The following is a 57,671-nucleotide window of genomic DNA, read 5'->3' as shown; positions in this document are numbered from 1 at the left end:
TGGTACACGTCCGAGACGTGCGGAGCCTCTGCCTGGCGCACCTCCCGCTCGCGCGGCACCTCGCTCGTCAGCGTCGTCCGCAGGATGTCGAGCTGTCGCTCGAACTTCTCGATGTCGCCGGCCAGCTGGCGCTTCGACCGGCCCCTCGTGGTCGCGAAGTTGCCGAGCATCATGAGCGGCGCCATGGCGATGAACATCAGTGACAGCGGGTTGCGGGTGACGGCGTACATGCCGACACCCATGAGCACGGGCGCGACGAGCAGGAGCCACGGGAAGGGCTGCTGCTCGACCTCGGTGGGGACCGACGGACGGGGGTGCTCCTGGTCGAGGTAGCGCGCCTCGACCCGCGGGGACCGACTGTGGTTCACCGCACTACCCGAGGCTTCGGGACCCTGGCGCGGTGCCGGCGCCGCCGTCAGGGCGAACGTCAGCGTCGAGTCGCCGAGCACGACCTCCTGTCCGGGCAGCACGGTGAGTCGGGTGACGAGGCCGCCGTCGAGGCTGAGGCCGTTGGCGCTGTTGAGGTCGACCAGCTCGATGGTCGCGCCGACCTCGACGCGCGCATGCTGCTTGGAGACGAAGGGGTCGTCGAGCACGACGTCGGCCGACGGGTCCCGGCCGATGAACGACGGCCCCAGCGGGAGCCGGACCTCGCGTGGCGCGTCCGGGCCGGCGACGATCCGCAGGACCGCAGCGGCCTCATGGCCCTGGGCGGAGGGCGCGGGGGTCGCGTCGACCACGGCCACCGCGCAGCCCGAGGTCAGGGACGTCTCGCCCACGGTCCGGCCGGCGGGGATCGTGACCCGCGGCGCGTCGGCGTCTGCTCCGACGCTGAGGGTGACGGCGTCGCGCACGGTCGGAACCGGCGAGCGCATCGGGTCGCTGTCGAGGAGCTCGCGGGCGAGGTCCCCGACCGTGGCCGTAGCGTCGGTGGTGACGACGACGTCGGTCGCTCGACCGACCGCGCGGACGTAGGTCAGCTTCAGTTTCATGCCAGGGCCTCCACGACGAAGGAGCAGTCACCGAACGCGACGACGTCGCCGGGGTGCACGCCGGTGGGCGTCCGGGTCGCCAGCCGACGCTCGCCGTCGGCGGCTCGCACCCACACGCCGTTGGTCGAGTCGAGGTCCTCGACGTGGAGCTGGTCACCCCTGACCTCGACGCGCGCGTGGGTCTTCGACATGCTCCGCGTCGGGTCGTCGACCACCTGGGCCACGCTGCCGGGAACAGCAGAGGCGTCGGGCGCGCGGCCGAGGACCAGCGGCGCCGACCTCACCTCGAGGCTGGTGCTGCCGTCGCTGCTGCGCAGGACGTACGCGGTCACGGTGACCGGCGCGGTCGGGGACGGTGCGGGGGCAGCGACAGTGTGGTCCGCCAAGGGGGCGAGAGGCGGCTCCCACCCGGGAGGAGGCGACACCAGCATCCCCGCCGGAGCGGCAGGAGCGCCGGACGACACCTGGACCTGCTGCCGCGGCTCGGGCGTGGGCGGTGCCGGCGCGACGGTCCCGACCGGCGCCTCGGAGGTCGGTCCGGTCGGAGGCGCGGCCGTGGCATATCCCGTGGCGAGGGACGGCGGCGCGACCGCGGGTGCGGGAGCGGGCTGCTCCGTGGTCCGCGCCGCGGCACCTGCCCCGTCGTTCGAGTAGGACGCCGGAGCGGGGGGCCGCGCGACCACCACGGTCGCAGCCGCCTTGTCGTGCCAGCCCTGGCGGCGCGGGTCGCCCTGCATGGCGAGGGCCATGACCACCACCGGGAGCAGGAACATGCTTGCGATCCCGAGCACGAGGTTGCGCACGAAGATGCGCGCCCAGCCGACTGGGGCGCCGGTGGATGCGTCGAGCACCCAGACACCGAGCCGTCGCTTGCCGAAGGACTGGCCGGTGGTCGCCAGCCAGCGCCACTGCACGAGCGACCAGACCACGGAGGCGACCAGCATCCAGAGGCTCGCCGCCAGCACGATCCACGCGGGGGCGGACGCAGCGAGCGTGAGCAGCAGCAGCACGAGCGGCACGCCGTACACGACGGCGGTCGTCGCGACCGCGTCGACCAGGTTCGCCGCGAGGCGACGGCCCAGGGACGCGTGGAGCAGTCCGTCGGTCGGCAGGGTGGGAGCGCTCATCGGTTCACCTTCTTGCTCGTCGTGGCGGTCGCCTTGCCCAGGAGACCGCGGATGGCCGCGAGGGCTCGGCGCGGCAGGAATCCGATCGCCGCGCCCACGGTGGGCCCCGCGCGTCGCAGCGTCTGACGCCACGGCACGGAGGCCGGGGACAGGACGGCGAGGGGACGACGCCACCACGGCGCCGACTTCCGCAGCCGCTTCAACGCCGTGTCGACGTCGTCCCAGTAGGCGCGCGCCTCCTCGTCGGTCGGTGCGGTCGGGCCGAAGACGTGGTGGTCGGCCCTGCCCGCCAGCAGCAGGACCCCGCTCCCGGGGACGCGGGCGTCCAGCAGGCTGCCGCTCTCTTGCCGGGTGTTGCTGTGGGGCAGGCGGATCCCGAGGTCGCGTGCGCGGTCGGCGATCTCGCGCCAGCCGCCGCTCATCCGTGCCACCGGGTCGGCGGCCCGACGCCGTCGGCGTCGACGCGACCGCTTGACCACGAGCAGCGCCCAGAGGGGTGAGGTGAGCAGCACGGCGCCCCCGGCCACCGCGAGATAGGTGAGGACGTCGCCAATAGGGATCGGCGGCGGAGCCGGTGTCCCGTCGCCCGCACCTTGCGGCGCCTTGTCGTCGAGGTCGTCGGGCTCGGTGGGGATGACCGGGGGCTGGAGCACGTTGGGCTGGGGCTCCGGCTCGGGGTCCTCCTGCTGCTGCTGCGGCGTCCGGTCCTTGTCGGGCGTCGGCACGAACGACACCCAACCCGCGTCCTCGAGGTGCACCTCGACCCAGGCGTGCACGTCCGCACCCTTGACGACCCCCGTCGAGTCAGGCACGACGAAGCCGATGACCACCCGGGCCGGCAGGCCCTGCTGCTGGGCCGCGACGCCCATCGCCGAGGCGTACTGCTCGTCGTTGCCGATCATCTGGTCGTCGCCGACGAGGTCGGTGACGCGTTTGGCGCCGTGACCGGACGGGGATGTCGCCTCTCCCTCCTTGCCGTCGCTGTAGTAGCCCTTGCGGAAGGCGTCGGCGAGCGCCGACGCGGCCGCTCCCCCACCGGGACTGCCCGCCTCGGCCAGCCACTCCTGCACCTTCTTGGTCAGCACCGGGATGTCGGCCGGCGCCTGCGGCATCACACCGCTCGCCGCCGCCAGCGCCTCGAGCGAGGCGGGCACCTCCGGCCGGAGCGAGCGCAGCTCGTAGGTCGTGCCGCGCACGGTGCCGCCGAGCTGGGCCATCGTGCCGGTGGCATCGTTGTAGAGGACGCGGGACTGGGTGGAGCCGTCGGCTCGTCCGTCACGCAGCGCGACGACGCCGAGCGTCTCGCCGACCGTCGGCACCCAGGGGCCGGAGTAGTCCTCGATGGTGATCGTGACGTCCTGCTCGCCCGCCTCGTCGGGCTGGGCGCTGAGCCGACCGAAGGTGCCCGACTGGGTGGGTGCCCCTGGTCCCCCGGCAACATTCCAGACGATCCCGTCGAAGGTGTCCATCGTCGCGATGCGGATCCGGTCGCCGGTGGAGAGCCCGGTCGTGGTGAACATCGTCTTCTCACCCAGCGCGCGCTCGTCGTAGTAGGCGCGGTAGCGCGCGAGCGGACTCGGGTAGTCCATCGGGTCGAATGGCGGGTCGACGTGGTCGCGGAGCACCGTCCGGGTGTCGCCGGCGAGGGCGGCCGACATCCCGCCGGCCAGACCACCGGCCACGGCGATCACCGCGGCCGTCATCCCGATGCGCCGCGTCCACGACACACGTACGTCGCGCGTCTCGCGCCATCGCGTCCACACGAGCAGCCCGGTCGCGAGCACGAGGCCGCGGGTGATGGTCAGGCCGGTCACCCGATCGCCGAACGCCGCCGCGACGGCGAAGGCCGCGAGGACGACGATCGCAGCACCCCCGGGGCGCCTGCTCCGCCAGAGGAAGGCTCCCGCCGCGAGCCCGGCGATCAGCGACAGCACCCACGGCACCATCAGCACCGTGCCGGTGCTGCCCAGGGGCGTGAGGAGGGTCAGGGAGTCCCGCCACGCCGACACGAGCCCGGTCACGAGCGCACGCACCGAGTCGACGTCGGGCGCGATGCCCGCGAGCGCCAGGTCGGGGACGGCCAGCGCGGGCCCGAGGAGGAGGTGGCAACCGAGCAGCAGCAGGACCGCCGGCCAGGCGCCCCAGCCGAGGTGACGCGCAAGGAGGGCGACCCCGAGCCCGGTGAGGGTGCCGACCACGACGGCCGCCAGCCACCTCCAGCCGCCGTACGCGTCGGCGAACGGGCTCGTCGCGACCGCCATCAGCAGGACCACGAGGACGACGTCGGCGGCGAGCAGGCGCCCACCCAGGGCGGTGCGGGTCACGACGCCAACCTCCGGACCGTCCCGGCCAGGTCGGCCAGCTCGGTGACGCCGGCGATGTGGAGGTCGCCCATGGTGCGGACCGAGGAACGCTCGGCGGTCTCGGCGCGCACGGCGATCGTGCGTACGTCGACGGGCAGGAAGCGTCGCGCCCGGCGCAGCTCGGCCGGGTCGACCAGCGAGCCGCAGACCAGCAGGACGATGCTCGCTCCCGTGTTGTCGCGCGACGCTCGACGCGTGAGGTCGGCGAGCCCGCTCCCACCCGGCGCGTAGTCGATGCCAGAGAGCTGGTCGAGGAAGGTGGTCGTCGTGCCGTTGCGCAGGCGACGGGACGACGTCACGGCGGTCAACGTCTGACCGTCGACGAGGGTCTGGACGCCCATGGACCCGGCGATCGAGATCGCGGTCTCGAACTCCTCGTCGGAGGCGTAGTCGTCGAGCCGGGTGCTGAGCAGGACGAGGAGGTGCGAGCGACGGGTCTCCTCGAACTGGCGCACCATCAGCTGGCCCGAGCGCGCGCTGCTCTTCCAGTGGATGTAGCGCCGGTCGTCACCGGGAACGTAGTTGCGGAGGGCGTGGAAGGCGATGTCGTGGTCGGTGATCTTGCGGACCGTCTCACCCTCGAGGTCGCGCAGGATGCCGGACGCCGAGCCCTCGATCCGGACCGTTCGCGGGTGCACGTAGAGGACCTCGGCCCCACCCAGTCGCTGCTCGCGCCGCAGCAGACCGAGCGGGTCGGCGCGCACGGCAGTCACCGGCCCGACGTCGAAGACCGCCCGACGGGCCGTGGGGATCGCGAACAACTCCTCGTGGTCGTGGTGGCCACGCAGGCTGGGCAGCTCGAACGCGGCACGGCCCTGGCCGATCGGCAGCTCGATCGTGACCGGGAGGGTGCGACGCGACGTGTCGTTGAGCAGGTGCAGGCGACCGTTGGCCCGCTCGCCGACGACCACGCGGTCCCGGCTGAGGTCGAGGGTCGTGACGAGCTGGTGGGCGCCGAAGATGAAGACCACGCCGACGGCCAGGAGGAGCAGCCCGAACGACGCGGCGACCAGCAGCTCGGTCCAGCCGAGCCGGGTCCATGCGGCGACGGCGAGGAGTGACAACGCCAGGAGCACCCAGGCCGACGGGGTGACGACCTGGGTGACGGGACGAGCGATCTCCCGGGGTCGGGCCGTCGCGGTGGCCAGCCGGTGCCGGCCCTCCAGCCAGACGGTTGCCGTGCGTCGGCGCAGCGCGAGCATCCGTGACCCCGCGCCGCCCCTTGCCGGAAAGATCGCCTCGCTCATCAGGCCACGCGCTCCTGGGGAGCGGGGAGCTGGCCGAGGATCCGCTCGAGCACCGACTCGGTCGTCGCGCCGCGGAACTCCTCCTCCGGGTCGAGCACCATGCGGTGCGCGAGGACGGGCACGGCGAGGGTCTTGATGTCGTCGGGGATGACGTAGCTGCGACCCGCGGCGAGCGCCCACGTCCGGGCGGCGCGCACGAGCGCGAGGCCGGCGCGCACGCTGCAGCCCAGGACGACGTCCGGCGCCGACCGCGTCGCCTGCGCGAGCTCCGAGACGTAGACGAGGATCGCGTGGTCGACGTGGACGTTGGCGGCGTAATCGATCATGCTCGCCACGTGGTCGGTCGGGATGATCGGGTCGACCACGAGACCGCCGCGTGCGTGCGGCGGCTGGGCGAGGATCTTCACCGTGCTCTCGTGGTCGGGATAGCCGAGCGAGGTCTTCATCAGGAAGCGGTCGAGCTGCGCCTCGGGGAGCCGGTAGGTGCCGGCCTGCTCGATGGGGTTCTGGGTCGCGATGACCATGAACGGTCGGCCCACCAGGTGGGTCTCGCCGTCGATGGTGACCTGACTCTCCTCCATCACCTCGAGCAGCGCGGACTGCGTCTTGGGCGACGCCCGGTTGATCTCGTCGGCCAGCACGATGTTCGCGAAGATCGGGCCCTGGTGGAACGTAAACCGCTGGGTGCCCTGATCGTAGATCGTCACACCGGTGACGTCGCTGGGCAGCAGGTCCGGCGTGAACTGGATGCGGGTCTGCTTGCCGTGCAGCGTCTGCGCCATGGCACGCGCGAGCGACGTCTTGCCGGTGCCCGGGAAGTCCTCGAGCAGCAGGTGGCCCTCGGACACCAGGCAGGTCATCGCCAGCCGGATGACGTGGGTCTTGCCCACCACGGCGCGCTCGACGTTGGCGACGAGCTGGTTGAAGGTCTGGGCGAACCACTGGATCTGGTCGTGGTTGGGAGTGGTCATGGCATCGCTTTCGAACGAGTCGGGTCGGGGGAGGCCGAGGGAGATCAGGTGGTCGGCGGGTTGCCGACTCCGGAGATGCCGTCGACCGTGACGGTCACGGACTCGTTGCAGCCCGTGTACCAGTACTTGGTGGTGAAGTCGAGGCGACCGTCGCCCCCCGTGGTTCGCAACGGCGCGTTCGGGAACGCTCCGCCGCACGGGCCGCCGTTCTGCGTTGCGGCGGCGACGTAGCCAGCGTTGGACCGGAACCCCTCGAGGCGGTAGTGGATCCAGTCGCACCGTGCTGTGCACGCATCCGTGGGGTCAGGCGCGTTGGAGAAGTAGACGATCACCTGACGCGGCTGGGCGCTGCCGCACAGCTGGCGCTCAGTGCTGTAGAGCCGGTCCGACGGGGTGGCGCCCTCGGCCACCGTGCGGATGCTGATGCAGCGCTGGTCGCCCCCTTGCATCGTCGGCCACTGCACGGAACCGCCGTCGACCCAGCCGCCGTCCGTGCGGTACTGGGTGCCGAGGACCGGGCGGCCGTTCGCACCGGGCGCCGACCACCCGGAGAAGTCGACCTGCCGATAGTTCGGCGCAGCGGACCCACCGTTCGGGGCTGCAGGTGCGCCGAAGGGACGGAATCCGCCGAGCCCGGCGCTCTCGCCCTCGATCGCACCGGCTCGCGGGTCCGTCGTGATCGGCACGATCGTCACCTCGTAGGGCCCGTTGTTGGAGGTGAACGTGATGTCGTGCGTCCCGGCAGCCGTGACGGTCTTGGCCGGTCCCCCGCTGCTGGAGATCCGGTAGCCGGTGACACGGCGTCCACCGTCGTCGGTCGGCGGGGCGAACGAGACCTTCGCCGTGCGGTCGCCCTCGGAGACCTTGGTGACGTCACGCACAGCCGTCGCCCGGTCGTACGGATTCACCGGGGCCGAGACGGCGCTCGGTGAGGTGCTGTAGCCGGCGCGGTTGTGGGCGCGGACGGTGAAGGTGTAGTCGTGTCCGTTGTCGACGTCGAAGTGGCTCGACGTGCCGGTCTCCTGCTTGGTCGTGACGACGTGACCGTCCTTGGACATGGTGACCTCGTAGTGGTCGATCGTGTCGCCGTTGTCGAGCGGGGCGGGCCAGGTGACCTCGACCTTGCCGCCAGGCAACGCGTCGTTCTCGCTGGCGACGCCGCTGGGCTGGCCGACCGTCGCGGGCACGCCGAACGGCTTGTCCGCGGTGGACGGCTCCGACCACGACTGCTTGCTCGCCTCGTCGACGATGTCGTTGACCGCCCGGATCTCGAACTGGACGAGGGCGCCGTTGCCGAGACCGTCCCAGGTGAAGGGGCTAGCGGCCGCCGTCCGGGTCTCGCCAGTGCCGAGCCGGTGGATCTCGTAGGTGCGGATCGGCGATCCCACGTTGGCGGGAGCCTGCCACTGGAGCACCAGCTTGCCGTCGCGCTGCGTGTAGTCCTGACCGACGGTCGGTGCCGCCATCCGGTCGGGCACCTTGTCGGGCGTGACCTGCTCGGACGCCACGCTCGGCTCGGAGTCACCCACCCGGTTGGTGGCGACGACTTGGAACGAGTAGGTGTTGCCGGGCGTGAGCCCCTCGATGCGACAGGTCGTCGCACCGCCGCAGGAGACGGTCTTCCCCTCGCTGCGCCGCACGCTGTAGCCCGATATGGGCGCACCCTTGTCATCGGCCGGCGTCCACGTCAGGACGACCGAGTCGTGGGTCATGCTGCTGACCGTCGGCCGTCCCGGCGCGTCGGGGGCCGCGACGACGACCACCTCGGCGCGTGCCGTGACCTCGCGCTCGGCATCGTCCGAGCCGTCGTCCACGACGAACCGGACGCCGACGCTGCCCGCGAAGCGCTCCGCAGGCGTCACCGTCACGGTCGAGCCGGAGCCGGTCGCACGCGCCTCGCCGCTCTCGACGGTCACGCCGCTCACCGTGAGCGGGGTGCCCTCGTAGGGGTTGGTCGCGTAGTCGTTGATGTCGAAGGACACCGGCTGGCCGGCCTCCGCCTCGAGCGGTCCGATCCGCCCGATGCTGACCAGGGGCTTGTCGGACCGGACGATCCGCACCCGCACCACTGCCTCGGCCGTGGCGCCGGCCGGGTCCTCGACCCGCACCGGCAGCACGACGACCTCGCCGTCCTCGGCGGCATCGGTGGCGTCGAGCACCAGCGTGGTGCGACCAGTGATCGAGGCTTCGACCTTCTCGGTCCCCTCGACGGTGAAGGTCAGCCCGGCCACGTCCTCGGGGTTGGGGTCGGTCGCCGTGGAGGCGAGGTCGAAGGTCTTCTGCTCGGCCTCGTCGCCGCCGACGACCTCCAGGTCGACGTCCCGCATCTCGGGCGCGAAGTTCTTCGTCGCCTGGATGTCGACCGGGATCGTCAGCATCGAGGTCAGGCCCGTCGCGTCGTTGAGCGAGGTGCCGTCGGTGACCTCGAAGGTCACGGCGGCCCGGCCGCTGGAGTCCTCCGGTGCCGTGAACCGGATCGTCGTGGTGTCGCGCGCCCTGGCCGCATCGACGTACGGCGCCGCGCTGACGCGGTCGCCCAGTGTGAGAATCGGGGTGCGCCCGGTGCGGACGATGACGTGCTCGTCGAGGGAGATGTCGACGGACTTCCCGGCCTTCACCGTGACCGGCAGCTTCGCGTCGGGGTCGAGCACCGGCGGCACCGTGTCCGTGCCGCTGACGAACACGAACCCGTAGGAGGTGTTGTCCTCCGCGTCGCCGACCTCGTAGACGACGACCTGGTCCCGGGCGGCGAGGGTGACCTCGAGCTCGCCCTTCACGACGCGGCTGACGTCCTGGTCGTAGGCCGTCAGGACGAGGTCCTTCCGACGCCCGTCGAGGTCTCCGTCGTTGCGGAGCACGTCGATGCGCACCGTCTCGCCCGGCGTGCGGCCAGCCACCTTCGCGAGGTCGGCGGTGTCGTCGCGGGTGACCGGGGCGTAGAGAGGTGCGTCCGGGCTGGCATCGACCGTGAGGCGTGCGGTGTCGGCGCCACCGAGCCGGTCGGAGATTCCATACGTGACGGCCACTTGACTGGCGGCGTTGCCGACGAGCTCGGGCACCTTCACGGTGACGAACCCGTCCGCGACGCTCGCCCCGGGTTCGCCCTGGAGCTCGTCCGACATCACGAGCGGGTCCCCGTCTGGGTCGGCGTCGTTGGCCAGCACGTTGAACTGGATCGTGCGGTCCGGACGGACCAGCAAGTGGTCATCCAGCGCGACCGGCGCCTGGTTGGTGGAGGCGCGCGCGACCACGCCCACGCGGACCTCCGCGCGGCTGCTCGCACCGAACTTGTCCTGCACCTCGACCTCGAAGGTGTCGGTGCCGCCGCGGCGGGTGTCGAACGGCTCGTACTCGATCCAGTCGAGGCCGATCGCGGTCACCCGACCGAGCTGCGGTGCGGTGGTGATCCCCTTGAGCGTCACTGCGTCACCGTCGGGGTCGCTCGTCTGGAGGTCGAGATCGATCCGCACCGGCCGCTCCCCCACCGCACGGGCCAGGGTCGGATCGGGGCGCGGAGCCGCGTTGCGGTCCGCGTCGTCGGCGATGACGTCGATGACGACCTCCGCGTCGTCCCTCTGGCCCCGCGCATCGCGCACGCCGTAGGTCGCGTGGATCTCACCCGCCCTGTCGGGGGCACGGAAGCGGAGCGTGTCGCCCGAGACGAAGACAGGGAGTCCCTCGGGCGCGACCAGGTCCTGCTGGAACAGCTGGAGGTCGTCGCCGTCCGGGTCGAAGTCGTTGGCCAGGACCAGGATGCTGCCGACCGATCCGGCACGCACGGTGATCCGGTCGTTGGCCGCGACCGGGGCGCGGTTGCCGGCCTTGACGGGCGCCTGCCCCACCGTGACCGATCCCTCGGCGGAGTTCACGCCGTCCGAGACGGTGTAGTCGATCGACACCGGCGCCGTCAGGTCACGGGTCGACTCGACCCGGAGCAGGCGGTTCTCCAGCAGCGACGCCTTGACCGGGGTGTTGGCACCGACGCGCACGGAGGTCACGGCGAGCACGCCGCCCTCCGGGTCGGAGTCGTTCGCGAGCAGGTCGACCAGGGACGACCCGCTGGGAGGCAGGAGGGTGTCGTCGCTCATCGCGACGGGAGGCAGGTCGACCTTCGACTTCGGCAACACGTCGAGACGGACGAAGGACTGCGCCTCGCCGCGGTTCGTGTACGCCGAGTAGTCGAGGTAGTAGGTACCGGGTGCCGAGGTACGGGCGACGAACGTCCCGGACGTGGGGTCGGTGGTGATCTCCATACCGCCGAGGGCGACGACGTCCCGCAGGTGGAGTTCGGTGCCGTCCCGGCTGAAGTCGTTGGCGAGCGGCTCGATCAGGATGTCGCTGCCGGAGACACCCACGGCGCGGTCGGGCGTCAGCGTCGGCGGCACCGCGTTCTTGGGGCTCACGTTGACCGTGACCTTCCCCGTGCGCTGCCCCCGCGGGTGCCCGTCGGAGACCACGATCTCGATCGTCTTGTTGCCGGCACGACCTCCGTCGTCAACGAACTCAAGCACTCCGTCGCTGCGGAAGGTGACCGTGCCGCCCTCCTTGGCCCGGGCGTCCTGGAGGACCAGGGAGTCCCCCTCGGCGTCCGTCCAGTCGGGGAGCACGTACATGGACGTGCGCTGGCCGCGGGCGACCGTCATCCCCTGCTGCCGGGGAACGCCGTTGTCCTCGACGAGCTGGGGAGGCGTGTTCTGTTCGGTGCCAACGATCGAGACCTCGAGGGTCGCCTCGTCCGACCCGTTCTCCCTGCCGTCACTGATCACGTAGCTGAAGCGCGCCTGCTTGCCGCCGTCGTTGGGCCCGAAGTGGAGCTGGAGCTGGGTGCCGTCGCCGACGATCGCCATCCGCTGGGGCTCGGGGCCCGACAGCTGCTTGACGTCCTCGAGCGAGGTCAGGGTCAGGATGTCGCCGTCGAGGTCGACGTCGTTGCGGGTCACCGGGATGATCGAGTCCTGGCCGGGCCGGGCACCCAGCCGGTCGTCGCGGGCCACGGGGGGACGGTTGTCCTCGGTCCGCCGGGCCTTGGCGAGCTCGTCCGGGCTCGGGTCCGCCGTCTGCTCCTTCTTCTTCGACGGGTCGACGTCGTCCCAGTTGTCGACCCGCGGGAGGCCGTCCTCCTGCACGAGCCAGGAAACACCCGTCACGGTGTCGTTGAGCACGACGACGCTGCGGTTGACCCGGAACACCAGGTTCGCCAGAGGCTTCAGGCCGGGGATCTTCTCCGCGTGCGCGGGCTCCGACCCACCGAGTCGTACGTAGCCGTCTGCGGCCGGGTCGGCCCAGGCCGCGTGGACGTAGCCGTCCACGACCACCGGGGCCGCGGGCGGGCCGTCGACTCCGTCCCGCACCTGCTCGACCGAGCCGTCGCCGAGGTCGGCGAGGAGCAGGCCGGCGCGGGTGGCGACGTAGACGCCTGCCGCCTGCGGTCCGGGCTGCTGGACCTGGGCAGCGGTGCTGTCGCCCAGCTCCACCGGCACGGGCTCCAGTTCCGGCACGACGAGGACCTCGGCCTCACGGTCGAGGACGACCGGCGTCGTGCCGACAACCGTCACCTCGAGGTCGGTCGAGAGCCGCGCGTCCACCGCGACGGGCTCGGCGGCGGCGGCGAGTCCGGACGCGTCGATCGTGACGGTGGTGAGGGTCCGCTTCTCGCGGTTGACGACGTAGGCCGTCCCGTCCTGGCCGACGGCCAGTGCGGCGTCCCGGCCGGCCTCGAGGTCGGCCGGCGTCTGATCGGCAGTGAATCCCTGGATCGTCTGGGTGGTGCGGACCCAGACCTCGCCGGTCTCTCGGTCCAGCATGGCGATCGTGTCGCCACCGAGCGCGACGGTCGTGTCGGCGCTGAGCGGCACCGGGTCGAGGGCGGTCCCCGCTGCCACGTCGACCTGACGAACCCCTCGCCCGCCCGACTTCACGTCGAGCAGGACCGAGGTCTCGCGCTGGTGCACGTCGAAGTCACCGCTGAGGGCCTGGATGGCGAGGTCGAGCTCACGGACCTGCGGGTTGAGCCGACCGAGGAGCTGGTAGGCCGGGTCCTCGATGGTGACCCAGACGCTGCCGTCGTTGAGGTCGACGTCGCTGATGGGTGTGCCGTCGGCCCGGACGGCGAGCACCACGAGCGAGCTCGCGACCACCGCCAGCGACAGGGTCGAGGCGACCTTGCGTGAGCGCGGGCGACGGGCGGTCGTCAGGCGGCGGCGGGTGCCGCGCGGGAGTCCGATCCTCACGAGACTTCTCCTCGCGTGTCGAGCAGCGGGAGGTGCTGCGCGGTGACGATGCGTGCGGCGACGGCGTACTCGACCAGGCGAGCCCGCCTTTGGGTGGCGAGCCGCTCGGGACCACCTCGCATGCCCTTGACGCCCGCGCGGTCGAACTTGTCGCAGACGTTGTCGAGCTTGCGGTTGAACGTCGTGGTGGACCACCCGAGCCTCTGGGCGGCGGTCGCATTGGTGGGCAGGTCGGCCAGCCCCGTGCCGGCACGACGCAGGGTCTGCTCCGCCAGGGCCAGCACGAGCTGGAACTGGGTGGGAGTCAGGTCGACGGCGCCCAGGGTGGCGTCGGAGTCGCTGTCACCCCCGTGGCTGACGGACTCGAAGACCGGCACCTCCGCGCGGACGTCGATCTCGTAGGTCGTCCCACCGGCGCTGAAGAGGACCGAGACGGCCGGCAGCACCAGCGGGACCGACGAGCCTGGTCCCACCCATGACTGGAGCCGGCCGGCCTCGCCGGAGACCGTGACCGAGAGGCGGGAGCCGACGTTGCGCAGCCACCAGAAGCCGTCGTGGTGGGCGAACTCGATCAGCCGACGGTGCAGGTAGGCGTTGTCGTCGACCACCAGGTCGGCGTCGCGCCCGACCGAGAAGGTCTGGTCCGGGTGGACGGCGTGCTCCTCGCCGCAGAACTCGACCAGCAGCGGCAGCGTGTCGCGGCTCATCGGCGCACCGCCCGGCACACGTCGTCGGTGGGTTGCGAGGCGCTGCCGTCGCCGCGCACCAGCATCACGCTCACGCACACGATGTCGCCCGCGCGGCCCGGGGCCGTGAAGGAGGTGCCGTCGACAGTGGCGATCGGCTGCGCCTCGTCGGCACGCGTCCACTGGATGCCGAAGGCGTCGCCCGACTCGGGCTCCGGGTTGGTCCAGCGGAAGACGACCTCACCCGATCGGCTCGTGGCTCGGACCTCGGACGGGGAGGGCACGAACGCTGCCACCGCATCGGCGGGCTGCTCGGCACCCCCGAATGCCTGACGATCCACCTGCGCACCGGAGTCGCGGGTCAGCACCACGGCGGTCACGACAGCCACCAGCGCGAGAATCCCGGCGATCCCGGCGAGCACGGCCACGCGGGTGCGCGGGGTGGCGGCGCCCTCCTCGACACCGGCGACGGGCGGCTCGGGCCGCTCGAGCTCGTGCGGCACCTGGCCGAGCAACCCCGGTCCGGACGGGACAGAGGTCGCGTGCGGCTGGACGGGGGCCGGCTTGGAGAGCGTCCGGCCGTCGGACGGGTGCACCGCTGCGGGCCGGAGCAGCGTGCCCTGCCGCAGAGCATCAGGGACGATCACGGCCACCGGTCGGATGTAGGTGCGCTGGTCCTCTTCGGTCGTGTCCGGAGCGGTGGGCGAGGCGTCGAAGACGTCGACGCGTGTCTGCGGCAGCCCGAGCTCGGACTGGACGTCCTGGAGGTCGTGGGCAAGGTCGAAGGCCGTGGCGTGCCGGTCCTCGAGGCGCTTCGACATGGCCCTGGCCAGCACCCGGTTGAGGGACGCAGGGACGTCGGAGCGGTTGAGCGGCGCCAACGGCTGCCGCTCGATCCGGTTCATCAGCGTCGCGTTGTCGTTGGGTGCGCCCGGCACCTCGAAGGGCGACCGTCCGGCGATGAGGCTGTAGACAGTGGCCGCGAGCGCCCAGACGTCGACCCTCACGTCGACGGGCGGCGTCTCGGTGAACGACTCCGGGGGCGACCACGGCACCGACATGCCGTACGACTGGTCCTCGCCGGAAGCGCTGCCGGCGATGCCGAAATCCGTCAGCTTCGGGTGCCCGAACGCGCTGGTCAGGATGTTGTGGGGCTTGATGTCGCGGTGGAGGATCCCGGCGCGGTGCACGGTCTCGACGGCGCTCGCGACGCGGATGCCCGTCTCGAGCGCCTCCGCGAGGTCGATCCGTTCCGTGCGGTAGCGGCTCGCCAGGGTCGGCGGAGGGCAGTACTCCATGACCAGGTAGGGCCGACCGTCGTCGCTGACGTCGGCGGCGATGATCCCGACGATCGAGGAGTGGCCGGAGAGCTGCGCCATGAGGTTGGCCTCGGCGTGGAACTGGGCCAGCACCGCTGCGTCGCTGCCGGGGTCGCGGAGGACCTTCACCGCGACCTTGCGGGCCGGTAGGTGCTGCTCGTAGAGGTGGACGTCCGCGAAGCCACCCGTCCCGATGTGCTTGACGTAGGTGTACCCGACGATCGTGGGCGCGTCCGTCGAGGTCGTCATGCCGGCGCCACCTCGATGACCAGCGCGTCTGAGAGACGGAGGGTCATGCCGGCGGAGAGCTCCATCGCCAGGCCCTTGGTGAGCAGTTGCCCCGCACGCCCGGGCGCCTCCATCAGCGTGCCGTTGCTGGAGTGGTCTGTCGCGACGGTGCGGCCACCCACCAGCGCCACCTCGAGGTGGGTCCCGGAGATGTAGGGGTCGTCGAGCACCACGAGCGTGATGTCGGCGGACGCGGCGTTCACGGCCCGAGGAGACCGACCGATGACCACGAGCCCGTCGACCCGCTCCTCCCTGCCGTGGGGGAACCGGAGCACCAGGCGCGGTCCGTCGGCGACGGGCGCCTCGTCGAGCCGGGCGGCACGCAGTGCGGCGAACTCGGCCGGCGAGATCGTCCTGTCCTCTGCCTGCGACGGGACCGGCCCTGCCCCGGGCGGTGCAGCCACCTGGCGCACGGAATCGTCGAGGTCCCGGACCGCAGCGTCGTCCGGAGTGCGTCCGGCGACGGTGGCACCGAACATGGCGTCGTACACGTCCTCGGACGGGTCGACCAGGGTCGCTGAGTCGTCGGGCTCGGGCTCGGGCTGGGGCTCCGGCTCGGGCACCGGCTCCGACTCCGGCTTCGACTCCGGCTCGGGCTCGGGCGCCGGTGGCGCTGTCGGTCGCTCCTCGTCCCCGGCCAGGGCGACGGACACCTCTCCCGACGCCACGAGGCCGGCGCGCACCACGCCGCCGACGAGCGGCAGGCGCTCGTCTGTCGCACCGACGTCCGCGTGGGCGAGGCGCCACCCCGACACCTGGCTGGCGGCGAAGGCGCGCTCGGACCACGTCGCGGCCCCCGCCGCGTCGCACACCAAGGCCGTGCCGGCCACGTCGACTGCGACGACGAACCGCCCCCGCACGACGACCCGGAGGTGTTCTTCCGTCACGACCACCGCCGCGAACTCCGGCATCGAGGCGATGCCCGCGGCACCGAGGACGTCGAGCACCCCGACGACGTCAGGTGTCGTGCCCAGCAGCGTCCAGAGGGCGTCGGCGGTGCCGGGCGCCACTTCCGTGACCGCCACCGTGGCTCCCGACGTCACCACAGCAGTCCAAGGGCCCGTTGCATAGGTGAGCCCGCTCACCCGGCGCTCCCGGTGGTCTCGGGCTCGGTGGCCGGGCCCCCCAGGGTCTCGACGCGCGGAGCCGTCTCGTGGAGCCGTACGACGACTGCGGTCGCGTTGTCGCGCCCGCCCGCCTCGACGGCCGCACCGACCAGCATCTCGGCAGCCTCGCGAGGATCCTTGGCACGACGCCCCAGGATCCGGGCCACCGCGCTGTCGTCCAGCTCGGCCGTGATCCCGTCCGAGCACAGCAGCAGCGTGCCCACCTCCGCGGCCGGGATGAGCGAGTAGTCCACGGGCGCACCGCGCACGGCACCGAGCGCCCGGGTCACGACGTTCCGCTCCGGGTGACCGGCCGCCAGTGAGGGCTCGAGCTCACCGGCGTCGATGAGCTCCTGCACGAGCGAGTGGTCGTGGCTGATCTGCTCGAGGCGGCCCTCGGTCCACGAGTAGATACGGGAGTCACCGATGTTGGCGACCAGCCAGTAGCCGAGGCCTTGTTCGACCACGTGGACTGCGGCGACCAGGGTCGAACCCGGCGCCCCTGCCTCGCCGGTGCCCAGGGCTTCCAGTTCGCGCTGCACCTCGGCGATGCATGCCTCGACCGCGGAGACCCCGACGGCGCCGCTCCGCACAAGGGCGTCGAACCGGCTCACCACGATCGAGCTGGCGACGTCGCCGGCCCGGTGACCGCCCATACCGTCGGCCACGAGGAAGACGGGGGGCGAAGCGAGCCAGCCGTCCTCGTTCACGGTCCGTACAAGACCGGGGTGGGTCGCGGCTCCGAAGTCGAACGCGGCGTCGCGTGCGGGCGCACTCGCCACCCCCCGAGTGACTGCTTGCACGAGTAACCCCCTGTTGGGCTGACGCCCCACACGCCAGCGCGTCAATGATGTGGTCGAACCGTGGATCCGCGCGTGCGGTTTCACACACTTCTCTCGCTGAAACCGGCCTTGGTCGCGCCGTTGGCACCACTCCACTTGGGGGGAGCCGTCGAACGCAATGGGGACCAGTCCCCTCTTCGCCTCCTCTGCGGGATGATGAGGCCCGTGAGCCTCCTCCACCTCCCCCACCACGACGGCTCGCCCCTCTACGTCTCCGACGAGGCACCGGCGCTCGGCGACACAGTGACCGTGCGCGTCCGGACGAGCGCCGGCGACCCGGTGGACGAGATCTGGCTGCGCACGACGTACGACGCGGAGCCCGTCTTCCACCCGACCACCTCCACGACCAGCGGCGACGTGATCTGGTGGGAGGCCCGGCTGCCGGTGCACAACCCCGTCACGCACTACCGCTTCCTCCTCGTCCGTGGCGAGGACCAGGACTGGCTCACCGGCGCCGGTCTGGTCGGCCACGACCTCCCCGACTTCGCCGACTTCCGCCTCACCGCCTTCCCCGAGGCGCCCGACTGGGGTCGCGACGCAGTCGTCTACCAGGTGTTCCCCGACCGCTTCGCCCGCTCGGACGCCGCAGCCGAGCACGCGACCCCGCACTGGGCGGTGCCGGCCGGCTGGGACGACGAGGTGGTCTTCGAGGGCGACGATCCCCGCACCCCGCTCCAGCTCTTCGGCGGCGACCTCGACGGGATCACCGAGCACCTCGACCACGTCGCCGACGTCGGCGCCGACGTCGTCTACACGACCCCGGTCTTCCCCGGCGAGAGCAACCACCGCTACAACGCCACCACCTTCACCAGCGTGGACCCGCTGCTCGGCGGTGACGAGGCGTACGCCCGGCTCAGCACCGCCGTCCACGCGCGGGGCTGGCGGATCCTGGGCGACCTGACCACCAACCACACGGGCGACACCCACGAGTGGTTCATCTCGGCGCGGGCCGACCCCGACGACCCGCACCGGTCGTTCTACTGCTTCGACGACGACGGCTCCTACGCCTGCTGGATGGGCCACGGCACCCTGCCCAAGATCAACCACGCCAACCTCGACGTGCGCCACGCCATGGTCGAGGGCCCCGACTCGGTGGTGGGTCGGTGGCTGCGCCCGCCCTACGACGTCGACGGCTGGCGCATCGACGTGGCCAACATGACCGGCCGGCTCGGCGCCACCGACGTGGCGCACGAGGTCGCGCGAGCGGTGCGCCGGACGGCCCGGACGCTGCGCCCGGACCCGTGGGTCATCGGCGAGCACAACCACGACGCGACCGGCGACGTCGACGGCGACGGCTGGCACGGCACGATGAACTACTCCGGCTTCTCCTGGCCGGTCTGGTCGTGGCTGCGCGACGCGTCCTCCACGGCCCGGCCCTTCGGCCGCCCGGCCGCCGTCGCCCGCCGCGACGGCCCCGCGGTCGTCGACACCTTCCGCGCCTGGCAGGGCACGCTCGGCTGGCGCGCGACCACCGCGAGCTGGAACATCCTCGGCTCGCACGACTCTGCCCGCATCCGCACCGTCGTCGGCGGCGACGCCGGGGTGCACCGGGTCGCGGCGGGCCTGCAGTTCACCCTGCCCGGCGTCCCGATGGTCTTCGCCGGCGACGAGATCGGCCTCGAGGGCGTCAACGGCGAGGACTCCCGCCGCCCGATGCCGTGGCACCGCCGCGACGAGTGGGACACCCGCACCCTGGCGACGTACGCCGACCTGGCCCGGCTGCGGCGCGAGCAGCCGGCGCTGCGGCGCGGCGGGCTGCGCTGGGCCCACGTCGACGCCGACACCATCGCCCACCTCCGCGAGCACCCGGACGGATCGGTGCTCGTCGTCGCCCGCAGGGCCGCGGGGGCCGCCTTCACGCTCCCCGTCGCCGCCTCGCGACACCTCTTCGGCTCGGAGCCGGGTGGGACGGACCTCGCGCCCGGGCCGGACGGCACGCAGGTGCCGGGAGCCGACGGCCCGCGGTGCGACGTGTGGGTCCTCGACACGGAGTAGCGTTCCCTGTCATGGCCATGCGGATCGTCGCCAGCCGGCCCGACCCGGCCATCCTCGGCCTGCCGTGGGACACCCCGCTCGAGGAGTGGCCCGACGACGTCGTGGTGCCCCTGCCGCGCGGCCTCTCGCGCCACGTCGTGCGCATCGTGCGGTTGCGCGAGCGGGTCTACGCGGTCAAGGAGACCCAGGACGACATCGCGTTCCGCGAGTACCGCATGCTGCGCGACCTCCAGAGGCTCGGGCTCCCCGCCGTCGTGCCCCAGGGGGTCGTCACCGGCCGCGAGGACCCGGGGGGCGAGGAGCTGCCCGCAGCGCTGATCACCCGTCACCTGCAGTTCTCCCTGCCCTACCGCAGCCTCTTCAGCCGCGGCATGACCGCCGAGCACGTGCCGACCCTCATCGACGCGATCGTCGTCCTGCTGGTCCGGCTGCACCTCGCGGGCTTCTACTGGGGTGACGTGTCGCTGTCCAACGTGCTGTTCCGCCGCAACGCCGGCGAGTTCGCGGCCTACCTCGTCGACGCCGAGACCGGCGAGCTGCACGAGGAGGTGAGCGACCGGATGCGCGACTACGACATCACCGTGGGTTGCGAGAACATCTTCGCCGAGCTGATGGACCTCAGCGCCAGCGGCGCCGTCCAGCAGCCGATCGACGGGTTCGGCATCATCGAGCTCCTCCGGACCCGCTACGAGGCGCTCTGGGGTGAGCTGACCGGCCTGGAGGAGTTCCGCGCCGATGAGATGTGGCGCATCGAGCGTCGCGTGGAGCGGCTCAACGACCTCGGCTTCGACGTCGACGAGCTCGACATCGTCACCGACCTCGGCGGCGACACCATCCGCATCCAGCCCAAGGTCGTCGACCTGGGCCACCACACCCGCGAGATCCAGTCGCTGACGGGGATGACGGTCGAGGACAACCAGGCCCGCCGTCTGCTCAACGACATCGCGTCCTTCACCGCCCACTACGACCTCGGTCGCGAGGACCGGCACCTGGTCGCGAGCAAGTGGATGCACCAGATCTTCGAGCCGATCATGGCGTTGATCCCGCCCGACGCGACCCGCAAGCTCGAGCCGGCCGAGATCTTCCACGAGATCCTCGAGCACCGGTGGTACCTCTCCGAGCAGGCCGGCGCCGAGGTCGACATCCACGAGACCGCCCGCGACTACATCGAGCGCTTCCTCGCCACCAAGCCCGACGAGGCGATCACCGGCGAGGAGTGAGGCTCACACCGCGACGCGCGGGCCGCGCTCCAGCCACCACGCCGCCGAGCCCCGCACGTCGGCGTGGAGGCTGGCGTCGGCCACGATGTCCGGCAGCACCGGGTGCCCGCCCATGCCGATGCTGTACGTCGCCGCCCGCACCGTGTCGGGGTCCGCCAGTGCCCGGCGAACGACGTCGAGCGGGAGCCGTCCCCCGGACGAGCCGACGATCTGCATCCCGGCGGACCGGAGCACGGGGTCCGGCGACTCGAGCCAGCCGGTCGCCGGTGCGGCGAGGCGACCCGCCAGCGCACCGTGCAGCCGGCGCGCCATCCGGTGACGCAGGCGCTCGTCCGGCTCGGCGTCCACCATCTCGCCGAACCGGTCCCAGAGCGGGTGGGCCAGCGCGGGCAGCGACCCGAGGAGGAGGTAGGCCGTGACGGCGCGGCTCTCCCAGTGCCCGAAGCCGATGTCGAACAGCATCCGCGCGAGCATCGGCTGCTCGCCCACGCCGGCCTCGCCGGCCACCTCGTCGGCGATCGCGACGCACTGCTTCCATTGACGGTTGGCCTCGTTGCGCTCGAACCCCTCGACCTCGGGCGCCGGCGGCAGCGGTCGGGCGGGCCTGCGCGACGCGCTCGCCCACGTCGAGGCGGGCGCCAGCCGGATGAGGTGGGCGATCCACTCCTCGTGCTGGGACCCCGGCTCTGAGACGTCGTACGCATCGACGAGGGCGGGCACGACCGCCGACCAGAACGTGCCTCGCGGACTGATCTCGGCCATGTTCTCCAGCGCGAGCGCACCGCACATGGCGACGTAGGGCCGCTCGGCGCGCAGCAGCCCCAGGCACCACTGGAGGGCGTCAGGGGTCGCGGCCTCGCCCACGGCGCTGAGCAGGTCGCCGAGACCCTGTGCGTGGGGGTGGTCGACCTCGTGACGCGCCGAGCGCAGGACGAGGAAGCCGTAGTCGCTGCACCGGACCTTGGCCAGCGCCTCGTAGCGCGTGGGATAGCCGTGGCCGCACGAGCGGGACAGCTCCTGCACGAGGCGGTCGATGATGCGCTGCGCGAGGGTCGTCGGCAGCCCCACGTTGCCCGGCACCGAGATGGCCCGCGCCCAACGGAGCCACTCGCCGCCCGTCACGTCCTCGGAGCCCTCGAGGCGCTCGGTGAGCTCCGAGAGCACGGAGACGGTGGAGATCGGGGAGCCCGGTCGGGCATCGACGGCGCTCGTCCACGGGAAGGTCCTGGCCAGCACGTCGATCGGAGCGCGCAGGGAGCCCTCCGGGAGTCCGAGCACGCGCTCGTAGCCGTCGACGAGCGACCCGTCGCGCAGCTGACCGGTCTCGGCGCGCGACAGGCGGGCCGGGCTGGTGCCGATGGCCGCGGCCACCGTCTTCATCCGGTTGTCGTCGACCTGCGCCGTGAGGCGCGCCATGCGCAGGGTCCACGCCGTCCGCGCTGCCACGTCGATGGTGCCGCCGTCGAGCGAGGTCCGGTCGTCGACGACAGTCATGCGGGGCTGCTCGGGCACCCGGGGAGCATCTCCCGGAGCGCCGTCGAGCGCTTCACCCCTTCCACGATGTGACGGTAAAGAATTTCAATCGGGGCAAATCGTGAATCCCGGCGCTGGTCGGCCCTCGGACGGTGGAGGATCGCGGGACCACACACGTCACCGGGGGACTCCTTGCGCATCATCTCTGCCCTGCTCACCTGCATCCTCGTCACCAGCGTCTGCTCCAGCACCGCGTCGGTCGCCGCGACCGACGTCGACGGCGCGGCCGAACGCGCCCAGCGCGCGCGCATCTCGCTCACCGCTTCGTCGGAGTACGTCAAGAAGGGCGGCATCGTCACGCTGTCCGGTCGCGTCCGGGGGGTCCGTGGTCGAGTGAAGGTCACGATCTTCCAGAAGACCAAGGGCAAGTCGTCGTGGAACGTCGAGGCGGTCAAGCGCACCTCGCGCAAGGGCCGCTTCGTCCACCGCGAGGACGTGAGGTCGGGCGACCGCACCTATCGCGCCTGCGTGAAGCGTGCGTGCGACAGCGTGCTCGTCAAGATGGGCAAGCCGCCGGCCGTCGACACCGCCGTGGGCATCAGCGGGCTGAGCGCGTCAGCCGTCGAGGCCGGACAGGCCTTCGCCGTCTCCGGCGTCGCCAGCGCGAACCTCAACGGCCGCATGGTCGAGGTCCAGGCCTACGACGGCGCCTCGTCGTCGTGGGGGGCGGTCGGTCGCGCCACCGTCCAGGGCGGCACCTGGTCGGCCCCCACCGCCGTCACCACCGCGGGTCGCTCGGTGCCGCTGCGTGCCGCGTTCCTCGGCGGGGTCGGGCTGCGACCGTCCACCAGTGGCGCGACGAGCGTGACGGTCTTCGGCTGGTACTACCTGTACGACGACCACGTCGCGGATGAGGGCCCGCTGCACCCCGTCGCCGGTGGATGGGCTTCCTCGGGGCCCATCACCCTCAATGCCGCCACCTACACGAAGTCCGTCGGCATGATGCCGTGCCCTGAGTGGAGGTGCGGCACCAACCTTCAGGTCATCGAGCTGAACCTGGGTCGAAGCTGCGTCACTCTCGCCACGACGGCCGGAATCTCAGACAGCGCGAGCGACACGTCGCGCACGTTCAACTTCTCGGCGTCCGGCGACTCGGTCAACCTCTACACGAAGACCGGCATCAAGTACGCCGCCCCCGTTCCGATCACGCTCAACGTCCAGAACGTCTTGAGGCTTCGGCTCGAGGCGCAGCAGCCCACCGGGAGCGTTGACGGCGTTCTCTGGCTCGGCGACGCCCGCGCCCTCTGCGCCTTCTGACGCTGGCCTGACGCACCACCGACTCCCGCCGTGCCGGGCTGAGGACCGTGGGGACCCTCAGCTCGGCACGATCGGGCTCCAGTCGCCGACCACCCACGCCCCGTCGGTCCGCAGCCGCACCCACTGCAGGCCGGTCGGGCGACCGTCGGCGTACGTGATGAGGCTGACGTCGGCGTCGCGCCGGGGCTTGCTGCCCAGCGCGATGGCGTACGCCGCCCCGCCGGTGGTGCCGTTGGTCCAGGTGTAGCCGATGGCGCCGTCGTCGCCGACGACGATCTCCGGACCGTCCTGCACGTGCGTGTGCCCCCCGACGACCAGGTCCACGCAGCCACGGTCGAGCGCCTCGTTGCCGAGGTTGGCGTCGTGGACGAGCACCGTGCTGACCCGCTCACCGTCCTCGGCGGCGGCGCACGCTGCGTCGGCGAGACGATCGCCCATCTCGGCGAAGCTGAGGCCGGACTCGTCACGCCAGTTGCCCAGCCCGCTGCTCCGCGGGTCGTCGACCCCGAGCAGCGTGCCTCCCCACGGCGCGGCGACGACCTCGCCGTCGAGCATCGTCCAGCCCTGGTCGGCGAAGTAGGTGCTGACGAAGGTGCCGTGGTCGTGGTTGCCGGCCACCGCGAAGCGCTCCCAGTCCTCGAAGGCAGCGGTGACCGAGTCGAGGCTGAAGGCCTCCCACGGAGCACCGGTCGAGGTGTCGTCGCCGGCGTTGAGCACGACGGTCGCGCCCACCCGGTCGCCGATCGCGCGGGCGACGCGGTCCATGCCGATGTTGTCGTGGCGGTCGCTCACCAGCACAGCCACGGTCTCGCCCTCCTCGGCGGCGCGCAGGTCGAGATCGGCGGCCCCCTCGGCGGCGGTGGAGTAGAACTCCTTGCTGCGGTCATAGGTGTCGATGGCGCTCAGCACCAAGCGCCTGGACTGGGTGGTGACCGGCCCGGTGCGGACCTCGAGGGCGCGGACCTCCTCGGGCAGCACCACGTCGGGTCCGGCGAGCTCGGCGAGCGTCTGCCACTCCCCCTGGTCCTCCTGCGTCCGCTCACGCGACTCCCACGGCTGCCACACCAGCACCGGCAGGGCCAGGAGCAGGACACCGCCGAAGGCCCCCTGGCGCGTCCGCAGGCCACGGAAGAGCTCACCACGGCGGTGTCGTCCCAGCAGCAGGAAGACCGCCACGGGCAGCAGGCCGACCGCGACGCCCCGCAGCGCGGCGGACACCGCCATGTCGACCACGACCGAGCCGACCTTGTCGATCGGGGCGGTCGGGTCGCCGGCGATGAGGGCGTAGCGCTCGACCAGCTCCTCGATCGAGCCGACCTCGGTCTTGCCGAGCGCCAGCTCGACCCCGACCGGCCCGACGTCGCGGAAACGCAGGTCGGGCAGCAGCGGTCCGGTCTGCACCACCGCGTCTCCGCCCAGCGTCGGGCGTACGACGGTGTCGTGCCCGACCAGCACCACCGTGCGGCTGCTGGTGAGGAACAGCGAGACCGCGACCGCCAGCCCGAGCGTCACGCTCAGGCCGACGAGCGCGAGGCCGACCAGCACCCGGCGCGCGGAGCTCATGTCAGGCGGGCCTGGGAGATGGAGTAGAGGGCCACGGAGGCGGCGACGCCGGCGTTGAGCGACTCCAGCTGGCCGGCCATCGGGATCGACACGATCTGGTCGCACGTCTCCGCGACCAGGCGACCCAGGCCCTTGCCCTCCGAGCCGACGACGACGACGAGGGGGCCCTCGGCCAGCCCGCCGGGTGCGACGAGCTCGGGCAGCGAGAGGTCGCCGTCGGCGGCCAGGCCGACGACCATGCAGCCGGCGTCCTGGTAGGCCTTGAGCTGACGGGTGAGGTTGACGGTCTGGGCCACCGGGATGCGAGCCGCCGCACCGGCGCTGGTCTTCCAGGCCGACGCGGTCATGCCGGCCGCGCGCCGCTCCGGGATGAGCACGCCGTGTGCACCGAAGCCGGCGGCCGAGCGGATCACCGCACCGAGGTTGCGCGGGTCGGTGACCTGGTCGAGCGCGATCACGAGGGCCGGCTCCTTGAGCTCGGCGGCACGCTCGAGCAGGTCGTCGGCGTGGGCGTAGTCGTAGCTCGGCAGCCGGACCGCGAGGCCCTGGTGCACGGCGCCGTTGGTCATCCGGTCCATCTCGTTGCGGGTGACCTCGAGCAGCGTCAGGCCGCGCTCGGCGGCCAGCTTGAAGGCCTCCCGCATCCGGCCGTCGCGCTCGGCGCCCTCGGCGACGTAGATCGCCGAGACCGGCACCCCGGCCTGCAGCAGCTCGACGACCGAGTTGCGGCCCGCGGCCCACTCGGCGTCGGACGACGTACGCCGCTTCGGTCGGGTGTCCTTGGCCTTCTCGGCGCGCTTCGCGGCCTTGTGCGCCTGGTGGTAGGGGCGGTCCTTGGCCTTCGGGGTCGGGCCGCGGCCCTCGAGGCCCCGTCGCACGCGTCCACCGGAGCCGGCAGTGGGGTTGCCCTTGCCGGTCTTCTTGATGGCGCCCTTGCGCTTGGAATTACCTGCCATGACGGGTCACACGCTCCACTTCGGTCCGGTCGGGGTGTCCTCGACCTCGATGCCGGCACTCTTGATCTGGTCTCGGATGGCGTCCGCGCGGGCCCAGTCCTTCGCCTCGCGCGCGGCCGCCCGGTCGGCGAGCAGCCCCTTCACCAGGGCGTCGACGACCTGGGTCAGCCGGTCGTCCGACGACCCGCGCGCCCACGCCTCGTCGGACGGGTCGAGCCCGAGCACGTCGAGCATCGCGATCACCTCGCCGAACTTCTGCGCGAGCTCGCCCGAGGGTCCGTCGGCCAGCAGCCGGTTTCCCTCGCGGACGGAGTCGTGGATGACGGCGACGGCCGCCGGCGTGCCGAGGTCGTCGTCCATCGCTGCCACGAACGCCTCCGGCAGGGCCGCGAACCACTGACCCACGACCGGCGCCGCGCGGTCGAGGAAGTCCTCGATCCGGCGGAAGCCCTTGGCGGCCTCGTCGAGGGCCTCGAAGCTGAACTCCACGTGGCTGCGGTAGTGCGCGGCCACCATGTAGTAGCGCAGCTCGATGCCCCGCACCCGCTCGAGCACCGACGGGACGAGCAGGGAGTTGCCGAGCGACTTGCTCATCTTCTCCCCGGCCGTGGTGATCCAGGCGTTGTGCAGCCAGTAGGACGCGAACGGGCGACCGGCGGCGCGGGACTGGGCCTGCTCGTTCTCGTGGTGCGGGAAGCGCAGGTCGACGCCGCCGCCGTGGATGTCGAAGGCGGGACCGAGGTACTTGCCGGCCATCGCCGAGCACTCGATGTGCCACCCGGGGCGGCCGGGGCCCCACGGGGAGGGCCACGCGGCGGTTGCGGGCTCGCTGTCCACCTTGTGCCCCTTCCACAGGGCGAAGTCGCGGGGGTCACGCTTGCCGCGCGGGTCGGCGTCGCCGGCGGGCTCCATGTCCTCGACCTTCTGCCGCGTCAGCTCGCCGTACGCCGTCCAGCTGCGGACGTCGAAGTAGACGTCGCCGCTGCCGTCCTCGGCGGCGTAGGCGTGGCCGCGGGAGATGAGCTGCTCGACGAGCTCCACGATCTCCGGGACGTGCCCGGTGGCTCCCGGCTCGTAGGTCGGCGGCATCACGTTGATGGCCGCCAGGGCCTTGTCGAGCTCGCGCTTCATCGCGGCGGCGAGGGCGTACCAGTGCACGCCCTGCGCGGCGGACCTGGTCAGGATCTTGTCGTCGATGTCGGTGACGTTGCGGATGAAGTCGACCTCGTAGCCGCTCGCGACGAGCCAGCGACGCAGCACGTCGAAGTTGACCGCCGAGCGCACGTGGCCGACGTGCGGCTCGGACTGCACCGTGAGACCACAGACGTAGATCCCCGCACGGCCCGGGACGAGGGGGACGAAGTCGCGCGTCTCGCGCGCAGCGGTGTCGTGGAGCCTCAGAGTCACCGTCCGAGTCTAGGGCGCGGGGGGCGATCCCCTGACTTCGTCGCCCCCGCGGCCGCGGGAGTGCGATTCGTGTGACTCCTGTGACGCGTGGGTCACGCCGGGTTATCGTCGTGCGTGCTCCGACGTGCTGCCGCCCTCGCCCTTCCCCTCCTCCTCGCCCCCGCGCTGGTCCCGCCGGCAGGCGCCACGGACCGGACCGAGGCCCGCACGCGCGCGACCCCCGAGATCCAGCTGACCTCGTGGAGCAGCTATGCCGAGCTCAAGTCGGGCAAGCGCCGCGGCCTGAAGATGGGCCGCGGGCAGGTCTCGCTCCTGCAGCCGAAGCCGCGCAGGGTGGCCGGTCGCGCTTACGAGGCCGGCACCTGGACCTCGCCCTGGGCGACCACCGGGTTCCCCGCCACCTCGCTCATCCCGTCCTGGGAGGCGACCACGCCCGGCCGGAGCCTGGTCCGCGTCGAGGTGCGCGGGCGCGACGCCGGCGGGCGCACCGGCACGTGGGACACCGTCGCCGACTGGAACCGCACCAACCGTCCCGTCGCCCGCCGCACCTATTCAGGGCAGGCCGACGACCTCGGCGCGGTCAACGCCGACACCTGGCAATCCCCCGGCGGCGTCACGTCGTGGCAGGTGCGGGTGACGCTGATGCGCCCCCGTGGCTCGAGCCTCGCGGTGGGCCTCGAGCGGGTCGGGGCCGTCGCCTCCGCCAACGCCACCGCGCCCCGCCCGACCTCGACGCCCGGCCCCGCGGCCGGCACGGTCCTGCCTGTGCCGACGTACAGCCAGATGGTCCACGAGGGCCACCACCCGCAGTGGGGCGGCGGGGGCGAGGCGTGGTGCTCGCCCACCTCGACCGCGATGGTGCTCGCCCACTACGGCATCTCGCCGCGCCCCGGAGGGATCGCCGCCGGCCACGCCGACGCCGTCGTCGACCACACCGCCAAGATGGTCTACGACCACGGCTACCGCGGCACCGGCAACTGGGCCTTCAACACCGCGTACGCCGCCACGCTGGTGGCCGGCGACTCCTACGTCACCCGGATGCGCGACCTGCGCGAGGCCGAGGACCAGGTCGCCGCCGGTGCGCCGGTCATCATCTCGATCGCCTTCGGCCGCGGTCAGCTCACCGGGGCCCCGATCTCGGCGAGCAACGGCCACCTGCTCGTCGTGGTCGGCTTCGAGGCCGACGGCGACGTCGTGGTGAACGACCCTGCCGGTGCCACCAACGGGGAGGTGCGCCGCGTCTACGACCGCGCGCAGCTCGAGCGGCTCTGGATCGCGGCCTCCGGCGGGACGGCGTACGTCATCGGCAACTGAGACGGTCGAGCGGCGTCAGCCTGCGCTGATCTCGATCGTGTGCAGCCCGGTCGCACCGTCCGGGTCCGGGGCACGCCGCACGCTGCTCTGCGTCTCGCCGTCGAGGCCGATCGCGCGCACGCGCACCTCGTGGTCGCCCTCGGGGACGTCGAGCGTGACCGCCCACTGCACCCACGTGTCCACCGACGGCACCTCGCCGAGCTCGGCGCGCTCCCACGCGCCACCGTCGACCTGCACCTCGACCGCCTCGATGCCGGTGTGCTGGTGCCACGCGACGCCGCCGAAGGTGACCTCGCCGGCCTCGACGTCGTCACCGGACCGCGGCACGTCGATGCGCGAGGCGATCTTCACCGGCCCGAGCGCCGACCAGCCCTTGTCGGTCCAGTAGCCCATGGACTCCGCGAACGTGCTCACCTCGAGGTCGACGACCCACTTCGTCGCCGAGACGTAGCCGTAGAGCCCCGGCACGATGGTGCGCACCGGGAAGCCGTGCTCGATGGGGAGCGGGCGGCCGTTCATCGCCACCGCCAGCATCGCGTCGCGGTCGTCGGTCAGCACCTCGAGCGGGGTGGCGCACGTCCACCCGTCGTGGGAGGTCTGCAGCACGCAGTCGGCGCCCGCGCCCACACCGGCCTCGGCGAGCAGGTCCGCGAGGCGTACGCCGCTCCAGCGGGCGTTGCCGACGAGCCCGCCGCCCACCTCGTTGCTGACGCAGCTGAGCGTGATCCACGACTCCGTGACCTGACGGGCCACGAGCTCGGAGTAGCCCAGCACGAGCTCGCGGTCGACCATGCCGTGGATGCGCAGCGACCAGTCGTCGGGCTCGATCGTGGGCAGCGCGATGGCGGTGTCGATCTGGTAGAAGTCCTCGTTGGGGGTCTGCCACGGCGCGATGCCCGCCACGCCCAGCGACGTCGCCGCGGGGGCAGTGCGCCGGGTGACGCCGGGGATGCGCAACAGCCGGCGGCTCACCTCGACGTGGCGGCGCCCCGCTCCCACGAAGCGGCCCGCGACCGCGATCGCGACCGAGGCCACGGAGATCGCGCCGGCGACCATGAGGAAGACGCGCCGCTCGTGCGACTCCAGGTCCGGACGGCGCTGCTGTCGGCGCAGGGCGTCGACGAGCGCGGAGTGCACGGCGACCCAGGTCATCAGTCCGACCAGCACGGGGAGAGCGTCGACCACGCCTGCGTTGCGCTGCGCCATCACCGCACCGAGGCCGATCCCGGCGAGCACCACCCACACGAGCACCGGTCGCCACCACGAGCCGCGGGCCATCGACCCGGCCCAGGCGAAGCACGCCAGCAGCAGCACGAGGATGCCGACGACCAGGGCCGGCTTGTCGGCCGTGCCGAGGATCGTGATCGCCCGCTCGGCGACCGCGCCCGGGGCGAGCCTGATGACGAGCTCGGCGACCGCCACCACCGGTGACTCGCGGATGGTCAAGACCATCGCCGTGGCATAGCTGGTCGCCAGTCCGGCGAGCCCTGCGAGGACTCCGGCCAGCACCCAGGGCGGACGATGTGTGGTCACCGGACCATTGTTGCGTCCCGCAGGGCATGATGCCGACGTGAGCACCCCCACCCCTGGTCCCACCGGCATCCGCGTCGGCATCGGCACCGACGTGCACCGCCTCGTCGAGGGCGTCCCCATGCACCTCGGCGGGTTGTCGTGGCCGGACGAGCCGGCCGGGCTCGAGGGCCACTCCGACGCCGACGTCGCGGCCCACGCTGCGTGCGACGCCCTCTTCTCCGCCGCCGGGATCGGCGACCTCGGCACCCACTTCGGCACCGCCGAGCCCGAGTGGGCGGGGGCGTCGGGGGCGACGCTGCTCGCCGAGACGGCCCGTCGGGTCCGCGCCGCGGGGTGGCAGGTGGCCAACGTCTCCGTGCAGGTCGTCGGCAACGTCCCCCGCCTCGGCCCGCGGCGCGACGAGGCCGCCGCCGCTCTGACGGCCGCCGTCGGCGCCCCGGTCAGCATCTCGGCCACCACGACCGACGGCCTGGGCCTCACCGGCCGCGGCGAGGGCGTGGCCGCCATCGCGACCGCGCTCGTCACCGGCCCGGTCGACGGCTGATGCCGACCGCCGTCGTCATCCTGGCCGCCGGCTCCGGGACCCGGGTCGGGGCCGAGGTCAACAAGGTGCTGCTACCGCTGCGCGACGTCCCCGTCCTGGTCTGGTCGGTGCACGACGCGCTCGCGCTGCCCGACGTACGTCGTCTCGTGCTCGTCGTGCGCCCGGAGGACCGCACGGCGGTCGCGGAGGCAGTCGCGCCCCACCTCGGTGACCGCGAGGTGGTCGTCGTCGACGGCGGCGCCACCCGACACGCCTCGGAGTGGGCGGCCCTGCAGGTCCTGGCCGACGACATCGACGCCGGCGAGGTGGACGTCGTGGCGATCCACGACGGCGCGCGCCCGCTCGCCGGCACCGATCTGTGGCAGGCGGTGATCGACGCCGCCCGCGAGGTCGGCGGAGCGATCCCGGTGCTCCCGGCGACCCAGCTGCTGCACGCCGACCTGAGCGCCGTCACCGAGGGGGTCGGTGGAGTGCAGACCCCGCAGGCCTTCCGGGCCGACCACGTCCTCGCCGCCTACACCGCGGCGGCCGCGGGCGGCTTCGAGGGCACCGACACCGCGGCCTGCGTGCGGGCCCACCGTCAGGTGGACGTCGCGGCCGTGCCCGGCAGCCCGTTGAACCTGAAGGTCACCTTCCCCGAGGACGTCGCCCTCGCGGTCGAGCTCAGCCCTGCGCGGTCGTGAGGGCGCCGAGCAGGCGTACGTCCTCGAGCGAGGCCACGCGTCGCGCCTCCGGCGGCGCGGTCATCGTCATCACCGGATGACCCGCGGCGGCCAGGTCCGCCACCGCCCGCGCCAGGTCGGTGACCGGCGGACCGGTCAGCCCCGCGACGACACCCGTCGGCACCACCAGCGGTGAGGCGACCGCGAGGAGCGTGTCGCGGTCGAGCGTGTCGCCCACGAGGCCCCCGTCGACCACCTTGACCGTGTCGGTCACCGGGCGTACGCCGACGACCGGGCGCCCGGTGGCCCGTGCCTGGTCCAGGCACGAGGCGATGAAGTCGGGCGGTGTCATCGGGCACAGCGCGTCGTGCAGCACCAGGTCCTCGCCGGACTCCGCGATCGCGGACCAGCCGACGCTGGCGTCGACGAGGTCGACCCCCGACTCGCCCAGTGCCCACGCGGCGCAGGCGACGAGCGCCTCCCCGTGGATCAGGGCGTACGGCAGCGAGCCGCGCCCCTCGTCCAGAACGAGACCGAGGCCCCGGGGAGCTTCGTCCCAGGGGCCTCGGTCTGCGTGGTCCACGCTCAGGAGGCGAGCACCTCGTCGAGCATGGCCTCTGCCTTGTCCTCGTTGGTCTTCTCCGCGAGCGCGAGCTCGGAGACCAGGATCTGCCGCGCCTTGGCCAGCATCCGCTTCTCACCGGCCGAGAGCCCACGGTCACGCTCGCGGCGCCACAGGTCGCGCACGACCTCCGACACCTTCATCACGTCACCGGAGTGCAGCTTCTCGAGATTCGCCTTGTAGCGGCGCGACCAGTTGGTCGGCTCCTCGACGTGGGCTGCCCGCAGCACGTCGAAGACGCGGTCGAGGCCCTCCTTGTCGACGACGTCGCGGACGCCGACGAGGTCGAGGTTGCAGGCCGGCACACGAACGACCAGGTCCTGCTGTGCGACGATCCTGAGGACGAGGTACTGCCGGTCCTCTCCCTTGATCGTCCGCATCTCGATGTCCTCGATGACCGCGGCCCCGTGATTGGGATAGACGACCGTTTCGCCAACGGTGAAAGTCATATGTTCAGTTCCCCTTCCTAGGTGAGCATTCTAACACGGGTCCGCCCGGGTCCCGGACGGCGTTTCCGCAGGTCAGAGGCCACTTCCGGGCTTGACAGATCGGCGGTCCCTGTGGTGCGCCGCGCTCCCGCGGGCGGCCTGGGCCATACTTCGGCCCATGCTCGGTGACCTGTCGGCGCGGCCGGCGCTGCTGCTGGTGCGCGCGGCCCACCCCCGTCAGGCCGTGGCCACCGCGGTCGTCCTCGCGACCGCCGCCGCCGTGGCCGGACGCCCGCTGCGCGAGGTCGGGCTCGTCGCCGCGACCGTGCTCGTGGGCCAGTCCGCGCTGGGGTGGGCCGACGACCTCACCGACCGCCGCAGCGACGAGCGCCACCGGCCCGCCAAGCCCCTCGCCCGCGGCGTGCTCGACCCCGGCACGGTGTGGTTCGCCCTGACGTGCGCGGTGCTCCTGGTGGTGCCCCTCGCAGTGGCCCACGGTCGCCGCGCCGCGGCGGCGTACCTCTCCCTGCTCGCGATCTCCGCCCTCGGGGACCGCCTCCTCCACGGACGGGTGCTGTCGTTCGTGCCGTGGGTGGCCAGCTTCGCGCTTTACCCCGCGTTCCTGGCGTACGGCGGGTGGAACGGCGCGGGCGTCACGACGCCCCCCACGCCGGCCATGGTGGCGCTCGCCGCGGCCCTCGGGCTGGGGGTCCACGTGCTGCTGGCGCTGCCCGGCCTCGTGACCGACCACGAGGCCGGCAAACGGTCCCTCCCGATGGTGCTCGCGCTGCGCCTGGGCACCCCCCGGCTGCTGCTGCTCGCAGGCGTCTTCACGACCGCGGTCGTGGTCGGCATCCTGATCGCAGGGCGGACCGTCGGACTGACCTGAGCCGACGCTAGGCTGTGCGCCATGCAGCTCCGACCCCTCGCGATCGCCGCGGCAGTTCTCGCACTCGCCGCTCCGCTGTCCTCCTGCGGCTTCGACTACGCCACCGAGCGTGACTACACGCCCGGCAGCGGTGCCAACAACCGCGAGGGCGTGGTCGACGTCCTGTCGGCCGTGGTGGTGTCGGGGGCCGACGGCTCCGGCACCTTCGTGGCGTCGCTGTCGAACAACGACATCGACGAGGAGCAGACCTTCACCGGTCTCTCTGCCGGTGACGGCGCGACGGTCGAGGTCACGGAGTTCGAGCCCGTCGAGATCTCTGCGGGTGGCCTGGTCAACCTCGCCGAGCCGCCGGCCGAGATCGTCCTGACCGGCGAGTTCGGCGCCGGCGACGTCGTCCCGCTCGCGGTCGACTTCGGCAGCGGCGAGCGCGTGATGCTCAACGTCCCCGTCGTCTCCGACGACAGCGGCTACTGGGAAGGTCTGGACGCCTCATGACGTACACCCTGGTCCTGCTCCGCCACGGCGAGAGCGACTGGAACGCCAAGAACCTCTTCACCGGCTGGGTCGACGTCGACCTGACCGAGAAGGGCCGCGCCGAGGCGGTGCGCGGCGGCGAGCTCATCAAGGACGCCGGGCTGCTGCCCGACGTCGTGCACACCTCGCTGCAGCGCCGGGCGATCACCACCGCGTGCCTCTCCCTCGACGCCGCCGACCGCCACTGGATCCCGGTCAAGCGGTCGTGGCGGCTCAACGAGCGCCACTACGGCGCGCTGCAGGGCAAGGACAAGAAGCAGACGCTCGAGCAGTACGGCGAGGAGCAGTTCATGCTCTGGCGCCGCTCGTTCGACACCCCGCCGCCGCCGATCGCCGACGACGACGAGTTCTCGCAGGTGGGCGACCCCCGCTACGCCGACCTCGGCGACGAGATGCCCCGCACCGAGTGCCTCGAGGACGTCATCGCACGCTTCCTCCCCTACTGGGACGGCGAGATCGTGCCGGACCTCCAGGCGGGCAGGACCGTCCTGGTCGCCGCGCACGGCAACAGCCTGCGGGCGCTGGTCAAGCACCTCGACGGCGTCTCCGACGAGGACATCGCCGGGCTCAACATCCCCACCGGCATGCCGCTGGTCTACCGCCTCGACGAGGACCTGCGTCCCACCGTCCCCGGCGGCGAGTACCTCGACCCCGAGGCCGCTGCGGCGGCAGCGGCCGCCGTCGCCAACCAGGGTCGCTGAGCGGCGTACGCCGTCCGCGTGAGCGGTGAGCAGCGCAGCTTCTGGACCTCGAGAAGCTGCCTCACTCACCGCTCGGGAGCGGCACCACGGTCGAGCGGTGAGTAAGACACGTCCTGGACGACCAGAACGTGCCTCACGCACCCCTCCGGGCGCTCCGGGAGTGGCGTACGTCAGTCGCGCCCGGGGCGCTCGCCGGTGACGACGAAGACCACCCGGTTGGCCACCGACACCGAGTGGTCGGCGATGCGCTCGTAGTAGCGACCGAGCAGGGCGATGTCGACCGCGGCCTCGACGCCGTGCTTCCAGTCGGTCGAGAGCAGCTCGGTGAAGCTGCGACGCCGCAGCTGGTCCATCACCTCGTCGTCGCGTCCGAGCTCGATCGCGGCGTCCACGTCACGGTCGACGATGATGCCGCGGACCCGACGCACCATGTCCTCAGCGGTCTCGGCCATCCGCTCCATCGTCGGGCGCAGCTCCTCGGGCACGGCCACCGACGGCACGCGCAGCCGGGCGATCTTGGCGACGTGGACCGAGAGGTCGCCCATCCGCTCGAGCTCGCTGACCATCCGCAGCGCGGAGACGATCATCCGCAGGTCGCCGGCGACGGGCTGCTGCAGCGACAGCAGCGCGAAGGCGGTGTCGTCGACCCGCTCGCGGGCGTCGTCGATCGCCTTGTCGTTGCTGATCACCTTGTCGGCGGTGTGGATGTCGCCGGTCATCAGGGCCCGGGTGGCCTCGCGGACCGCGACCTCCACCTGCCCACAGATGTCGGAGAGGTCGGCGAAGATGCCGTCGAGCTGGTCATGGAAGGCCTCACGCATGTGCCCCACCCTAGGCAGCCAAAGCGAACAGCCGTGCGTGGTCGATGAACGGCGCGTGAACACTCGGCGCCCGGCGTCCAGCCGGTCAGGGCGCCCCGGCCGGATGCGTACGATGTGAGCGTGGATCCGACGATGCAGGCTGGTCTGGCCGCGCTGATCGGGGCCATCGTGGCGGGCGGCGCGATGCTCGCCTGGCACATCAGCGACCGCCAGCGCCACACGCTGCCGCAGGTCGAGGAGCCCGTCGTGCAGGCGGGAGTCGCCGCGGTGCTCAGCATCCTGCGCTCCAGCGCGGTCGTCGTCGACGACGCCGACCACGTCCTCAAGGCCTCCGCGCCGGCGTACGCCTTCGGGCTGGTGCGCGGCAACAGCGTCGTGGTCCCCGAGCTGCTCGACATCGTCGCGCAGGTGCGCCGCGACGGGCAGATCCGCGAGAGCGACCTCGACATGCCGGCCGCCGACGGCGGCTTCAACCGCACGCTGACCGCGCGCGTGGCTCCCCTGGGCGCCCGGCTCGTGCTGGCGCTGGTCGAGGACCGCACCCGCGAGAAGCGGGTGGAGGCGGTGCGGCGCGACTTCGTCGCCAACGTCAGCCACGAGCTCAAGACTCCCGTCGGCGCGATCCGGCTGCTGGCCGAGGCCGTCACGGACGCCTCCGACGACCCCGAGGCGGTGCAGCGATTCGCCAACCGCATGCTGACCGAGAGCGACCGGCTCTCCAAGCTCGTCCAGCAGATCATCGAGCTCTCGCGCCTCCAGGGCCACGACCCGCTCGAGACCCCGGTGATGGTCGACCTCGATGCCGCCGTGGCCACCGCCGTCGACACCAGCGCCATGGAGGCCGCGGCGAGGGAGATCGTCGTGGAGTCGCGTGGCGAGCACGGCCTGGAGGTCTACGGCTCGCAGGAGCAGATCGGCGCTGCCATCAGCAACCTGGTCGCCAACGCCGTCGCCTACTCCAACGCCGGCTCGCGCGTCGTGGTCACCACCCGCGCCGAGGGTGCGCAGGCGCACATCTCGGTGGTCGACCAGGGCATCGGCATCCCGGCCGAGGACATCGACCGCATCTTCGAGCGGTTCTACCGCGTCGACCCTGCCCGGCACCGGTCCACCGGCGGCACCGGGCTCGGCCTGTCGATCGTCAAGCACGTCGCCGCCACCCACGGCGGCGACATCTCGGTGTGGTCGGTGCAGGGCCAGGGGTCGACCTTCACGCTCACCCTGCCCCGCAACTCCGAGCCCGTCCAGACCGGTACCGGCACCACCCCGGTCGAGGTCGTCGCACCCGCACAGACCCCACCGCCCGATCTCGTCAGCACGCCTGACGCCCACCACACCACCAGCACCACCCACCGAAGGGACCACCCCGCATGACCCGGGTACTCGTCGTCGAGGACGAAGAGAGCTACAGCGACGCCCTCGCCTACATGCTCCGCAAGGAGGGCTACGAGGTGGCCATCGCCGCCGACGGCAACACCGCCCTGACGGAGTTCGACCGCTTCGGGCCCGACATCGTGCTGCTCGACCTGATGCTGCCCGGCGTGCCGGGCACCGAGGTGTGCCGCCAGATCCGGCAGTCGTCGTCGGTCCCGGTGATCATGGTCAGCGCCAAGGACGACGAGGTCGACAAGGTCGTCGGTCTCGAGCTCGGGGCGGACGACTACGTCACCAAGCCCTACTCCCCCCGCGAGCTCGTCGCCCGGATCCGGGCGGTGCTGCGACGCGGCCAGGAGCCCGAGCTGATGCCCGACACCCTCGAGGCCGGCCCGGTGCGCATGGACGTCGAGCGCCACGTGGTGACCGTCGACGGCACCGAGCAGCGCCTGCCGCTCAAGGAGTTCGAGCTCCTGGAGATGTTCCTGCGCAACCCCGGACGGGTGCTCACCCGAGGACAGCTCATCGACCGGGTCTGGGGATCCGACTACGTCGGCGACACCAAGACCCTCGACGTGCACGTCAAGCGGCTGCGCGCCAAGCTGGAGCCCGACCCGGGCGAGCCGAAGTACCTCGTGACCGTGCGCGGGCTCGGCTACAAATTGGATCTCTGAGCCCGTGTGAGGACCGGCGGGAAGTCGGCGTACGACGTCCGGAATCCGCTGGCGGTCCGTCATGACCGAACCTAGCCTTGACCCGTGACCACGACGACCTCCCCCGCCGCTCCCGCCACCACGGCCCCCGCGCCCTGGCTGCCGATCACGGCAGGCGCGATCACCCTGGTGATGTGGGCCTCGGCGTTCGTCGTCATCCGTCACGTCGCGCACGACGTGAGCCCCGGAGCCCTCGGCGCCGGCCGCCTGCTCGTGGCGGCGCTGGTCGTCGCGCCGCTGGTGCTGCGCCGGGGCTGGGTGCGCCCGAACGGCCGCGAGTGGGCGCTGCTGGCCCTGGGCGGCGTCGGCTGGTTCGGCGTCTACAACCTGGCCCTCAACGCCGGCGAGCGCCACGTCGACGCCGGCACCGCGGCGATGATCATCCAGATCGGGCCGGTCATCGTCGCGCTCCTGGCGGTGCCGCTCTTCGGTGAGCGCCTGCACGCCTGGCTGCTCGCCGGCATGGTGGTGGGCTTCGCCGGGGTGGCCGTCATCGCCCGGGGGTCCTCGACCGACGCCGACGCGAGCCTGCTCGGCGTCGGGCTGGTGCTCGTCGCCGCCGCGATGTACGCCGTCGGCGTGCTGACCCAGAAGGTCCTGCTGCGGCGACTCCCGTCGGTCCAGGTCGTCTTCGTCTCGTTCCTCACCGGCTCGCTGATCTGCCTGCCCTTCTCCGGCGACCTCCCGGGGATCGTCGCCGACGGAGGCGCGGAGCTGTGGTGGATCGTCTACCTCGGGGTCCTGCCGACCGCGGTCGCCTTCACGACGTGGGCCTACGCCCTCACCCACACCGACGCGGGCGCCCTGTCGCTGACCACGTTCCTCGTCCCGGGGATCGCCACGCTGGTCGCGTGGCTGACGATCGACGAGGTGCCGCCGTCGCTGACCTTCCTCGGTGGCGCGCTGGCGATCGTCGGGGTGCTGATGACCCGGCGGAGGCCGCGGCAGGGATGACGCTCAGGCCTCGAGCCAGCCGCGGAAGGCCTCGAGGTTGCGGGTCGACTCGCCCCGCGAGGTCCGCCAGTCCCACTCCTTGCGGATCGAGGTGGCGAAGCCGAGCTCGAGGATGGCGTTGAACGACTCGTCGGCGTTGGCCAGCACCGAGCCGAGGACCCGGTCGAGCTCACCGGGCTCGACCGCGGACAGCGGAAGACGCGCCTCGAGGTAGATGTCGCCGGCGTGGTCCACGGCGAACGAGACGGCGTACATCCGCAGGTTGCGCTCGAGCAGCCAGCGGTAGACGCGGGCATGGTTCTCGTCGGGGTTGCGGCACACGAAGGCGTGCACGCCGAGCGCGTGGGCGCCGACGTCGAGCCGGACGGGGGTCTGCAGCTTCTTCTCCCCGGGCAGGGTCAGCGAGAAGCTCGCCCCCTCCACTCCCTCGCGGGCGCGCTCCTCGTGCTCGATCTCGTTGTCGGCGAGGTAGGCGCGGACGACGTCGGCGGCGCTGGTCATGACACCATCTCAGCACGCATGCGACTGCCCGCCCGCTCGTAGGCGAGCAGGGTGCGCTCGGCGGTGTGCTCCCAGGAGAACTCCTGGGCGTGCGCGACGGCCCCGCGCCCGAGGCGCTCGACCAGGCCCGGGTCGTCGATCAGCCGGCGCAGGCTCGCCGCCCAGTCGCGCGGCTCGTGGGTCTCGACGAGCAGGCCGCTGACGCCGTCGCGCACGACGGTGGTGAGGCCCCCGACCGCGGCCGCGACGACGGGCGTCCCGGTCGCCTGCGCCTCGACGGCGACGAGGCCGAACGACTCGTTGTACGACGGCACGGCGACGGCCGTCGCCGCCGACGACCAGACCGCCAGCTCACGCTGGGTGACCGGCGGGACGAAGCGGACCACGTCGGCGATGCCGAGGTCGGCGGCCAGGTCGGCCAGCGCCGTGGGGTGCTCGAGGCCGGACCCCGAGGGTCCGCCCACGACGGGTACGACGAGCCGGTGCCGCAGCGACGGGTCCTGCTCGAGCAGCACGCCGACGGCGCGCAGCAGCACGTCGGGTGCCTTCAGCGGCTGGATGCGGCCGGCGAAGAGCAGCACGACGGCGTCCGCGGGGAGGCCGAGCTCACGGCGCGCCTCGGCGCGGCCCCGCGGGACGAAGACCGAGAGGTCCACGCCGGGGTGGATCACCTCGACGGCGTCGGGGCTGGCGCCGTAGAGGTCCACCAGCTGCTGCGCCTCGGTGTCGGTGTTGGCCACGAGGAGGTCCGCAGCCTCCACCACCTGCTCCTCGCCGATGACCCGCGAGAGCGGCTCGGGGTTGTCGCCGGCGGCCAGCGCAGTGTTCTTCACCTTCGCCATGGTGTGCATGGAGTGCACGAGCGGCACGTTCCACCGGTCGCGGGCGAGCGCGCCCACCTGACCGGAGAGCCAGTAGTGCGAGTGGACCGCGTCGTAGTGCCCGAGCGGCTGGATCGCCTCGGTGCGCAGCACCTCGCGGGCGAAGGTGCACAGCTGGCCGGGAAGCTCACCCTTGGTGAGCCCCTCGAAGGGACCGGCGGCGACGTGGCGCACCAGCACCCCGTCGGCCGCCTCGACGACCTGCGGCAAGGAGGACGAGGTGGCGCGCGTGAACACGTCGACGTCGATGCCTTGCGCGGCGAGGCGCCGCGACAGCTCGATGACGTAGACGTTCATCCCGCCCGCGTCGCCCGTCCCCGGTTGGTCCAGCGGTGAGGTGTGCAGGCTGATCATCGCCACGCGCTCGCCCACGCTGTCTCCTTCGTCGAGGTCCGGGCCCGGTCCGGGCACCTCCGGCACAACCACGACGGACCGCCGGGGATTCCCGGGGTGACCCGTGCCTCAGCGCGAGTGCGCGCCACCCGACGTACGGTCGCCGCCGCGGCGCCGCACGAGCGCGATGCCGCCCAGCAGCGCGGCCACGATCCCCCAGCCGCCGTCGTACCACGGGCTGTCGGGTGGCCGGAACGCCTCGACCACCGACAGCGCCAGCAGGGCGCTCGCCAGGCCCACCAGCACGCGCATCCCGACGGCGTCGCTCTTGACCAGCCCCGAGCCGAAGAGGCCGGCCGCAGCCAGCACGAGAGCCAGGCCGAGGAAGTGGAGCGTGCCGGGAAGGGGGTCGCTTCCACCGCCGAGCAGCGCGTGGAGGATCCACAGCACGCCGCCCAGGAGCGCGAGGGAAGCCGAGAGCTTCGCGGGGGGCATCCCGAGAGTGTGCCACGGCCCCGGAGCCGTCGTCGTGGACGTCGGACCGGGGCCGTGGCACAGCAGGCTCAGCGACGCGAGGCGACCAGCTTCACGCGCTCGACCGTGCCGTCGCCGCGCTCGATGCGCAGGACGTACACCTTGCCCGGACGCACGCCGCGCGGCACCCGCACGCGGGCGGTCCAGTGGCCCACGCCATCGGCACGCCCGGCGAACCGGAACGGCCTCACCTCGAGCCCCGCCCCTCCCTTGACGCGCGGCAGGTCGTTGCCGATGAGCTGGACGGTGCGGCGGCTGCCGATGGGCAGTCGCCACGCGCCCCTGACCTTCTCGCTGCGGGTGACCCACAGGTCACGCACGACGTAGGAGGTCGTCGCGGTCGAGGTGTTCCCCGCGAGGTCGGTCGCCGTGACCGTCGCGGATCCCGCACCGATGCGGCCGGTCGTGGTCACCGTGCAGCTCGCCAGTCCGGAGAGCGCGTCCGACCCGGAGCACGCGGCCTCGGGGACGGTGCCGTTGTAGGTGCGACCCTCCCGGACCCCCGTGACCCGGACTCCGGGCGCCGTGCGGTCGATGGACACCGGCGCGCTGGTGACCACGGCGATGCCACCGTCGCGGGCGACGACCGTGCGCGTGACGGTCTGGCCGGCTCCGTCGCCGCTGAGGGTGACGGGAGCAGGGCAGGTCACGGCACCGGAGCCGGGCGTGCAGCTGAAGGTGACGGTGACCGCGGCGTTGTGCCAGCCGTTGCGGGCCGTGCCGGCGACGTTGGCGACCACCGACGGGTCCTTGCGGGCCGTGGAGGCCGCCGAGGCGAGCAGGTCCGTGGTGCCCGAGTACGTCGCGGTGACCACGGAGTCGGCTCCGCCCGAGTGGTTGCCGGACCAGGTCGCCGTGCCGTGCACGAGAGCGACGCTGGCCCGGTCGACGCCGTCCACCGCAAAGGTGACGGTGCCCGCAGGCTCCTGCACGGTCGACGTGACGGTCGCCGTCAGCGCGCTGCCGACCGCCAGGGTGGTGGTGGTCGGGGCCTTGGCCACGACCAGCTTCTCAGTGGTGGCCGCGGCGTCGAACGCGCCCGCCGGGACCGCTGCGAAGCTCGCGCCGACCCGGTGGATGCCGGCCCGGACTCCCGTCAGGTCGGGCGCCGTGGCGGTGCCCGCGCGGTCGACCGCGACCGGGGACCCGACCGGCTCGCCGTCGAGGGTGAACTGCACGGTCCCGGTCGGTGTGCCGTCCGGGCTCGCGACGGTGGCAGAGAGCGGGACGTCGTCGCCGTAGGTCGACGCCGGGAGCGCGCCGAGCTCGAGCGACACCGAGGGAAGCGCCGAGACCAGCGTGGCTGCACCGGTGACGGAGCCGATCGTGGCGGTCACGCGGTGGGTGCCGGTGGCGGCGGGTGTGCAGACCGCGTCGTCGCACGTGACCGCGGTGTCGGAGCCGCGCGTGATGGTGAAGGTGCTCTGGGCCGTGCGGTCGCCGAGGTCGTTGCCGTAGAGGTCTGCACCGGTGGCGGCGTAGGCGACGTCGGTGCCCGGCGTCACCGTGGTCACGTCAGGGGTGACGACCAGCGATGCCAAGGGGCCCGGGGCGACCTCGAGCGTGGTCGTGTCGCTCTCGCCGCCGAGGGTCCCCTCGACGGTCCAGGTCCCGGCCGTGGTGGGCGAGCAGACGCCGTTGGGGCAGGTCACGGTCGAGTCGCCGTTGCTGGCCGTCACCGTCGGCGAGCCACCGGTGCGCACGTTGTCGAACGCGTCGTACGCCGTGACGATGTGGACGGCAGGCGTGCCGGCGGTGGTCGTGCCCTCGCCCGTCACCTCGACGTGGTCGAGGGCGGCGGGGGTGACCGTGAGGGTCGTCGCGTCACCGGCAGGCGCGTCGGCGCCGGTCTGGTCGGCGCTGACCGAGTACACACCGGCGACGGTGGCCGCACAGAGGCCGTCCACGCAGGTGATGGCCTCGCCGCCGCCGACGGGGGTCGCGACGACGTCGCTCGCGGCGGTCTGGTCGGCGAGCGGGTTGCCGAACTGGTCGGTGCCGCTGACGGTGAACTGCACCGGCGTGCCCGCAGCGGTGGTCGCGTCCTCGGGACTGATCTGCAGTGCTGCGACGCCGTCGGCCAGGACGGTCAAGGTGGTGGAGTCGGTCACCGGACCGTCGGCGCCGGGGGCGGTGGCGGTCACCGTGTAGGTCCCGGCCGCCTCGGGTGCGCACGCGGCGTCGACACAGACGGTCGAAGCGCCACCGTCGACCGGGGCGTAGGAGATGGTGGCCTGCTGGCCGGGAACGGGGAGGCCGTGGGAGTCGGTGCCCTCGACGACGTACGCCACCGGGTCACCGGCGGTGGTGGAGGCACCCTCCGGGCTGATCGCCAGCGTGGCGAGGTCGGATCGCGCAGCACGGACGGCGATGCTCTGGGTGGCCCGACCGGGGTCGTGGTCGACGTCGCCCGGCGCGCTGGCCGCGACGACGCAGGTGCCGCTGTGCTGGAAGAAGAGCGTACGGTCGTCGTCGGCGAGGCGGCAGGCGCTGTTGGTGGTCGCCGCGTCGACGGAGTAGGTCACCGGGAAGTCGGCGTCGGACGTCGCGGTCGGGGTGTAGGACTCGCCGACGCGGGCCGGAGCGGGCGCGGTCGTGTCGAAGGTGACGACCTGCGGGATCCCCGCGTCGATGGTCAGGCTCCAGGACCCGATCGTGCCGGCACCTCCACCGATGTCGTCGTAGACGAAGAGCTGCCAGGTGCCGTTGGGGTCGGTGCCGTCGAAGGCGCCGGTGAAGGTCGTCGCGCCGGACTGCGCGGGGGCGGGTGCGGGGAAGGTGTTGGGGCCGCCTGCGTCGGTCGGCGCGTAGCGCCCGGACGGTGCACCGTCGACCAGCGTGGGAGCTCCGTCCGCGAAGGTGAAGGTCCGGTCGCCGTTGAGCGAGTAGATGTCCGACATCACGGTCAGGTTGCGCCCGGCCGGGCTGACGAGCATCACGTGCGCGTCGTAGGAGATCTCGTGGTTGAAGCCGGTCAGGGTCAGCTCGACGGACTTGATGTTGCTGGCCATGCCGCTCACCGACACCGTGGACGGGTACGGGGTGGCGGCGCCGAGCTGCGGGATGGAGATCGCGCTGGTGTTCGTGAACGTGTCGGTCGCGGCCTCGGCGGGGGCCGACAGGCCGAGGGTGACCAGCACCGGGGACAGGAGCGTGGCGGCGAGGAGTCCGCGGCGGACGCTGGGAGGGATGAATTGCACGGGTGTCATCCCACACGGGCCGTCGTGTCGAGGTGGTGGCTTGAGGAGAACTTGAGAGTCCCGATGGCCCACGGCGCGCAGATCGGCCGATCGGGCCACCTGGTGCGCACAGGGGGGTCATCCGGTCCACCCGTCCGGGTCAGCCCTCAGGGGTGTCCTGGTGGAACCGCTGCTGCCAGGAGCCGCCGACGCGGACCCACAGCGAGCTGCGCAGGGTCGAGCACCCGTCCGCGACTGCGCGCCACAGCAGCAGGATCGTGTCCGGGCCGAGCCGGTCGACGGAGACCACCTCGAGCGCCGCCGGGTCGATCGGGCCGATCTCGTCCAGGACGTCCTCGCGGGTCCACAACCGACCCGAGCGACCGATCCCGCGCCAGTCGGGGTGCAGCAGCGCGGCGACCGCGGCGCGGTCCGCGCGCACGTCGTCGGTCAGCAGGGCGCGCTCCATGGCGACGACGTGCTCCTCGTCGGTGAGCGCCACGTCCTCCAGGTCGGAGAACAGGTCGGGCTCCTCCTCGACCTGACCGACCGCGGCGGACGGGTGCGAGGTGCTGCTGCCGGCGAAGCCGGGGCCCGGGTCGGGCTCGACGCCGCGCTGGTGGGCCGTGGCGGCGGCGTTGGCGCGCTTGTCGGCGGCCTCGTTGAGCGGGTGGCCGGCGTGGCCCTTGACCCACTCGAACTGCACGCGGCGGCCCTGCATCGCCTCGTCGAGCGCCTTCATCAGCTCGACGTTCATCACCGGCTTGCCGTCGCTCTTCTTCCAGCCCTTGCGCTTCCAGTTCTTCATCCACTTGGTGATCGAGTCGATGACGTACAGGCTGTCGCAGTAGACGAGCAGCGGCTCGTCGAGGTGGGCGGTCTGCTGGAGGAGGTCGAGCACGGCCATCAGCTCGCCCATGTTGTTGGTGCCGTGCGGCCAGCCGCCGGAGGCCCAGCAGCCGTCGTCGACGTACCACGCCCACCCGGCGGGGCCGGGGTTGCCGAGTGCCGAACCGTCTGCAGCCGCGATGATCACGCCGACATCTTGGCAGCACGACGTGTTGGCAAGATGGGCGGCATGAGCGACCAGAGCACCCCGCAGCCCCGCACCGCCGTCGTCACCGGTGCCTCCAGCGGCATCGGTGCGGCCACGGCCCGCGCCCTCGCCGAGCAGGGCTTCCGGGTCGTGTGCGCGGCCCGTCGCACCGACCGGATCGAGGCGCTCGCCGACGAGGTCGGCGGTGAGGCGATCACCTGCGACATCACCGACGCCGCGTCCGTCGAGGCGCTCGCCGCCGCCGTGCCGGTGTGCCACGTGCTGGTCAACAACGCCGGCGGGGCCGTGGGCGTCGACCGCGTCGACGAGGCCGACCTCGACACCTGGCGATGGATGTACGACGTCAACGTCCTGGGCCTGGTGCGGGTGACGCAGGCGCTGCTGCCCGCGCTGCGCGCCAGCGGGGATGCGGTGGTCGTCAACGTCGGCTCCACCGCCGGGCGCTGGGCGTACGAGGGGGGTGGCGGCTACACCGCCGCCAAGCACGGCGTGAAGGTCGTGACCGAGACGCTGCGCCTCGAGCTCAACGGCGAGCCGATCCGCGTCTGCGAGGTCGCGCCCGGCATGGTGCGGACCGACGAGTTCTCGCTCAAGCGCTTCGGCGGCGACCAGGCCAGGGCGGACGCGGTCTACGCCGGGGTCGACCAGCCCCTGCTCGCCGAGGACGTCGCCGATGCCATCGCCTGGGTCGCCACGCGCCCCTCGCACGTGGACATCGACGAGCTGGTGATCAAGCCGCGCGCCCAAGCAGCGGCACACAAGGTGCACCGGTCGTGAGAGGTGGCAGACTTCCGCGCGTGAAGACCATCGGACTCGTCGGCGGCATGAGCTGGGAGAGCAGCGCGGTCTACTACCGCGACCTCAACCTCGGGATGCGGGACCGCCTGGGCGGGCTCTCCTCGCCGAAGCTCGTTCTCACCACCGTCGACTTCGCGGAGGTGACCCACCTCGAGGACGACGAGCGCTGGGACCAGGTCGGCACGCTGCTGGCCGACGCCGCCCGGGCGGTCGAGCGCGGCGGCGCCGACTTCCTGCTCCTGTGCACGACGACCTTCCACAAGGTCGCCGAGCAGGTCGAGGAGGCCGTCGACATCCCCGTGCTGCACCTCGCCGACGTGGTCGCGGCCGCGGTCCGCGCCGCCGGCATCGAGACCGTCGGGCTCATCGGCACGAAGGTCGCGATGCAGGAGTCCTTCTTCGTCGACCGGCTCGCCGCCCACGGCCTGTCCGTGGTCGTCCCCGACACCAGCCACCACGACTTCCTCAACGACGCCATCTACGAGGAGCTCGTGCACGGTGTCGTCCTGCCCCGCACCCGGGCGCGCGTCGTGTCGATCATCGAGGAGCTGTGGGACGCCGGCGCAGGTGGCGTGCTGCTCGGCTGCACGGAGCTCGAGCTCCTGGTGAAGCAGGCCGACGTCGAGCTCCCGGTCTTCCCGTGCACGACCCTGCACGTGCAGGCCGCGCTGGACGCCGCGCTGGCCTGAGGTCCCTCACCCGGCGATCGGCAGCCCTCGTGCGGTCGCGAGCCAGCGCAGGGCCGTCCACGCCGGTGAGCGCAGGTCGGTGACGCCGGCCGCGACCGGGAGCCGGACCCGCAGCACCTGCGAGGCCGCACCCTCGGTGCTCAGCAGCAGGTCGCGCCCGGCCAGCGCGACGCCCTCGCCCTGGTCCTGGGGCGGCAGGTCCCACGACGCGACGGGCTGCCACGACGGGTACGCCGCCAGGTGGGCCGCGGAGTAGGTCCGCATGACGACGCCACCTCCGCCGGGCAGGAACGTCGCGTCGGTGACGATGCCCGGGGCCCGGCCGACCTCGACGAGGCGGTTCGGCCGGTCCGCGCGCAGTCGCAGCGGGGCGGCGTACGCCGTGCCGGAGAAGACGCCCTTGGTGACCACGAGGAGCCGACCGGTCAGCGGGTGGGCCACGAGCGCCTCGGCGTCCTGCGCACCGTCCGGGTAGACCAGCTCGTAGGCCTCCGGGACCACCGTCGTGTCCTGGCGACCCACCGGGACGCGCAGCACCTGCACCGAGTCCCGGACGCGCCGGTTGTCGCCGATGTCCCCCACCCAGACGTGGCCGGCGCCGGCCGGCGCCAGCGCCTCGACGTCCTCGGGGGAAGGGGACCAGGACGTGGTGCCCACCGTGTCCCCCGTGGTGGGGTCGACGGCGAAGACCCGCCCGCTGTCGCCCGAGTCGTTGGTGGTGACCACGAGCCCGTCCGCGACCACGAGGCCGCTCGACTCGACGATGTCGGGATCGGTGAGGACGAAGGCTTCCTCACGCTCGGCGGCGCTCCCGCTGGCAGCCTCCACCAGGAAGGGCAGTGCCACGAGGCACGCCAGCCCCAGTCGCCGCACCTCCGCCACGCGCCCCACGGTAGCCCCGGTCCCGTCAGGCGACCGCTCGTCGTGCCGGGGCGACCACTCGTCGTCACGCCCCTACGGGTAGGTGACATCTCAACCACCTGTCCGTAGCGTGACTGCGGTCACTCTCGGGAAGGAGAGTTCCATGTCGGTCCTCGACAAGAAGGCGATCGTGGCGCACCCGGGTTACAGCCGCTGGCTGATCCCGCCGGCCGCGCTCGCGGTCCACCTCTCCATCGGACAGGTCTACGCGTTCTCGGTCTTCAAGAACTCGCTGGTCGCCTCGTTCGACACCAGCCTCACCGCCATCGGCTGGGTCTTCTCGATCGCGATCGTGATGCTTGGTCTCTCCGCCGCCTTCTTGGGCACGTGGGTCGAGCGTTCCGGGCCCCGCAAGGCCATGCTGGCCGCGGCGCTCTGCTGGGGCACCGGATTCGTCGTCGGGTCGGCAGGCATCGCGACCGGGCAGCTCTGGCTGCTCTACCTCGGCTACGGCGTGATCGGCGGCATCGGCCTCGGCATCGGCTACATCTCACCGGTCTCCACGCTCATCAAGTGGTTCCCCGACCGTCCGGGCCTCGCGACCGGCATGGCGATCATGGGCTTCGGCGGCGGTGCGCTGATCGCCTCGCCGCTGTCCAACCGCCTGATGAGCGTCTACGACCCCGGTTTCGTGGCCACCGAGCCGGGGGCGGTCGCCTCCGGGTCCGCGCTCGCCCAGACCTTCTTGACCCTCGGCATCATCTACACCGCGTTCATGCTCGTCGGTGCCGCGCTCGTGCGGGTGCCCCCGGGCCACGGTGACGACAGCACCGCCGAGCACTCCCCCGGCACCAACGGGGCACTGGTGCGCGCCTCTTCGGCGATCCGCACGCCGCAGTTCTGGCTCCTGTGGGTGGTGCTGTTCTGCAACGTCACTGCCGGCATCGGGATCCTCGAGCAGGCGTCACCGATGATCCAGGACTTCTTCCGCGACAACGGCACCAGCGCCGTCACGGCTGCGGCAGCCGGCGGTTTCGTCGGCGTGCTCTCCCTGGCCAACATGATCGGTCGCTTCGTGTGGTCGACCACGTCGGACCATGTCGGGCGCAAGCCGATCTATGTCATGTACCTCGGTGTCGGACTCGTCCTCTACCTGCTGCTCGCGCTGTACGGCAGCGTCTCTCCCTTTGTGTTCGTCGCGCTGGCCGCGGTGATCATCTCCTACTACGGGGGCGGGTTCGCCACCGTCCCGGCCTACCTCAAGGACCTCTTCGGCACGCTCGAGGTGGGCGCGATCCACGGCCGCCTGCTGACGGCGTGGGCCGCCGCCGGCGTGGCGGGACCGCTCATCGTCAACGGCATCCTCGACCGTGTCGGCGAGCCCGGCGCGCTCGTCGCTGCTGACTACCAACCGGCTCTGTTCACCATGGTCGGGGTGCTCGCCGTCGGCTTCATCGCCAACCTGATGATCAAGCCCGTCTCCGACACCCACTTCGACCACGACGCGCACGCTGCCAACGAGGAGCGCGTCGCCACCCGTCAGGAGGCCACCCGATGAGCACCTCGCAGAGCTCCCCCACCAGCCCCGTCCTCATCGCCCTGGCGTGGCTGCTGGTCGGCGTCCCGCTGGCCTACGGCCTGTGGCAGACGCTGGTGCGCGCCTCGGCGCTCTTCACCGGCTGAGCCCGTCGCCGAGCAGCTCGCCGAGCCGGGGACGTACGCCCCACGCGGCGAGCAGCTCGTCGTACTCCTCGACGGCTCCGGCGCGGTGCGCACCGGTGCGCACCGCGCGGAGCAGGGTGTTGCGCGGGGTGTGGGCGCTCTCGACGAACTCCACCACGTCGACGCGGTAGCCCTCGCGGCGCAGCAGCGATGCCCGCAGGGCGTCGGTGAGGGTGTCGGCGAAGCGCTCGCGGAGGATGCCGTGGCGGGTGAGCATCGCGTAGGGCGCTGGCGCCTCCGCGGTCCGCAGCTGGCTGGCGATGTCGTGGTGGCAGCACGGGGCCGCGAGCACCAGCGAGGCCTGCCACTCCACCGCCCGGGCCAGCGCGTCGTCGGTGGCCGTGTCGCAGGCGTGCAGCGCGAGCACGACGTCGGGTGCCTGCTCGAGTCGCGCCCCACCGATCGAGCCCACCACGAAGTCGGCCTCGATCCCGAGACCGGCGGCCACCTGGGTGTTGTGGTCGGCCGACTGCTGCTTGACGTCGACGCCGGTCATCCGCACCGGCAGGCCGCGGCCGCCCTCGGCGGGGGGCGCGGTGAGGAAGCGGTGGGCGGCGAAGGTGAGGTAGGCGTTGCCGCAGCCGAGGTCGACGATGCGCAGCGGATCGTCCTCGGTCGGCGTACGCACGTGCCCCTGCTCCAGCGCCTCGCCGAGGCTGGCGTCGAGCAGGCGCACGAACTCCTCGACCTGGCGGTATTTCGCCTGTCGCGTCGGCTTCACCCGGCCCTGGGCATCACTGATCCCGAGGGCCACGAGCACGGGGTCGTCCTCCGCGAGCAGCCGGTCCTTGGCGCGGTCGTGGTCGCGCGAGACCTCGACCGCCTCCGTGCGCGTCGACGTGTGGAGCAGCGGCGCGCCCTTCTTCGTCACGCGGAGCTGGTGGGTGGCGTCGGTGGTGTCGACGTGCCAGTTGGCGAAGGGCTCTGCCAGCAGCGCGTCGACGACGGCCCGGGCATCCTCACCGAGCGCGTGGTTGGTGGTGTGCGCCTGGGTCGCGTCGTACGCCGTCACCTGCAGGTGGCGCCCGGCCTTGAGGTCCACCACACGGACCTCCACGCGCCGCATCTCACGCCCCTGCACCACGGGCGCGGGCGCGCCCCTGCGGCGGCCGCTGGCCAGGGCGCGCACGAGGCCGTCGGCGTCGAGCACGGCCGCCCGCAGGCGTTCCCACTCGGGCGCCGCGGCCTGCCGGTCGCTCACAGGACCGCGGCGAGGACGACGATGAGGATGAGGGCCCCCAGCGCCACCGGGATGACGAGTCGGCGGTGGCGTGGGTTCATGGCCCCATCCTAGGTCCGCGACATCAGGCCAGGCGCAGCGCGTGGGTCACCACGTCGAGCACGGGCACCCGGCCGGACTCGACGTCCGAGCGGTCGACCCAGGCGACCTCGTCGGTCGTGCCGTCGACCTCGACGACGCGCGGGTCACCGTCCCCGACGGAGGCGGTGAAGAGCAGGTGGATGCCGTGGTAGTCCTCGATCCGCCCGGACGGGGCGTGGCCGGAGAAGTGCGTGTCGTGCACCCCGAGCAGGTCGCCGACCTCGCAGGCCAGGCCGCACTCCTCCTCGACCTCGCGCGCGAGCGCCACCGCCGGTCGCTCGCCGTGGTCGACGCCGCCGCCGGGCAGGGTCCACAGCCCGGGGTGCGCGGCCCGCGCCGACAGCCGGGTCAGCAGCACGTCGCGACCGCGCAGCACCACGGCGTACGCCGCGACCCGCTGCAGCCGGTGCGGCTGGTGGTCGACGAGGGCGTCGGTCACCTGCGCGGCCACCGGCACCAGGCCGGACGCGACGTCCTCGACCCGGTGCCAGGCGGACTCCACGGTCGAGCCGTCCACCTCCACGACGCGCGGCGCCGGGGCGTCCGTGGGCACCCAGGCGTCGTAGACGATGCGGATCGCGTGGGCGTCGACGAGCAGGCCGTCGCGGGCCGCGCGGGGCATGTGGGCGCTGTAGACGCGGGCGGTCTCGCCGACGGTGGCGTCGAGGCCGGTCTCCTCCCGGACCTCGCGCAGCAGCGCCGCCCGGGGGTCCTCGCCGTGGTCGACGCCGCCGCCGGGCAGGGTCCACATCTCGGTGCGCGACACCCTGGGCGCGAGACGGCTGAGCAGGATCTCGACCGCACCGGCGCGCTCGCGGAGGATGACGGCGTACGCCGCCACCCGCTGTCGCCTCGGCAGGGATGCCATGGGTCCAACCTAGTGAAGTAGCGTGTGCGGGTGGCTCCCCCGTCCCGCGATCCGTGGCTCGACAACATCAAGATGGTCCTGGTCACCCTCGTCGTCGTGGGGCACGCCATCGGCCTCGTCGAGGAGAGCGCGGGCAGCCACTGGGTCTACGACTTCATCTACCTCTGGCACATCCCGGCCTTCGTCTTCGTCAGCGGCTACCTCTCCAAGTCCTTCGAGTGGGACCGCCGGCGGCTCAAGAGCCTCGTCTACACCCTCGCGATCCCCTACCTCCTCTTCGAGCCGGCGCTGTTCTACTACCGTCGCGAGGTGGCCGGCGAGGGCGTCGAGTACCCGCTGTGGCTGATCCCCCACTGGACGATGTGGTACCTCATCGTCCTGCTCATGTGGCGGCTGATCACCCCGATCCTCAAGCGGCACTGGCTCTTCCTGCCGCTGTCGGTCGTCGTCAGCCTGCTCGGCGGGCTGTGGAACGACGACACCCTGATGATCCCGCGCTTCCTGGGTCTGCTGCCGTTCTTCGTGCTCGGCCTGCACCTCAAGCCGCGCCACCTGCGCCGGCTCGACGACGTGTGGGTGCGGGTCGCGGCCGTGCCGACCCTCATCGGCATCGGCGTCATGGCCGTCTACACCGACACCTGGGCCGAGACGGCGCTGCTCTGGTACGACACCGGCTACGCCGACATCCCGATCGACAACGAGATCGTCTTCCAGACCCGGCTGACGGTGATGATGGTGGGGCTGCTCGGCGCCTTCGCGGCGATGTCACTGATCCCGCGCCGCTCGCTGGGGTGGTTCACCACGATGGGCACCGCGACGATGGTGATCTACCTCTTCCACGGCTTCGTGATCAAGACGTTCCTCGCTCTCGGATGGCCGGGCTTCACCGCCGCGAACCCGGTCCTAGGCCTCGTCGTGACCATCGTGGCCGCGGTGGGCCTGTCCCTGCTGCTGGCCAGCCCGTCCGTACGCCGGGCGCTGGAGCCGCTCACCAACCCGGCCGGGACCCTGGAGAAGCGCCTCGCCCGCCGCCGTGACGAGCCGACGACCCGCCAGGACTCCACGCCCACCCCCTCAGGCTGAGGGCGGGCCCCAGGTCGGGCTGATCGCCGAGCGGGGCACCACGTCGAGGTGGGCCGCCTGCGCCCGCGTCGGGGCGTGCCCGCCGAGGTGCGCGGGGTGCCAGGGAGCGTGCTCGCCCGGGCGCGGCAGGTGGTGGGGCCGGCGCTGGAGCGCCTCGAGCTGGTCGGTGAGCACCGCGCCGAGGTGACGGGTCCAGTCGGTGAGGTCGTCGCCCGCGCCGATCGTCAGGGGCGCACCGAAGTCGAGGTCGACGCGGCGTCCGCGCGCCAGGCACGGCCGCGGCTCCTTGCCGCGCTCGTCGGGCACCCCGACCGACCACACCCGCTGGGAGCCCCACAGCGCGACCGGGACGACCGGGACGCCGGTCTCGCGCGCCAGGCCGGCGACGCCGCGCATGAGGGAGCGGACCGTGTAGGAGTAGGAGATCCCCGCCTCCGGGAAGGCGCACACCGCCTCGCCCTCCCGCAGCAGCCCGCGCGCGGTGACGTACGCCCCCGCCGGCGCCTGCCGGTCCACCGGGACGTGGCGCATGCGGTCCATCGCCGCGCGCACCACGGGCAGGTGCCACACGTCGTGGCGGCACATGAAGCGGACGAAGCGCTGCCGCTCGCGCGCCGCCTGGCCGATCATCAGGAAGTCGGGATAGCTGACGTGGGTGGCGGCGAGCAGCACCGGACCGCTCGTCGGCAGGTGCTCGAGCCCGGTCGCCACCGTGCGGATGCCGAACGCGCGCAGCGCGGCGCCACCGAGGCGGTTGGTGGCGCGGTAGACGTGCTCGCTCATGCCTGTCGTTCGGCACGGCAGGCCGCGCGGATCGGCCGGCGAGAGCCGACCGGGGCGCCGTCGCTCACGAGAAGGGCGGACGCGCGTCGCGGGCCAACGACCGCTTGCCGGCCCAGCGCCACACACGCGCGGCCCGGTCACGGTCGGCGTCGTCGACGAGGTTGCCCATCCAGCGCAGGGCCAGGGTCATCAGCCAGTCCGAGCGCATCCCGGCGGGACCGAGCGCGGCGACCACCTTGGGCTGCGTGGCGACCCCGGCCAGCCGGCGGGCGATGGAGAAGGCCTCGCCGTAGTGGTCCACGAGGGTCGCGCGCCACGCCTCCCCCAGCCCGACGCCGCTCGCGATGTGCTCGGCGACGAACCGGCCGGTCTCCAGGCCGTAGTCGATCCCCTCGCCGTTGAGGGGGTTGACGCACGCCGCCGCGTCGCCGATCAGCGCCCAGTTCGGACCCGCCACGTTGCTCACTGCTCCGCCCATCGGGAGCAGCGCCGAGGTCGGCGCGCGCAGCTCTCCGGACAGCCCGAAGTCCGTGCCGATCGTGTCGGCGTAGGTCTGCATCAACGGCTTGATCGCCACCTCGGCGGGCCGACGGCTCGTCGCGAGCGTGCCGGCGCCGAGGTTTACCGTGCCGTCGCCGAGGGGGAAGATCCAGCCGTAGCCCGAGACCAGCTCACCCTGCTCGTCGCGCAGCTCGAGGTGGGAGCTGATCCACGGGTCGTCCGACATCGCGGAGTCGACGTAGGAGCGCCCCGCCACTGCGTAGACGGTGTCGCGGTGCCACTCGCGTCCCAGCATCTTGCCGAGCGGCGAGCGCACGCCGTCGGCGACCACGAGCCACTGGCAGGCGATCTCGAAGGTGCCCTCCGCGTCGCGGAGCTCGATCGCCGCGACGCGCTCGCCCTCACGGCGTACGCCGACCGCGCGGGCGCCGTCGACGGCGAGGGCGCCGCTCTTGATGGCCACCGTGCGGAGGTGGTCGTCGAGCTCGGTGCGCGCGACGGCCGAGCCCCAGTCCGGCAACGAGCCGCCCGGCCAGGGCAGCAGCAGCGTCTGGCCGAAGCCGTGCGCGCGCAGGCCGTGGTTCACCGTGTGGGAGCGCAGCCAGTCCTCGAGGCCGAGCTTCTGCATCTCGCCGATCGCGCGGGGCGTGAGCCCGTCGCCGCAGGTCTTGTCCCGCGGGAAGGTGGCGGCGTCCACCAGCACGACGTCGAGCCCGGCACGCGCGGCCCACGCAGCCGCGGCCGAGCCGGAGGGCCCGGCACCGACGACGAGGACGTCCGCGGAGCTAGGACGTGAGGAGGGGGTGGTCACACCGGAATTCTCGCAGGCGGGTCACAACCTCGCGGCACAGCCCGGCGTAAGGCTCTCGTAAGCATCGCGGCCGTCCCTGGCTGGGCCGCCGCTGTCATGCTGGAGCACATGAGACGCCTCGTGGTCGCGACCGCCGTCCCCCTCCTCCTGCTGCTCGGGGCGTGCGGCGACGACCCGGCCACGACGGCCACCTCGTCGACCACGTCCTCGCCCTCCGACGAGCCTTCCGCGGCCCCCTCCGACGACGCCTCCGCGGAGCCGTCCGACGAGCCCGCGGACGCCGGCGAGGGGACGGCCGGCACCCCGGAGCTCCTCGACTTCACCGCCACGACCGTGGGCGGCGACTCCTTCGACGGCGCGAGCCTGGCCGGCTCGCCACCGTCCTCTGGTTCTGGGCGCCGTGGTGCCCGACGTGCCGCAGCCAGATCCCGCAGGTGCAGGACCTCGCACAGACCTACGGCGACCGTGTCGGCGTGGTCGGGATCGGCTCGCTCGACAGCGCGGAGGCGATCGCGGACTTTGCCGGTGACGCCGACGGCGTGACCCACCTCGAGGACGTCGACGGCGAGCTGTGGACCCGCTTCGGGGTCGCCGAGCAGTCCTCCTTCGTCGTGCTCGACGCCGCCGGCGAGGTCGTCTTCGAGGCCGGCTACGGCGGCTCGGACGACCTCGGCGCCCGGGTCGACGCCCTGCTGGGCTGAGCGACCGGCCGACCCGTGGGCGACACCCTGGCCCTCGCCGTCGCTGCGGGCATGCTCGCAGCGGTCAACCCGTGCGGCTTCGCGCTGCTCCCGGCCTACCTGTCCGTGCTGGTCCTCGGCGACGACAGCCCTGGCCCTGCCCGCGCGGTGGCCCGCGCGCTGTGGCTCACCGCCTGCATGACGCTCGGGTTCGTGGCGGTCTTCGGCGTCTTCGGCCTCGTGGTCTCACCCGTGGCGTCCCAGGCCCAGCAGTACCTGCCGTGGTTCACCGCGGTGTTCGGCGCGCTGGTCGCGCTCGCGGGCGTGTGGCTGCTGCTCGGGCGCGAGCTGCCGCGCCTCCAGCTGACCCGCTCGGGCTCGGGCGGGAAGCCCCTGACCCGGAGCGTGCCGACCATGGTGGGCTTCGGCATGTCGTACGCCGCCGCGAGCCTCACCTGCTCGATCGCGCCGTTCCTGGCGCTCGTCGTGGCGAGCTTCCGCAGCGGCTCGACCGCCGAGGGAGCCTCGCTGTTCGTGGCCTACAGCGCCGGCATGGGACTGCTCGTCGGGGCGGCGGCCGTCGCCGTGGCCCTCGCCCGGCGCGGCCTCATCTCGGGCATCCGCCGCGGCGGGCAGTGGGTGCCCCGGGTCTCGGGCCTGCTGCTGCTCGTGGTGGGTGCCTACGTCTCCTGGTACGGCGCCTGGGAGCTGCGGGTCCTCGACGGCGGGGATCCCTCGGACCCGGTCATCGAGCTGGCCGCGCGCGTGCAGGCGACGCTCGCCGAGTGGGTCCGGGCGATCACGCCCTGATCCGGCCGCCCTGATCCGGCCGTCCTGATCCGCCTCCGCTCCGGGAACGGCTGGGCTGGTGAGGCACACCAGTGGATCTCGCCACGCACAACGCCCGCCCTCGCAAGCGAGGGCGGGCGTTGGTGCTACTCGATCCGGTTCGTCACACGAGGACCGATCGCTTCGCGATCAGTTCTGGTACGAACCGAAGTCGAAGTCGTCGAGTGCGACGGCCTGCGACGACGGACCGAAGTCGTAGTCGTAGGAGTCGTAGCCCGTGACCGAGTAGGCCGCTGCACGCGCCTCCTCGGTGGGCTCCACCCGGATGTTGCGGTAGCGCTCGAGGCCGGTTCCGGCCGGGATGAGCTTTCCGATGATCACGTTCTCCTTCAGGCCACGCAGGCTGTCGGAGCGACCGTTGATCGCGGCGTCGGTGAGGACTCGGGTGGTCTCCTGGAAGGAGGCCGCCGAGAGCCACGACTCCGTCGCGAGCGAGGCCTTGGTGATGCCCATGAGCACCGGGCGCCCCGAGGCCGGCTTGCCGCCCTCGGAGACCACGCGACGGTTCTCCTCCTCGAACCGCACCCGGTCGACCAGGTCGGACGGGAGCAGGTTGGTGTCACCGGACTCGATGACCGTCACGCGGCGCAGCATCTGCCGGATGATGATCTCGATGTGCTTGTCGTGGATCGACACGCCCTGGGACCGGTAGACCTCCTGGACCTCGTCCACGAGGTGCTCCTGCGCCTTGCGGACACCCAGGATGCGCAGGACGTCCTGCGGGTCGGGCGTACCGGACGTGATGTGGTGACCCACCTCGATGTGGTCACCGTCCTCCACGTTGAGACGCGAGCGCTTGGAGACCGGGATCTCCTGGGGCTCGGTGCCGTCGTCGGGGGTGACCACGACGACGCGGGCCTTGTCGCTCTCCTCGATCTTGACGCGACCGGCCGACTCCGAGATCGGCGTACGACCCTTGGGCGAGCGGGCCTCGAAGAGCTCGACCACACGGGGCAGACCCTGCGTGATGTCGTCCGCGGAGGCCACACCACCGGTGTGGAACGTGCGCATCGTCAGCTGCGTGCCGGGCTCACCGATGGACTGGGCGGCGATGATGCCGACCGCCTCACCGATGTCGACCAGCTGGCCGGTGGCCAGCGAGCGGCCGTAGCACTTGGCGCAGGTGCCGGTGCGGGCGTCGCAGGTCAGGACCGAGCGGACCTTGACCTCGGTGACGCCGGCGGCCACGAGCTCGCCGATCTTGACGTCGCCCAGGTCCTCGCCGGCGGTGGCGAGGACCTCGCCGGTCTCCGGGTGGGTGATCTCGACAGCCGAGGCCCGGGCGTAGGCCGAGGTCTCCACGTGCTCGTCGTCGATGCGCTTGGGCAGGCCACGCTCGGTGCCGCAGTCGTCCTCACGGATGATGACGTCCTGCGACACGTCCACCAGACGACGGGTCAGGTAGCCCGAGTCGGCGGTGCGGAGCGCGGTGTCGGCCAGGCCCTTGCGAGCACCGTGGGTCGAGATGAAGTACTCGAGCACCGAGAGGCCCTCGCGGAAGTTGGCCTTGATCGGGCGCGGGATGATCTCGCCCTTCGGGTTGGCCACCAGACCACGCATGGCCGCGACCTGCCGGATCTGGTTCATGTTTCCCGACGCACCCGAGTCGACCATCATGTAGATCGGGTTCTTGCGGTCGAAGTTGGTCTCCATCGCACGACCGACCTCGGCAGCGGCCTGGGTCCACAGCTCGATGAGCTCCTGACGACGCTCGTCGTCGGTCATCACACCGCGCTCGTAGTTCTTCTGGACCTTCTCGGCCTGGGCCTCGTAGCGGCCGAGGATCTCGACCTTGCTGTCGGGCGTGGTGACGTCGTCGATCGAGACGGTCACACCCGAGCGCGTGGCCCAGTGGAATCCGGCGTCCTTGAGGGCGTCGAGCGAGGCCGCGACCTGGACCTTGGTGTAGCGCTCGGCCAGGTCGTTGACGATCGCGCCGAGGCGCTTCTTGCCGACCTCCTCGTTGACGAAGGGGTAGTCGGCCGGCAGCGTGTCGTTGAAGTGCACGCGGCCCAGCGTCGTGTCGAGC

At 72.3% G+C, this 57,671-nt stretch carries 48 protein-coding genes (2 of these 48 only partly in view); 19 read left to right on the top strand and 29 right to left on the bottom strand.

Annotated elements, in window-relative coordinates:
• The 10 genes in view from K4G59_RS02355 to K4G59_RS02310 are tightly spaced (at most 56 nt apart) and all read right to left on the bottom strand, a layout consistent with a single transcriptional unit that may run on beyond the window.
• Positions 1-992 carry the start of a type VII secretion EssC family protein gene (locus tag K4G59_RS02355; protein WP_231249084.1) on the bottom strand. It extends 3,511 nt beyond the left edge of the window, so only the first 992 of its 4,503 coding nucleotides appear in the window; its start codon is at positions 990-992; its stop codon lies beyond the left edge, outside the window.
• Positions 989-2,119, bottom strand: coding sequence for an RDD family protein (locus K4G59_RS02350; RefSeq protein WP_231249079.1), 1,131 nt, complete (start codon positions 2,117-2,119; stop codon positions 989-991). Before K4G59_RS02350 ends, K4G59_RS02355 begins: the two co-directional genes overlap by 4 nt.
• A complete protein-coding gene (locus tag K4G59_RS02345) occupies positions 2,116-4,443 on the bottom strand; it encodes a transglutaminase TgpA family protein (RefSeq protein WP_231249077.1) in 2,328 nt (775 codons plus the stop codon). Before K4G59_RS02345 ends, K4G59_RS02350 begins: the two co-directional genes overlap by 4 nt.
• Positions 4,440-5,729 carry a DUF58 domain-containing protein gene (locus K4G59_RS02340; protein WP_231249068.1) on the bottom strand — a complete coding sequence of 430 codons (1,290 nt, stop codon included), beginning with the start codon at positions 5,727-5,729 and terminating at the stop codon, positions 4,440-4,442. Before K4G59_RS02340 ends, K4G59_RS02345 begins: the two co-directional genes overlap by 4 nt.
• Positions 5,729-6,700 (bottom strand): AAA family ATPase, encoded by a 972-nt coding sequence (locus K4G59_RS02335; protein WP_231249062.1) that lies wholly within the window; start codon positions 6,698-6,700, stop codon positions 5,729-5,731. The genes K4G59_RS02340 and K4G59_RS02335 overlap by 1 nt, the downstream gene beginning before the upstream one ends.
• A 44-nt stretch (positions 6,701-6,744) precedes the next feature.
• The gene (locus K4G59_RS02330; protein ID WP_231249059.1) at positions 6,745-12,930 is read right to left on the bottom strand and encodes an Ig-like domain-containing protein; all 6,186 of its coding nucleotides are present in this window, start codon (positions 12,928-12,930) and stop codon (positions 6,745-6,747) included.
• Complete coding sequence (locus K4G59_RS02325) at positions 12,927-13,637, bottom strand: FHA domain-containing protein (protein ID WP_231249050.1); 711 nt, start codon at positions 13,635-13,637, stop codon at positions 12,927-12,929. Before K4G59_RS02325 ends, K4G59_RS02330 begins: the two co-directional genes overlap by 4 nt.
• On the bottom strand, positions 13,634-15,184 hold the full coding sequence (locus K4G59_RS02320) for a serine/threonine-protein kinase (RefSeq protein WP_231249048.1): 1,551 nt from the start codon (positions 15,182-15,184) through the stop codon (positions 13,634-13,636). The genes K4G59_RS02325 and K4G59_RS02320 overlap by 4 nt, the downstream gene beginning before the upstream one ends.
• Positions 15,181-16,248 (bottom strand): FHA domain-containing protein, encoded by a 1,068-nt coding sequence (locus K4G59_RS02315; RefSeq protein WP_231249046.1) that lies wholly within the window; start codon positions 16,246-16,248, stop codon positions 15,181-15,183. The genes K4G59_RS02320 and K4G59_RS02315 overlap by 4 nt, the downstream gene beginning before the upstream one ends.
• A 56-nt stretch (positions 16,249-16,304) precedes the next feature.
• A complete protein-coding gene (locus tag K4G59_RS02310; protein ID WP_231249044.1) occupies positions 16,305-17,039 on the bottom strand; it encodes a PP2C family protein-serine/threonine phosphatase in 735 nt (244 codons plus the stop codon).
• Positions 17,040-17,336: 297 nt separating this feature from the next.
• Between K4G59_RS02310 and K4G59_RS02305 the strand changes: the two genes are divergently transcribed.
• Positions 17,337-19,166, top strand: coding sequence for a glycoside hydrolase family 13 protein (locus K4G59_RS02305; protein ID WP_231249033.1), 1,830 nt, complete (start codon positions 17,337-17,339; stop codon positions 19,164-19,166).
• Positions 19,167-19,177: 11 nt separating this feature from the next.
• Positions 19,178-20,386, top strand: coding sequence for a DUF4032 domain-containing protein (locus K4G59_RS02300; RefSeq protein ID WP_231249031.1), 1,209 nt, complete (start codon positions 19,178-19,180; stop codon positions 20,384-20,386).
• A 3-nt stretch (positions 20,387-20,389) separates the two neighbouring features.
• Here K4G59_RS02300 and K4G59_RS02295 read toward each other — a convergent pair whose 3' ends face one another.
• On the bottom strand, positions 20,390-21,880 hold the full coding sequence (locus K4G59_RS02295) for a hypothetical protein (protein WP_231249029.1): 1,491 nt from the start codon (positions 21,878-21,880) through the stop codon (positions 20,390-20,392).
• Positions 21,881-22,051: 171 nt separating this feature from the next.
• Here K4G59_RS02295 and K4G59_RS02290 point away from each other — a divergent pair, with 171 nt between their 5' ends.
• Complete coding sequence (locus K4G59_RS02290; RefSeq protein ID WP_231249027.1) at positions 22,052-23,176, top strand: NPCBM/NEW2 domain-containing protein; 1,125 nt, start codon at positions 22,052-22,054, stop codon at positions 23,174-23,176.
• A 57-nt stretch (positions 23,177-23,233) separates the two neighbouring features.
• Here the strand turns inward: K4G59_RS02290 and K4G59_RS02285 are convergent, their stop codons facing one another.
• The 3 genes from K4G59_RS02285 to cysS are packed head-to-tail and all read right to left on the bottom strand — an operon-like array spanning position 23,234 to position 27,102.
• A complete protein-coding gene (locus K4G59_RS02285) occupies positions 23,234-24,739 on the bottom strand; it encodes a metallophosphoesterase (protein ID WP_231249017.1) in 1,506 nt (501 codons plus the stop codon).
• Positions 24,736-25,695 carry a 23S rRNA (guanosine(2251)-2'-O)-methyltransferase RlmB gene (gene rlmB, locus K4G59_RS02280; protein WP_231249015.1) on the bottom strand — a complete coding sequence of 320 codons (960 nt, stop codon included), beginning with the start codon at positions 25,693-25,695 and terminating at the stop codon, positions 24,736-24,738. The genes K4G59_RS02285 and rlmB overlap by 4 nt, the downstream gene beginning before the upstream one ends.
• 6 nt (positions 25,696-25,701) lie before the next feature.
• Positions 25,702-27,102, bottom strand: a complete 1,401-nt coding sequence (cysS, locus tag K4G59_RS02275) for a cysteine--tRNA ligase (protein WP_231249012.1) — start codon at positions 27,100-27,102, stop codon at positions 25,702-25,704.
• 114 nt (positions 27,103-27,216) lie between these two features.
• On the opposite strand from cysS, the gene K4G59_RS20335 reads away from it, so the two are divergent.
• Entirely contained in the window at positions 27,217-28,416 is a 1,200-nt protein-coding gene (locus K4G59_RS20335) for a C39 family peptidase (RefSeq protein WP_231249010.1), read from the top strand.
• A 15-nt stretch (positions 28,417-28,431) separates the two neighbouring features.
• Here the strand turns inward: K4G59_RS20335 and K4G59_RS02265 are convergent, their stop codons facing one another.
• Positions 28,432-29,949: a molybdopterin-dependent oxidoreductase gene (locus K4G59_RS02265; RefSeq protein WP_231249008.1), complete on the bottom strand. Its 1,518-nt coding sequence runs from the start codon at positions 29,947-29,949 to the stop codon at positions 28,432-28,434.
• A 37-nt stretch (positions 29,950-29,986) separates the two neighbouring features.
• Between K4G59_RS02265 and ispF the strand changes: the two genes are divergently transcribed.
• Positions 29,987-30,493, top strand: coding sequence for a 2-C-methyl-D-erythritol 2,4-cyclodiphosphate synthase (gene ispF, locus K4G59_RS02260; protein ID WP_372461782.1), 507 nt, complete (start codon positions 29,987-29,989; stop codon positions 30,491-30,493).
• Entirely contained in the window at positions 30,493-31,176 is a 684-nt protein-coding gene (locus K4G59_RS02255) for an IspD/TarI family cytidylyltransferase (protein WP_231249001.1), read from the top strand. Before ispF ends, K4G59_RS02255 begins: the two co-directional genes overlap by 1 nt.
• On the opposite strand, the gene K4G59_RS02250 is transcribed toward K4G59_RS02255, so the two are convergent.
• A complete protein-coding gene (locus tag K4G59_RS02250) occupies positions 31,157-31,738 on the bottom strand; it encodes a 2-C-methyl-D-erythritol 4-phosphate cytidylyltransferase (RefSeq protein WP_231248997.1) in 582 nt (193 codons plus the stop codon). The genes K4G59_RS02255 and K4G59_RS02250 overlap by 20 nt on opposite strands.
• A gap of 2 nt (positions 31,739-31,740) precedes the next feature.
• Positions 31,741-32,226, bottom strand: coding sequence for a CarD family transcriptional regulator (locus tag K4G59_RS02245; protein WP_056602200.1), 486 nt, complete (start codon positions 32,224-32,226; stop codon positions 31,741-31,743).
• A 157-nt stretch (positions 32,227-32,383) separates the two neighbouring features.
• Here K4G59_RS02245 and K4G59_RS02240 point away from each other — a divergent pair, with 157 nt between their 5' ends.
• From K4G59_RS02240 to K4G59_RS02230, 3 genes are read left to right on the top strand one after another with little or no spacing between them, the layout of a single operon-like run.
• Complete coding sequence (locus K4G59_RS02240) at positions 32,384-33,094, top strand: UbiA family prenyltransferase (RefSeq protein ID WP_231248987.1); 711 nt, start codon at positions 32,384-32,386, stop codon at positions 33,092-33,094.
• 21 nt (positions 33,095-33,115) lie between these two features.
• Positions 33,116-33,589, top strand: coding sequence for a hypothetical protein (locus K4G59_RS02235; protein ID WP_231248986.1), 474 nt, complete (start codon positions 33,116-33,118; stop codon positions 33,587-33,589).
• Positions 33,586-34,329, top strand: coding sequence for a phosphoglyceromutase (locus K4G59_RS02230; RefSeq protein WP_231248984.1), 744 nt, complete (start codon positions 33,586-33,588; stop codon positions 34,327-34,329). The genes K4G59_RS02235 and K4G59_RS02230 overlap by 4 nt, the downstream gene beginning before the upstream one ends.
• A 170-nt stretch (positions 34,330-34,499) precedes the next feature.
• Here the strand turns inward: K4G59_RS02230 and phoU are convergent, their stop codons facing one another.
• Complete coding sequence (gene phoU, locus K4G59_RS02225; RefSeq protein WP_231248982.1) at positions 34,500-35,150, bottom strand: phosphate signaling complex protein PhoU; 651 nt, start codon at positions 35,148-35,150, stop codon at positions 34,500-34,502.
• A gap of 120 nt (positions 35,151-35,270) precedes the next feature.
• On the opposite strand from phoU, the gene K4G59_RS02220 reads away from it, so the two are divergent.
• From K4G59_RS02220 to K4G59_RS02210, 3 genes are all read left to right on the top strand, one after another.
• Positions 35,271-36,524: a sensor histidine kinase gene (locus tag K4G59_RS02220; RefSeq protein WP_231248976.1), complete on the top strand. Its 1,254-nt coding sequence runs from the start codon at positions 35,271-35,273 to the stop codon at positions 36,522-36,524.
• Entirely contained in the window at positions 36,521-37,198 is a 678-nt protein-coding gene (locus K4G59_RS02215) for a response regulator (protein WP_207083951.1), read from the top strand. The genes K4G59_RS02220 and K4G59_RS02215 overlap by 4 nt, the downstream gene beginning before the upstream one ends.
• Before the next feature lie 84 nt (positions 37,199-37,282).
• Positions 37,283-38,191, top strand: a complete 909-nt coding sequence (locus K4G59_RS02210; protein WP_231248969.1) for a DMT family transporter — start codon at positions 37,283-37,285, stop codon at positions 38,189-38,191.
• Between the two features lie 3 nt (positions 38,192-38,194).
• Here the strand turns inward: K4G59_RS02210 and K4G59_RS02205 are convergent, their stop codons facing one another.
• The 5 genes from K4G59_RS02205 to K4G59_RS02185 all read right to left on the bottom strand — a co-directional run bounded on the left by K4G59_RS02205 (position 38,195) and on the right by K4G59_RS02185 (position 44,655).
• Positions 38,195-38,692, bottom strand: a complete 498-nt coding sequence (locus K4G59_RS02205) for a type III secretion system chaperone family protein (RefSeq protein WP_231248967.1) — start codon at positions 38,690-38,692, stop codon at positions 38,195-38,197.
• Positions 38,689-39,945 (bottom strand): D-inositol-3-phosphate glycosyltransferase, encoded by a 1,257-nt coding sequence (gene mshA, locus K4G59_RS02200; RefSeq protein WP_231248965.1) that lies wholly within the window; start codon positions 39,943-39,945, stop codon positions 38,689-38,691. The genes K4G59_RS02205 and mshA overlap by 4 nt, the downstream gene beginning before the upstream one ends.
• Positions 39,946-40,035: 90 nt before the next feature.
• Positions 40,036-40,401, bottom strand: a complete 366-nt coding sequence (locus K4G59_RS02195) for a hypothetical protein (RefSeq protein WP_231248958.1) — start codon at positions 40,399-40,401, stop codon at positions 40,036-40,038.
• A gap of 68 nt (positions 40,402-40,469) precedes the next feature.
• Positions 40,470-43,640 (bottom strand): Ig-like domain repeat protein, encoded by a 3,171-nt coding sequence (locus K4G59_RS02190; RefSeq protein WP_231248956.1) that lies wholly within the window; start codon positions 43,638-43,640, stop codon positions 40,470-40,472.
• Positions 43,641-43,779: 139 nt separating this feature from the next.
• The gene (locus K4G59_RS02185) at positions 43,780-44,655 is read right to left on the bottom strand and encodes a ribonuclease HI family protein (RefSeq protein WP_231248954.1); all 876 of its coding nucleotides are present in this window, start codon (positions 44,653-44,655) and stop codon (positions 43,780-43,782) included.
• A gap of 42 nt (positions 44,656-44,697) precedes the next feature.
• Here K4G59_RS02185 and K4G59_RS02180 point away from each other — a divergent pair, with 42 nt between their 5' ends.
• Positions 44,698-45,453, top strand: coding sequence for an SDR family NAD(P)-dependent oxidoreductase (locus K4G59_RS02180; protein ID WP_231248952.1), 756 nt, complete (start codon positions 44,698-44,700; stop codon positions 45,451-45,453).
• Between the two features lie 20 nt (positions 45,454-45,473).
• Positions 45,474-46,163, top strand: coding sequence for an aspartate/glutamate racemase family protein (locus tag K4G59_RS02175; protein WP_231248945.1), 690 nt, complete (start codon positions 45,474-45,476; stop codon positions 46,161-46,163).
• 6 nt (positions 46,164-46,169) lie between these two features.
• Here the strand turns inward: K4G59_RS02175 and K4G59_RS02170 are convergent, their stop codons facing one another.
• Positions 46,170-47,045 (bottom strand): hypothetical protein, encoded by an 876-nt coding sequence (locus tag K4G59_RS02170; RefSeq protein WP_231248939.1) that lies wholly within the window; start codon positions 47,043-47,045, stop codon positions 46,170-46,172.
• Positions 47,046-47,187: 142 nt separating this feature from the next.
• Here K4G59_RS02170 and K4G59_RS02165 point away from each other — a divergent pair, with 142 nt between their 5' ends.
• Positions 47,188-48,582, top strand: a complete 1,395-nt coding sequence (locus K4G59_RS02165; protein WP_231248937.1) for an OFA family MFS transporter — start codon at positions 47,188-47,190, stop codon at positions 48,580-48,582.
• Positions 48,579-48,707, top strand: a complete 129-nt coding sequence (locus K4G59_RS19810; RefSeq protein ID WP_269209489.1) for an MFS transporter small subunit — start codon at positions 48,579-48,581, stop codon at positions 48,705-48,707. The genes K4G59_RS02165 and K4G59_RS19810 overlap by 4 nt, the downstream gene beginning before the upstream one ends.
• Here K4G59_RS19810 and K4G59_RS02160 read toward each other — a convergent pair.
• Both K4G59_RS02160 and K4G59_RS02155 read right to left on the bottom strand, forming a co-directional pair.
• Positions 48,697-49,947, bottom strand: coding sequence for a class I SAM-dependent methyltransferase (locus K4G59_RS02160; protein WP_231248936.1), 1,251 nt, complete (start codon positions 49,945-49,947; stop codon positions 48,697-48,699). The two genes, K4G59_RS19810 and K4G59_RS02160, sit on opposite strands and share 11 nt — an antisense overlap.
• 103 nt (positions 49,948-50,050) lie before the next feature.
• Positions 50,051-50,935 (bottom strand): NUDIX domain-containing protein, encoded by an 885-nt coding sequence (locus K4G59_RS02155; RefSeq protein ID WP_231248934.1) that lies wholly within the window; start codon positions 50,933-50,935, stop codon positions 50,051-50,053.
• 30 nt (positions 50,936-50,965) lie between these two features.
• On the opposite strand from K4G59_RS02155, the gene K4G59_RS02150 reads away from it, so the two are divergent.
• A complete protein-coding gene (locus K4G59_RS02150; protein WP_231248932.1) occupies positions 50,966-52,018 on the top strand; it encodes an acyltransferase family protein in 1,053 nt (350 codons plus the stop codon).
• Here the strand turns inward: K4G59_RS02150 and K4G59_RS02145 are convergent.
• The gene (locus tag K4G59_RS02145) at positions 52,010-52,801 is read right to left on the bottom strand and encodes a lysophospholipid acyltransferase family protein (protein WP_231248930.1); all 792 of its coding nucleotides are present in this window, start codon (positions 52,799-52,801) and stop codon (positions 52,010-52,012) included. The two genes, K4G59_RS02150 and K4G59_RS02145, sit on opposite strands and share 9 nt — an antisense overlap.
• 64 nt (positions 52,802-52,865) lie before the next feature.
• On the bottom strand, positions 52,866-54,113 hold the full coding sequence (locus tag K4G59_RS02140; RefSeq protein WP_231248929.1) for a geranylgeranyl reductase family protein: 1,248 nt from the start codon (positions 54,111-54,113) through the stop codon (positions 52,866-52,868).
• A gap of 161 nt (positions 54,114-54,274) precedes the next feature.
• On the opposite strand from K4G59_RS02140, the gene K4G59_RS02135 reads away from it, so the two are divergent.
• A complete protein-coding gene (locus K4G59_RS02135; protein WP_231248927.1) occupies positions 54,275-54,814 on the top strand; it encodes a TlpA family protein disulfide reductase in 540 nt (179 codons plus the stop codon).
• A 15-nt stretch (positions 54,815-54,829) separates the two neighbouring features.
• Positions 54,830-55,603, top strand: a complete 774-nt coding sequence (locus K4G59_RS02130) for a cytochrome c biogenesis CcdA family protein (RefSeq protein ID WP_231248925.1) — start codon at positions 54,830-54,832, stop codon at positions 55,601-55,603.
• Positions 55,604-55,771: 168 nt separating this feature from the next.
• Here K4G59_RS02130 and K4G59_RS02125 read toward each other — a convergent pair whose 3' ends face one another.
• Positions 55,772-57,671 carry the 3' end of a DNA-directed RNA polymerase subunit beta' gene (locus K4G59_RS02125; RefSeq protein WP_231248923.1) on the bottom strand. It continues 1,946 nt past the right edge of the window, so 1,900 of the gene's 3,846 nt are visible here — the last part of the coding sequence; its start codon lies beyond the right edge, outside the window; its stop codon occupies positions 55,772-55,774.

Source organism: Nocardioides furvisabuli (genome assembly GCF_021083185.1).
GTDB classification, from domain to species: domain Bacteria; phylum Actinomycetota; class Actinomycetes; order Propionibacteriales; family Nocardioidaceae; genus Nocardioides; species Nocardioides furvisabuli.
Note: the sequence above shows the minus strand (reverse complement) of the source record. Positions and strands in the feature narration are given on the sequence as shown.

Coding starts and splice junctions, on each gene's coding strand:
- K4G59_RS19810 (WP_269209489.1), top strand. CDS start 48,579: ATGAGCACCTCGCAGAGCTCCCCCACCAGCCCCGTCCTCATCGCCCTG.
- K4G59_RS02340 (WP_231249068.1), bottom strand. CDS start 5,729: ATGAGCGAGGCGATCTTTCCGGCAAGGGGCGGCGCGGGGTCACGGATG.
- K4G59_RS02240 (WP_231248987.1), top strand. CDS start 32,384: ATGCTCGGTGACCTGTCGGCGCGGCCGGCGCTGCTGCTGGTGCGCGCG.
- K4G59_RS02285 (WP_231249017.1), bottom strand. CDS start 24,739: ATGAGCTCCGCGCGCCGGGTGCTGGTCGGCCTCGCGCTCGTCGGCCTG.
- K4G59_RS02195 (WP_231248958.1), bottom strand. CDS start 40,401: ATGCCCCCCGCGAAGCTCTCGGCTTCCCTCGCGCTCCTGGGCGGCGTG.
- K4G59_RS02180 (WP_231248952.1), top strand. CDS start 44,698: ATGAGCGACCAGAGCACCCCGCAGCCCCGCACCGCCGTCGTCACCGGT.
- phoU (WP_231248982.1), bottom strand. CDS start 35,150: ATGCGTGAGGCCTTCCATGACCAGCTCGACGGCATCTTCGCCGACCTC.
- K4G59_RS02235 (WP_231248986.1), top strand. CDS start 33,116: ATGCAGCTCCGACCCCTCGCGATCGCCGCGGCAGTTCTCGCACTCGCC.
- K4G59_RS02320 (WP_231249048.1), bottom strand. CDS start 15,184: ATGACGACCTCGACGGACGCGCCCACGATCGTCGGGTACACCTACGTC.
- rlmB (WP_231249015.1), bottom strand. CDS start 25,695: ATGGCAGGTAATTCCAAGCGCAAGGGCGCCATCAAGAAGACCGGCAAG.
- K4G59_RS02335 (WP_231249062.1), bottom strand. CDS start 6,700: ATGACCACTCCCAACCACGACCAGATCCAGTGGTTCGCCCAGACCTTC.
- K4G59_RS02165 (WP_231248937.1), top strand. CDS start 47,188: ATGTCGGTCCTCGACAAGAAGGCGATCGTGGCGCACCCGGGTTACAGC.
- K4G59_RS02245 (WP_056602200.1), bottom strand. CDS start 32,226: ATGACTTTCACCGTTGGCGAAACGGTCGTCTATCCCAATCACGGGGCC.
- K4G59_RS02350 (WP_231249079.1), bottom strand. CDS start 2,119: ATGAGCGCTCCCACCCTGCCGACCGACGGACTGCTCCACGCGTCCCTG.
- K4G59_RS02230 (WP_231248984.1), top strand. CDS start 33,586: ATGACGTACACCCTGGTCCTGCTCCGCCACGGCGAGAGCGACTGGAAC.
- K4G59_RS02215 (WP_207083951.1), top strand. CDS start 36,521: ATGACCCGGGTACTCGTCGTCGAGGACGAAGAGAGCTACAGCGACGCC.
- K4G59_RS02255 (WP_231249001.1), top strand. CDS start 30,493: ATGCCGACCGCCGTCGTCATCCTGGCCGCCGGCTCCGGGACCCGGGTC.
- K4G59_RS02325 (WP_231249050.1), bottom strand. CDS start 13,637: ATGAGCCGCGACACGCTGCCGCTGCTGGTCGAGTTCTGCGGCGAGGAG.
- K4G59_RS02295 (WP_231249029.1), bottom strand. CDS start 21,880: ATGACTGTCGTCGACGACCGGACCTCGCTCGACGGCGGCACCATCGAC.
- K4G59_RS02300 (WP_231249031.1), top strand. CDS start 19,178: ATGGCCATGCGGATCGTCGCCAGCCGGCCCGACCCGGCCATCCTCGGC.
- K4G59_RS02155 (WP_231248934.1), bottom strand. CDS start 50,935: ATGGCATCCCTGCCGAGGCGACAGCGGGTGGCGGCGTACGCCGTCATC.
- K4G59_RS02145 (WP_231248930.1), bottom strand. CDS start 52,801: ATGAGCGAGCACGTCTACCGCGCCACCAACCGCCTCGGTGGCGCCGCG.
- K4G59_RS02205 (WP_231248967.1), bottom strand. CDS start 38,692: ATGACCAGCGCCGCCGACGTCGTCCGCGCCTACCTCGCCGACAACGAG.